Raw genomic sequence first — 54,586 nt, forward strand, 5'->3', positions numbered from 1 at the left:
GGTACCGGAGAATCCGTCGCTCGCGGCGCCCGTCGGGGCGCAAAGGAGGGGCGTGCGAGACACCCCGGTGCACCCCCTGGACGCATCGGCGGTTGCGCAGTTCCCTGACGTACGGGGACGACGCGGGCAGCGGCGTCAGCGGCGGGGGAACCGGCACACGATTCTTCGGCGGATTGGGGCGTTGCGATGGCACCCGCGCTCGTACAGCACCGGCACCTCGCGCAGCACACGCGCGACTGGGCCGAGATTCAGGAGCGGATGCTGGTGCCGCTGTTCGAGGCGGCGTACGAGCGGATGGACGTGGGTGAGGGGACGCGGCTGCTGGGGCTGGGCTGCGGTTCGGGGCTCGCGCTGCTGCTGGCTGCCTCGCGCGGTGCCTCCGTCGTCGGGGTCGACGCGGACGAGGCGCGGCTGGCGCTGGCGCGGGAGCGGCTGCTGCCGGAACCGGAGGCGGGCGGGCAGCCGTGGGACGCGCGGCTGGTGCTGGGTTCTCCCGGCGAGGTGCCGCCGGGCGGGCCGCCGCCGAATCTGGTCACCGCGTTCGACGCGCTGCCCTCGGCCGAGGCGCTCGCCCGTACCGCGGCCGGTGTGGAGCGCGGCACCCCCGTGGTGCTGGCGGGCTGGGGCCCGGCGGAGCGCTGCGCGGCGGCCCCGGTCCTGCGGCTGGCGGCCCGGCTCGCGGACCCGGCGGGCCCCGCGTCCGCCTCGCCCGGGACCGCCGGGGGCTGGGTGCCCGGCGGGCGGGACGATCTGGAGGAGCTGGCGCTGCGTTCGGGACTGCGGCTGGAGGGTTCGGGCCGGGTGACGTGCCCGTTCGGGTACGCGGACGTGGAGAGCGCGGTGCGGGGTCTGCTCTCGACGGGCCTGTACGAGGAGGCGGTGCGGGCGACGGATCTCGGCCTGGTCGTCAAGGAGTTGACGGAGGCGCTGCATCCGCACCGCCGGGCGGACGGCACGGTGTGGATGCCGAACCTGTTCCGTTACGTGATCGCCCGCACGGTCTGACCGTCGCCGGGCTCCTCGCGGGTGTCTCCCGGTGGCCATTCCTCGGCGGTGAGGGCGAAGCGTTCGTGGTCGCGCCAGGCATCGTTCAGGTAGAGCATCCGCGGGGAGAAGCCCTCGTGGCGGAAGCCGAGCCGTCGGGCCATGGCGAGTGAGCGGGCGTTGTCGGGCTGGACGTTGATCTCCAGCCGGTGCAGCGCGAGCCCCTCGGGCGGCGGGGCGAAGCAGTGGCCGACGACGAGCCGCATGCCCTCGGTCATCCGGCCCGTGCCGGCGTACGGCAGGTAGCTGTCGTAGCCGAGGGAGCCGTTGCGGAAGCGGGCGCGGACGATGTTCGCGACGTTGACGCGTCCGACGAGGCCGTCGTCCTCACGGTCGAGGATCAGCAGGGTGCGCAGCAGCGGGCCCTGCCTGCGGAGCAGGTCGGGGAAGCCGTCGGGCTCGACCGGGTTCCACGGGCTGAGGTGGTCGGCGGAGCGGAGCACCGCCTCGCGGTAGGCGGTCTCGTCCGACGGCTGCGGGGGCCGGATGTATACGCGCATGCACGACATCATCGGCCCCCGCCCGCGGGGAGATCACTTCGGGGGGAGCATGTCCTTGAACTCCTGCGGGAGTTCGAAGTCGCCCGGGCCCTGGCCGGCGCCGGGGCCGAGGGCGCCGCCGTTGGCCTTGCGCTCGGCGGCCTCCTGCTCCTCCTGCTTGCGCTTCATGGGGTTGCCGGACTGGCGCTTGCCCTTGTTCTTCTTCTGCTGCTTGCCCTTGGCCTTCTTGGTGCCGCCACCGCCGGGCATTCCCGGCATGCCGGGCATCCCGCCGGGCATGCCGCCGCCCTGGGCCATCTTCGACATCATCTTGCGGGCCTCGAAGAACCGCTCGACGAGGTTCTTCACGGCGCTGACGTCGACGCCGGAGCCGCGGGCGATGCGGGCACGGCGGGAGCCGTTGATGATCGTCGGCTCGGCCCGCTCGTGCGGGGTCATCGACTTGATGATCGCGGCGGTGCGGTCGACGTCCTTCTCGTCGAGGTTGTTGATCTGCTCCTTCATCTGGCCCATGCCGGGCATCATGCCGAGCAGCTTGGAGATGGAGCCCATCTTGCGGACCTGTTCCATCTGCGCCAGGAAGTCGTCGAGCGTGAACTCCTTGGGGCCCTTCTGCAGCTTCGCGGCCATCTTCTCGGCCTCTTGCTGGCTGAAGGTCTGCTCGGCCTTCTCGATCAGCGTGAGCATGTCGCCCATGCCGAGGATGCGGGACGCCATGCGGTCCGGGTGGAACGCGTCGAAGTCGTCCAGCTTCTCGCCGTTGGAGGCGAACATGATCTGCTTGCCGGTCACCTGGGCGACCGAGAGGGCGGCACCGCCGCGCGCGTCACCGTCGAGCTTGGAGAGCACGACGCCGTCGAAGCCGACGCCGTCCTGGAACGCCTCGGCGGTGGTGACGGCGTCCTGACCGATCATGGCGTCGACGACGAAGAGGACCTCGTCGGGGCTGACGGCGTCGCGGATGTCCGCGGCCTGCTGCATCAGCTCCTGGTCGATGCCGAGGCGGCCGGCGGTGTCGACGATGACGACGTCGTGCTGCTTGTCGCGGGCGTGGACGACGGAGTCCTTGGCGACCTGCACGGGGTCGCCGACGCCGTTGCCCGGCTCGGGCGCGAAGACGGCGACGCCGGCGCGCTCGGCGACGACGGACAGCTGGTTGACGGCGTTGGGGCGCTGGAGGTCGCAGGCGACGAGCATGGGCGTGTGCCCCTGCTGCTTGAGCCAGACGCCGAGCTTGCCCGCGAGGGTGGTCTTACCGGCGCCCTGGAGGCCGGCGAGCATGATCACGGTGGGCGGGTTCTTGGCGAACCGGAGCCGGCGGGTCTCGCCGCCGAGGATGCCGATGAGCTCCTCGTTGACGATCTTGATGACCTGCTGGGCGGGGTTCAGCGCCTGGGAGACCTCGGCACCGAGCGCCCGCTCCTTGACCCCCTTGATGAAGGCCCGGACGACGGGCAGCGCGACATCGGCCTCCAGCAGGGCGATGCGGATCTCCCGCGCCGTGGCGTCGATGTCCGCCTCCGACAGGCGTCCCTTGCCCCGGAGGTTCTTGAAGGTCGCTGCGAGGCGATCGGAGAGAGTGTCGAACACGGCGGTCGCGGATCCTTCACGTTGGGGGTCAAGTCGGCGGTCGGCCCCCAAGGGTATCCGTCCTCGCCCGAAGCAGTCAGCCTCGGTCGGGGGCCAGCGCCCGCCGCACCGCGGCGGCCAGCCCGGCGGCCCCCTCGGGCGGCAGCGGGGCGCCGTCGGGGCCGGTGACGTAGAAGGCGTCGACGGCGTTCCCGCCGAGGGTGCTGACGTGCGCGCTGCGTACGGTCACGCCCGCCGTCTCCAGGGCCCGGCCGATGCGGTGCAGCAGGCCGGGGGCGTCCTCGGCGCGGACCTCCAGGACGGTGGCCAGGCGGGAGGTGCCGGGCGGCGCGGTGACCCGGGGCGGCGGCGCCTGCCGCGCGGTCCGGTGCCGCGGCCGCCGGTACGCGGCCTCGCGCGCGGCCAGCCGTCCGGGGACGTCGAGCGAGCCGTCGAGCGCCCGGACGAGGTCGGCGCGGAGCCGGGCGGCGTCCGGCGGGGCACCCAAGGCGGCGGCGACGCGCCAGGTCAGCAGCTGTACGGGCGCCGCGTCCCGGCGGGCCGGCAGGACGCGCAGTTCGGCGGAGTGCACGGTGAGCCGGTGCAGGGCCAGCAGTCCCGCGACGGCGGACAGCAGGCCCGGGCGCTCCGGTACCGCGACGGCCAGTTCGGCGCTGCCCGGCTCGCCGGCCGCGCTCAGGGTGAGGGCCGGGCCGCCGGTGCGGCGGGCCTCGGCGGCCAGGTGTTCCGCCGCGGGGGTGGGCGCCGCGGGGGCGGACGGGGGCGCCGGGGGGTCACCGGCGAGCAGGGCGTGGGTTCTGCGGACCAGGCCGTCGACGAGCGCGGCCCGCCAGGCGGACCAGGCGGCCGGTCCGGTGGCGAGCGCGTCGGCGCGGGTGAGGGCGTGCAGGAGGTCCAGCGTGAGCGGGTCGCGTACGGCGTCGGCGACGGCCCGGACGGTCTGCGGGTCGTCGAGGTCGCGGCGGGTGGCGGTCTCGGCGAGCAGCAGGTGGTGGCGGACGAGGCGGGCGAGGAGTTCGGCGTCGGCGTGGCCGTAGCCGATGCGGGCCGCGGTGTCCCGGGCGATGGTCGCGCCGGTGACGGAGTGGTCGCCGGGCCATCCCTTGCCGAGGTCGTGCAGCAGCGCGGCGACGAGCAGCAGGTCGGGGCGGCGCACGTCGCGGGCGGCGGCGGCGGCGCGGACGGCGGTCTCGATCAGGTGCCGGTCGACGGTCCACCGGTGGACGGGGTTGCGCTGGGGGCGGCAGCGGACCCGTTCCCAGTCCGGGAGCAGGCGCGTGATCAGCCCTTCCGCGTCGAGGGCCTCCCATACGGGCACGGTCGCCTCGCCCGCGCCGAGCAGCGTGACGAGCTGCTCGCGCGCCTCGGGCGGCCACGGGACGGGCAGTGTCCGCGCGCCCGGCGCGGCGGCGGCCGTCGCGAGCCGGCGTACGGCGGGGCGTGCGAGCGGCAGCCCGGCGCGGGCGGCGGCGGCCGCGGCGCGGAGCGGGAGGACGGGGTCGAGTCCGGGGCGTGCGGTGCGGGCGAGCACGGCTTCGCCGTCGTGCTCGACGACGCCGTCGGCCAGGGGCGTGCGGGCGACGGGTGCCGGGCGCCCGGCGCGGGCGCGGGCGCGGAGGACGCGGCCGACCTCGCGCCAGGTGACCTCGCTCGCGTGGGCGAGGGTTCCGGCGGCCCGGTAGACGCGGTGGAGCAGCGCGTCGGCGTCGGGGAGGTCCAGCGCTGCGGCGATCTGGGGCTGGTCCTGGAGGGCGAGCCGGTCGGTGGCGCGGCCGGTGGCCAGGTGCAGGGTGTCGCGGATGTCGAGGAGGGTGTCGTGGGCGGCGGCCAGGCCCTCGCGGGGCGCGTCGGCGAGCCAGGAGGCGGCGACGGCGCGGAGGGCGGTGGCGTCGCGGAGTCCGCCGTGCGCCTCCTTGAGGTCGGGTTCGAGGAGGAAGCGGAGTTCGCCGTGCAGGCGGGTGCGTTCGGCGGCGAGTTCGCGGAGTGCGGGGAGCCGGCGGGGGGCGTGGGCGCGCCACCGGGCGAGGGTTTCGGTGCGCAGTGCGGCGGTGAGCGTCGCGTCCCCGGCGACGTGCCGGGCGTCGAGGAGTCCGAGCTGGGCCTTGAGGTCGGCGTCGGCGGTGTCGCGGGCCTGCGCGTGGGTGCGGACGGAGTGGTCGAGGGCGATGCCGAGGTCCCACACGGGGTACCAGACGCGGTCGGCGACGGCGGCGAGTTCGCCGGGTGGGGTGCGCCCGTCGTGGAGCAGCAGCAGGTCGAGGTCGCTGCGGGGCGAGAGCGCGCCGCGCCCGTAGCCGCCGACGGCGACGAGCGCGATCCCGGGCCGCTCGCCGAGGAGCCCGGCGAGCCACCGGTCGGTGAGCCGGGCGAGCGCGGCGCGGCGGGCGGCCCCGGTCCCGTCCGCCGCGCCGCCGTCCGGCCGCAGCAGCCGTGTCCGGGCCGTCGCGTAGTCGTCGTCCTCCGGTGGTGGACAGGCGTCGGGCGCGGGGCTGTCGGGCACGTCAGAGGGCGTCGGGGCCGCGGTCGCCGGTGCGGACGCGTACCGCGTCCTCGACGTGCTGGGTCCAGACCTTGCCGTCGCCGATCTTCCCGGTGCGGGCGGCCTTGACGACGATCTCGGTGAGCTGTTCGGCGTCCTCGTCCTCGACCAGGACCTCGATCCGCACCTTGGGTACGAGGTCGACGGTGTACTCGGCGCCCCGGTAGACCTCGGTGTGGCCGCGCTGGCGCCCGTAGCCGCTGGCCTCGGTGACGGTGAGTCCCTGGACGCCGAAGGCGCGCAGCGCCTCCTTCACGTCGTCGAGCCGGTGCGGTTTGACGACCGCGGTGATGAGCTTCATGCGTCCACCTTCGTGTGGTCGTCGGCCGTGGCGGTGTGCGCGGGCGCGCGGCGCTCGCGGGTGGTGGAGCCGCCGACGGACTGGAAGTCGTAGGCGGTCTCGGCGTGGAAGGCGTGGTCGGCGCCGGCGGTCTCGTCCTCCTCGGAGGCGCGGAAGCCCATGGTGGCCTGGATCAGCCGGGCGAGGAGCCAGGAGACGGCGAAGGAGAAGGCGAGCACGGCCCCGGCTCCGAGGGCCTGCTTGCCGAACTGGACGAGGCCGCCGCCGTCGACGGCGAGGAACCCGACGAGGAGGGTGCCGATGAGCCCGCCGACGAGGTGGACGCCGACGACGTCGAGCGAATCGTCGTACCCCAGCTTGTACTTGAGGCTGACGGCCCAGGAGCAGACGGCTCCGGCGACGAGGCCGATGACGAGCGCGCCGAGGGCGTTGACGTCGGCGCCGGCCGGGGTGATCGCGACGAGGCCGGCGATGGCGCCGGAGGCGGCGCCGAGGGTGGTGAACGCGCCGTGCCGGACGCGTTCGTAGGCGAGCCAGCCGAGGACGGCGGTGCCGGTGGCGAGCTGGGTGTTCATGGCCATGGTGGCGGCGGTGCCGTCGGCGGCGAGCGCGGAGCCCGCGTTGAAGCCGAACCAGCCGAACCACAGCAGGGCGGCGCCGAGCACGACGAGCGGGAGGCTGTGCGGGCGCATCGGCTCCTTCCCGAAGCCGATGCGGTTGCCGACGACGAGGACGGCGGCGAGGGCGCCGATGCCCGCGTTGATGTGGACGGCGGTCCCGCCCGCGAAGTCGATGACTTCGAGTTCGTACAGCCAGCCGCCCTCGGCCCACACCCAGTGCGCGACGGGGAAATAGACGACGGTGGCCCACAGGGCGATGAATACGGCCCAGGCGGAGAATTTGACCCGGTCCGCGAGTGCGCCGCTCATCAGCGCCGGGGTGAGAATCGCGAACATCATCTGGAAGACGGCGAAGGCGAACACCGGGATTCCGCCGTCACCGGTGAGGGATTCGGCGGTGATTCCCCTGAGCCCGGCGAAGTCGAGATTGCCGACGACGCCGCCGGTGTCGGGTCCGAAGGCCAGCGAGTAGCCGTAGAGCACCCACAGGACGCTCAGGATGCCCAGTGAGATGAAGGACATCATCAGCATGTTGAGTGCGCTCTTGACCCGGACCATGCCGCCGTAGAAAAAGGCGAGTCCGGGTGTCATCAGCATGACCAGGAACGCACTGAGCAAGACGAATGCGGTGTCCGCGCCGTTCATGGAACGTCTCCTCAGTAAACGCCGTCGCGCCGCCGGGGACGGGCGGTGGGCGTTGCGGTCGGGGAAGAGCCACAGCATGGCGAGGGGGCGTTTCCGAGAATTGCGCCGGGTGTTTCGCGTCGGTGACGATGCGCTCCCGGCTGTTACGCGGCGATGAACGGCCGCGCACAGCCGCGTACGGCGCACGGCAAGAACCGGCCGCGGCATCCGTCCGGTTGACCAGGCGCGGGGGGAGCCGAGTCGGGCTGTACGGGACGGATGCCGCGGCCGGTGGTCTGTGCGCCGCGCGGGGCGGCGGCCACGGGCGGCGGCCGGGGCGGGTCAGCCTGCCACGGCGGCCACCTCGTCCTCCGGGAGTTCGGCGGCGAGCCGTTCGGTCAGCCGGACGACCTCGCTGACGTGCCCGTAGGAGCGGGCCACCGAGGCGGCCGTGGTGCGCAGCCGGTTGTTGACGCGTTCCGAGCGCAGCTGCTTCGCCACCCCGATCGCCTCCCCGGCGCTGGAGGCGCATCGTTCCGGCTCCCGCTGGAGCAGGTGCACGTTCGCCATGCCGATGAGGTTGAGCGCGTAACTCCGCTGGTGGCCGCCGCCGTCGGCCTCCTGGGTCTCCTGCCGGAACAGTTCCACGGCGCGCTCCATCGCGGGGCGCGCGAGGGAGGCGTAGGCCGGGCTGCGGCCCGAGGAGTAGGCGAGGTCGTGGTACGAGTGCGCGGTCTCGGCGCTGAGTTCGGCCTCGGAGAAGAAGCGGATCCAGTCCGGGTCACCGTCCCCGGCGCAGACGTCCTCGAAGGTCTCCTCGGCCATCCGCACGGCGCGCTTGCACTTGCCGGGCTGGCCCATGTTCGCGTACGCGCGGGCCTCCATCGCGTACAGCATGGCCTGGGTGCGGGAGGTGGCGCCCTCGCGGGAGCCGTACTGGCCGAGGTGGATGAGCTCCAGGGCGTCGTCGGGCCGCCCGAGGTGGATCATCTGCCGCCCCATCTTGCTGAGGACGTACGCGCCGAGCGGCCGGTCGCCGGCCTCCTTGGCGGCGTGCAGGGCGAGGACGAAGTACTTCTGCGCGGTGGGCTGGAGGCCGACGTCGAAGCTCATCCAGCCCGCCAGCTCGGCCAGTTCGGAGGTGACGCGGAACAGCCGCCGGGTGACGGCCTCGTCGTGCTGTTCCTGGAGCAGGTCGGTCACCTCGTGCAGCTGCCCGACGACGGCCTTGCGGCGCAGCCCGCCGCCGCACTGCGCGTCCCAGCGGCGGAACATCACGGTGGTCTGCTCCAGCAAGTCCAGCTCGGGACCGGAGAGTTGGGTCCGGTGCCGGCCGTCCTGCGCGGCGGCGGAACGGTTTCCCCCGCGGTCCTGCGGGGGCAGCCGGAGCACCTGGCCGCCGTCGGCCGTCCCGCGCGGGCCCATGGCGGCCTGCGGGGTGCCCATGCTGCCGGTGGTGGCGGTGTCGAAGCCGGGGTGCGCGCCGGTCTGGGGTACGAGCCAGCGCTGCATGGGCTCGATGAGCGCGGGCCCGGCGGACATCGTCAGCGAGGTGCCGAGGAAGCCGCGCCTGCCGAGCATCAGGTCGCCGCGGGTGAACTCGCTGATCATGGCGACGGTCTGGGGTCCGGCCCAGGGCAGGTCGACGCCGGAGGCGGCGGCGGACTGGCGGGCCGGGCGCAGCCCGAGGTCCTCGACGGGGAGGACGCAGCCGAAGCGTTCGGAGAACAGCTCGGAGAGGATGCGCGGGATCGGCTCGCGCGGCTGTTCGCCGTCGAGCCAGCGGCGTACGCGCGAGGTGTCGGTGCTGATGTGGTGCGCGCCGAGCTGGCGCGCCCTGCGGTTGACCTGGCGGGCGAGCTCGCCCTTGGACCAGCCGCTCCGCAGGAACCACGAACCCAGCTGCTCGTTGGGGCGCTTGTCGCTGTCGCCCACTGATCACGCCCCCAATCGGCCTGTGCCGCCTCGGTGTTGGCCGTGCCCGGCCCCACCCGGCGGCGCCCCGGCCCGCGCCCCGACGGCGCGGTGCCTCCGGCATACCCGCATCGCAGTCCCGGACCCCCGAACTCCCGGACTGTGCACACCGAAAGTAATCCTACGATCACGCCCAGCGCGAGGCCGATTCCAGAAACGCCACCATTCGCCACCCCTTCGAATGAACCCCTCCGGCACCGCAGCCGCTTCAATCGACGCATGGACGTGACAGGGCTCCGGACAGGGCGCCTCACCACTCGTCACTGTACGCATCACCGTCGTAACCATCGGCACACAGGACCCGTTGGAGGGAGCATGGGCTTCACGATCGGCGCCATCGGCGGTCTCAGCGGCATCCGTGAGTTCCGGGAGCTGCGTCCCGGCTCCCGCCGTCGAAGCCACGCCTCCGCCTGCACCGCCGTCGCGGAGTGCACCGGACTGTGGGGCTGGCCGGTGGTGCCGGGCGCACGCGCCGTCCGAACCGGCGGGCGCACGGAGTGCTCCTGCGGAGCGCGCGCCTGCCCCTCCCCCGGCGCCCACCCGCTCGACGCCTCGCTGGAGGTCCCGGCCGGCGCGACGCTCGGCCAGGCCACCGAGGCGTGGACCCAAGTCCCCGGCGCCACCCTGCTGTTGCCCGTCGGCCGCTCCTTCGACGTGATCGAGGTCGCGGAGGACTCGGCGCACCGCGCCCTCGTCCGGCTGGAGCGGATGGGCCTGCCGCTGGGCCCGGTGGCGGTCACCCCGCACCGCCGCGCCTGGTTCTTCGTCGCCCCCGGCGCCGCGGCCGAACTCCCGCAGCTGCTCTACCGGATGGGCTGGGACGACGCCGGGCTGGACCTGCGCGGGCTCGGCGCGGGCGACCACGTCACGGCGCCGCCGTCCGACCTGGCGGGCCTGGGCCCCGTGCGCTGGCTGCGTCCGCCGACGCTGGAGGGCGCGGGCAAGCCGCCGCAGGCCCGCCTGCTGCTGGGCACCCTCGCCTACGTCTGCCACCGCTCGGCCGCCTGAACCGCACGCCCGCACACGACAGGTGCCCCTTCCCGTCATGACGGGAAGGGGCACCTGTCGTCGGTCCGGCCGCCGGTGACGGCCCCGTACGCGGCTAAGACGCCGGGCGCGCGGCCCATGTCTCAGTCGCCGTCGATGATCGCGTCGACGAAGGCCTCCGGCTCGAACGGCGCCAGGTCGTCGGGGCCCTCACCGAGGCCGACGAGCTTGACGGGCACGCCCAGATCGCGCTGCACGGCGACGACGATGCCGCCCTTGGCGGTGCCGTCCAGCTTGGTGAGCACGATGCCGGTGATGTCCACGACCTCGGCGAACACCTTCGCCTGCACCAGGCCGTTCTGGCCGGTGGTGGCGTCCAGCACCAGCAGCACCTCGTCGACCGGGCCCTGCTTCTCGACGACGCGCTTGACCTTGCCGAGCTCGTCCATCAGGCCGGTCTTGGTGTGCAGCCGGCCCGCGGTGTCGATGAGGACGACGTCGGCCGAGGCGTCCGTGGCCTCCTTGACCGCGTCGAAGGCGACGGACGCCGGGTCCCCGCCCTCGGGCCCGCGCACCGTACGGGCGCCGACCCGCTGACCCCAGGTCTCCAGCTGGTCCGCCGCGGCGGCGCGGAAGGTGTCGGCTGCGCCGAGCACGACGGACTTGCCGTCGGCGACCAGGACCCGTCCGAGCTTGCCGCTGGTGGTGGTCTTGCCGGTGCCGTTGACGCCGACGACCATCACCACGCCGGGCCGGTCCACGGCGCCGCGCGTCTCGGTGTGGACCGTGCGGTCCAGGTCGGGGCCGACGAGGGTGAGCAGCTCCTCGCGCAGCAGCGCGCGCAGCTCGTCCGGGGTGCGGGTGCCGAGCACCTTCACGCGCTCGCGCAGCCGCTCGACCAGCTCCTGGGTGGGGGCGACGCCGATGTCGGAGGTGAGGAGGGTGTCCTCGATCTCCTCCCAGGTCTCCTCGTCCAGGTGTTCCCGGGAGAGGAGGGTGAGCAGGCCCTGGCCGAGGGTGCTCTGCGAGCGGGAGAGACGGGCCCGCAGCCGGACGAGGCGCCCGGCGGTCGGCTCGGGGGTCTCGATCTCCGGAGCGGCGGGCTCCTCGGGAGCGGCGACGGCGGTGTCCCCGCCGGGCTCCTCGGTGAGGGTGTCGGATTCGGGCAGACCGACCTCGGAGATCGGCCTGCGTGATTCTTCGGGCGCACCCTCGGCGTCCTCGCCGACGTGCGGCTCGGCAGGCGGCGCGGTGACGGTCGGGGTGGCGGACTCCTGCGGTGGCAGCGGCTTCTTCTTGCGGCCGCTGATCACGAGCCCGCTGATCGCGCCGAGCGCGATCACGGCGATGATGACAGCGAGGATGACGGTTTCCATAGGGTTCCCCATCCTATGGCGTACGTCCGCCGCGGCCCGTTCCTCCCGGCCCGTACGGCAGGGGCCGCCGCGCCCTTCCCCCTTCGCGCCCGCGCCGCTACCGTCCGCGACTGTGACTGTGATGAGCGCTGTGCGATTCAACCTCGTCGACCCGGCCCAGGACGACCCGGCCACCCCGCGCGGGCGTACCCGGGAGCGCTACGCGGCGGCCCTGGAGATGGCCGAGTACGCGGACGGTGCCGGTCTGACCTCGGCCATCGTCGAGGAGCACCACGGCTCCCCGGACGGCTGGCTGCCCGCGCCGCTGACCCTCGCCGGGCTGCTGCTGGGGCGTACCCGGCGGCTGACGGTGCTGGCCTGCGCCGTGCTGGCGCCGCTGCACGACCCGCTGCGGCTGGCGGAGCAGCTGGCGGTGCTGGACCTGGCCGGCGGCGGGCGGCTGACGACGGTGGCGGGCATCGGCTACCGGCCGGAGGAGTACGAGGCCGCGGGGGTCCCGTGGGCGGAGCGCGGGCGGCGGCAGGACGAGGTGCTGGAGACGCTGCTGGCGGCGTGGACGGGCGAGCCGTTCACCTTCCGCGGCCGCACCGTCCGGGTCACGCCGCGCCCGTACTCGCCACCGTCCCGGATGCTGTTCGCGGGCGGCACCTCGCGTCCGGCCGCGCGCCGCGCCGCCCGGCTGGGGCTGCCGCTGTTCACGGCGGCGCACCTGCCCGCGCTGGAGGCGTACTACACGGAGCGGTGCGCGGAGTACGGCACCGAGGGGATGTGCGTGATGCCGCCGGGCGAGGCGGCGATGCTGCACGTCACGGAGGACCCGGAGCGGGCGTGGGCGCGGCTGGGCGGCCACTTCCTGTACGAGGCGCGGCGGTACGCGTCGTGGCAGACGGCGGCGACGCAGTCGTCGCTGGAGTCGGCGGCGGGCAGCGTCGAGGAGCTGCGCCGGGAGGGCATCTACCGGATGGTGACGCCGGACGAGTGCGTCGAGCTGGCGCGGTCCACGGGCCAGGCGACGCTGCATCCGCTGTGCGGCGGGATGCCGGTGGAGGAGGCGTGGAGCTCGCTGGAGCTGTTCGCCGACAAGGTGCTGCCCCGGCTCGGTGAGTGAGCCGGGGCAGCACCTCGGGGTGGAGACGGGCGGCGGGGTGGGTCAGCCCATCTCCTCCAACGCCTTGCCCTTGGTCTCCGGCACCCACTTGAGGATGAACGGGATCGAGAGCAGAGCGAAGACGGTGTAGATCACGTAGGTGACCGACAGGTTCCATTCGGACAGGCTCGGGAAGCTGGCCGTGATGACCCAGTTGGCGACCCACTGCGCCGAGGCGGCGATGCCGAGCGCGGCGGCGCGGATCCGGCTGGGGAAGACCTCGCCGAGCAGGACCCAGACGACGACGCCCCAGGAGAGCGCGAAGAACAGGGTGAAGACGTGGGCGCCGACGAGGGCGACCATGCCCTGGAGGTCGGGCAGCGAGACGTTCTCGCCGGAGCCGGTCTTGGAGGCGAAGGCCCAGGCGACGACGCCGAGCGAGACGGCCATACCGACGGAGCCGATGAGCGCGAGCGGCTTCCGTCCGATGCGGTCGACGAACATCATCGCGATGACGGTGCCGACGATGTTCACGATCGAGGTCGTGAAGGAGTACAGGAACGAGCTGCTCGGGTCGATGCCGACGGACTGCCACAGCGTCGACGAGTAGTAGAAGACCACGTTGATGCCGACGAGCTGCTGGAACAGCGAGAGGCCGATGCCGATCCAGACGATGGGCAGGAAGCCGAAGCGTCCGCCGAGCAGGTCCTTGAACGTGGACTTGTGCTCGCTGTGCATCGCGTGCTCGATCTCGGTCAGCCGCTCGTCGAGACCGTCGTGCTCGCCCTCGACGCGGGCCAGGACCTCACGCGCCTGCGCGCTGCGCCCGGCGGAGATGAGGAAGCGGGGCGATTCGGGGATGACGAAGGAGAGCACCAGGTAGCCGACGGCGGGCAGCACCATGATGCCGAGCATCCACTGCCAGGCCTCCAGCCCGGCGACCGTGCCGCGCTGGTCGCCCCCGGCGAGGTTGAGGATGCCCCAGTTGACGAGCTGGGAGACGGCGATGCCGAGGACGATCGCGCCCTGCTGGAAGGAGGCGAGCCGGCCGCGGTAGCGGGGCGGTGAGACCTCGGCGATGTAGGCCGGGCCGATGACGGAGGCCATGCCGATGGCGACGCCGCCGAGGACCCGCCACATGGCCAGGTCCCACAGGGCGAAGGGCAGCGCGGAGCCGATGGCGCTGACGATGAAGAGGAGCGCGGCGATCCGCATGACGAGGATGCGGCCGAGCCGGTCGGCTATTCGGCCCGCGACGGCGGCGCCGATCGCACTGCCGATCAGCGCGGCGGCGATGACCTGCGCGAGCAGTGCGGACCCGATCTCGAAGCGGCCGCGGATGGCCTCGACAGCGCCGTTGATGACGGAGCTGTCGTAACCGAAGAGGAAGCCGCCCATGGCTGCGGCTGCGGCGATGAAGACGACGCGGCCGATCGGAGTCGGCGCTGCGCCCGCCTCCGGCTGCGTCACCTGCGCGGTAGTGGTCAAGGTGCTCTCCTGCGTTTCCCGGCGTCGCTGCCGGGATCGGTTCGTCGCCTTCGGGGTGGACCACAGGGACCCGCGCCACCGCTTGAAGGTAAAAGTGACGATGCCGAGACTATGCCTTCAAGTCCCGAAGTCAATAGGGAGTACGTCACGCGTTCAACCAGTACGGAACCGACGCCTTCGTCAGGCGCATTCAAGCTGTGAAGTACCCCGGGAAGAGGCCCGCGGCGGGACGAACGTCACGCCAGACGCTGGCTGATGACCTTGGAGACGCCGTCGCCCTGCATGGACACCCCGTACAGCGCGTCGCCGACCTCCATCGTCCGCTTCTGGTGCGTGATGACGATCAGCTGCGAGGAGTCCTTCAGCTCTTCCATGATCCGGATCAGCCGCTGGAGGTTGGTGTCGTCCAGCGCCGCCTCGACCTCGTCCATCACGTAGAACGGGCTCGGCCTCGCCTTGAAGATGGACACCAGCAGCGCCACCGCCGTCAGCGACCGCTCCCCGCCCGACAGCAGCGAGAGCCGCTTGACCTTCTTGCCCGGCGGACGGGCCTCCACGTCGACACCCGTCGTCAGCATCGAGTCCGGCTCCGTCAGCACCAGCCGCCCCTCGCCGCCGGGGAACAGCCGCGCGAAGACGCCCTCGAACTCCCGCGCCGTGTCGTGGAACGCCTCGGTGAAGACCTGCTCGACCCGCTCGTCGACCTCCTTCACCACCTGCAGCAGATCGGCGCGGGTCTTCTTCAGGTCCTCCAGCTGCTCGCCGAGGAACTGGTGCCGCTCCTCCAGCGCCGCGTACTCCTCCAGCGCCAACGGGTTGATCTTCCCCAGCTTCTGGTACGCGCGCTCCGCCGCCTTCAGCCGCTTCTCCTGCTCGGCCCGGACGAAGGGGACGGGCGTGTTCCGCGGATGCTCCGGGTCCTCGGGCAGCTCCTCGCCCTCCGCCGGCGGGGACGGCGGAACGAGCACGTCCGGACCGTAGTCGGCCACCAGCCCCGCCGGCTCGACCCCGAGCTCCTCCAGCGCCCTGGTCTCCAACTGCTCGATCTTCAGGCGCTTCTCGGCGCCGATGACCTCGCCCCGGTGCACCGAGTCCGTCAGCTTGTCGAGCTCGTCCTTGAGCTCGCGGCCCGCGTTCCGCTCCTCCTTCAGCGCGCGCTCCCGCTCGGCGCGCGCCGCGTCGGCCGCCTCGCGCTCCTGCCGCGCACGCTCCACCGACGCCTCGACGTGCGCGAGCAGTTGCCGCGCCCCGTCCGCCACCGCACCGGCGACCTCCGCCTCGTGCCGCATCCGCGCGCGCCGCTGCTCCGCACGCGCCCGCGCCTCACGCTCGGCGCGCGCGCCCCGGTCCAGCGAGTCCGCACGCCCCGCGAGCGAACGGACCCGCTCCTCGTGCGTACGGACCTGGAGCCGCGCCTCCATCTCCGTCTGCCGCGCCTGCGCGCTCTCGTCGGTGAGCCGGTCCCGTACGGAGGTGTCGGGCTCGTCGTCCTCCGCCTCGTCGGCCTCCTCCGCGACGGCGAGACGTTCCGCCAGCTCAGCGGCCTCGGCGGTGGCCCGCTCCAGCGCCTCCCGCGCCGTCGCCACGGCCTTCGCCGACCGCTCGGCCTCGCCCTCGGCCGCCCGTGCCTGCCCGCCGAGCCGGCCCAGCCGGCCTGCGGTCTCGGACTTCGCCCGGTCCGCCTCGCTCCGGCGCGCGGCCACCTCCTCCAGCGCCGCGGCACACTCCGTACGCCGCTGCCGCGCGCTCTCCTGCGCCGCCTCGGCCTCCTCGGCCCGCGCGGCCAGCCGCTCCAGCTCGGCCGCCGCCTCGTCCACGGCGGCCTGCGTCTCCAGCAGACTCGGCGCCCCGCCGGAGCCGCCCTGCGCGAAGTGCGCCCCGAGCAGATCCCCTTCGACGGTCACCGCCGTCGCGCCCGGCCGGTGCGTGACGAACGCGACGGCCTCCTCCAGCGACTCGACGACATGGACGTCCCGCAGCAGCCGCCGTACGGCGGGCAGCAGTTCGGCGGGCCCGCCGACCAGCCCGGCCGCGGACCGCGGCAGGCTCCCGTCCCCTCCGGCGTCGGCCCCGTCCGCCTCCTCGGCGGAGCCGCCGAGCAGCAGCGCCGCGCGGCCCGCGTCGTCCTTGCGCAGCACCCGGATCGCCTCGGCCGCCGCGCGCGGCCCGTCGACGGCGACCGCGTCGGCGGCGGCACCGAGCGCGGCGGCGACCGGGACCTCGAACCCCGGGGTGACGGTCAGCAGTTCGGCGGCCGGGCCGAGCAGCCCCGTGAGCCGGTCGCCCGCGGAGAGCAGCGCGCCCGTGCCGTCCTTGCGGCGCAGGCCCAGGGCGAGCGCCTCGCGCCGGGCGGCGGTCGCGGCGCGTTCCCGCTCGACGGCGGTGGCGGCGTCGCGGGCCGCGGCCAGCGCGGCCTCGGCGTCGGCGAGTTGCGCCTTGGCCTCCTCGTGCCGCGCGGCCAGCTCCTCGTCGCCCTCGGCCAGACCGCCGACCTCCGCCTCCAGCGCCTCGTACTCGGCCTTCGCCTCCGTCGCCCGCTGCTGCGCCTCGTCCCGCGCGGCGGCCAGCCGGTCGATCTCGGACTGGGCCGAAGCGGCCCGCCCGTGCGCGGCGTTGACCTGCCCGCGCAGCCGGGCCAGGCCCTCGCGCCGGTCGGCGATGGCGCGGGCCGCGTCCTTCAGCCGCCGCTCCTCGTCCCGCAACTGGCGCTCCAGCTCGGCCCGGTGGGCGACCGTCTCGTCGAGCGCGTCCGACGCGGCCTCCAGCGCGGCCTCCAGTTCCGCCTCCTGCTCACGGACCCGGGCGGCCTCCCGCTCCATGTCCTCCGGATCGCGGCCGCGCCGCTCCTCCTCGGGCCCGGCCGACGCGTGCTGGAACCGCTGCTCCGCGAGCCCGACGGTGCCGCGGACGCGTTCGGCCAGCTGCGAGAGCTCGTACCAGGTCTGCTGGGCGCGCTCCAGACGGGGCGTCAGCGTCCGTACCTGCTGCTCCAGATCGGCCTCGCGCCGCATCGCCTCCTTCAGCCGCGCCTCGACGGCCTCCTTGCGCTCCTTCAGCGCGGCCTCGTCCTTGACCTCCTCGCGGAGCGCTTCGCGCAGCGTCACGAGATCGTCGGCGAGGATGCGCAGCCGGGCGTCCCGCAGGTCGGCCTGGATGACCTGGGCGCGGCGCGCGACGGCGGCCTGCCGCCCCAGCGGCTTGAGCTGGCGCCGCAGTTCGTCCGTCAGGTCCTGTACGCGGGAGAGGTTGGCCTGCATCGCGTCGAGCTTCCGCAGCGCCTTCTCCTTGCGCTTGCGGTGCTTGAGCACACCGGCGGCCTCCTCGATGAAGGCCCGGCGTCCCATCGGGTCGGCGTGCAGCACGCCGTCGAGCTGGCCCTGTCCGACGATGACGTGCATCTCACGGCCGATGCCCGAGTCGGAGAGCAGCTCCTGGATGTCGAGCAGTCGGCAGGTGTCACCGTTGAGCTGGTACTCGCTGCCGCCGTTGCGGAACATGATCCGCGTGATGGTGACTTCGGCGTAGTCGATGGGCAGCGCGCCGTCGGCGTTGTCGATGGTGAGGGACACCTCGGCACGGCCGAGCGGTGGCCGCCCGGTCGTGCCGGCGAAGATGACGTCCTCCATCTTGCCGCCGCGCAGCGACTTGGCTCCCTGCTCCCCCATGACCCAGGAGAGCGCGTCCACGACATTGGACTTGCCGGAGCCGTTCGGTCCGACGACGCAGGTGATCCCCGGCTCGAAGCGGAGGGTCGTGGCGGAGGCGAAGGACTTGAAGCCTCGCAGTGTCAGGCTCTTGAGGTGCACGGCGTCGGACTCTACTCGTCGCTTCCGGTTTCACCGATGAAGGTGCAGGGCACATCAGACGGTAAGCCGGACCGGGCAGCACACACCTCAGGACACAGCGGGGAGAGGCGGATCCGAAATGACGAAGGGACGCCGTGGCGTCCCTCGCAGATTTCCTCGGACGGATGGTGTCAGCACCTGATCCGGCCCATGCGGGCAGGTCAGGTGAGGACGGGCTCCGCCTTGGATACGTCGATGCTGTCGACATCAAGCACCGAGTCGTGCCGGGCGGCGGCCGACAGCGCGTCGTTCTCGGCCTGCATCCGTACGAGCTCGGATTCCAGGTCCTGGACGCGCTGCTGAAGCCGTCGCATCTCGGCGAGGACTCGGGGGTCAGAACCGCCGACGTAACCGAGAAGCGCCTTTGCCATGATGGAAGGTCCTCCACACTGAATGACCGCGACCGAAGCGGTGGTGGGTCGAGGGAAATCGCACCCGCAGTGTCTGCTCTGTACTTTTCCTCAGGGCCAAACAGCCCAGGTGCGCGGGGATTCCAGAGTCTCACCAAATAGTTGGACGGTCAACACGATCACACCCCACAGGCCCGGCCTGCCGCGGCTCAACGGCGCTCAGCGCCGGAGTCGGCAGCCGGTGGGGAAGCGGTAACGATCTTCTGTGGCTGACTCGTGGCGGCAGCCTTCCACGCCACGGCCTGGATGGCAACCGATGTGGATCACCGAATCGCGAAGCCGTCGTAGCCTCCGCGTGGTTCGCCCCAGATTTCCGTCACACCGTCCACCCGCCCGGGAGTGTCGCCCTCGCGCAGCCACGCCAGGAGCCGCTCGCAGTGCTGCCGCTCCCCCTCGGCCACGATCTGCACGCGTCCGTCACCGAGGTTGACCGCGAAGCCCTCCAGGCCGCCGACGCGGAGTGCGTTGGCGCGGGTGAACCAGCGGAAGCCGACGCCCTGGACGTGGCCGCGCACCCAGGCCGTCATCCGCGTCGGCGTGCCGGGGTCCCGTACGTCCGTTGCCGTCGTGGCTGCCGCTGTCACCGCTGGTCCGCTCCTGTTCACCGCGTGCCGGGCGCCCGGCGGCTGGTGCCGCGGGCGCACCGGGAACGCTATCCGGACAATTCTCCGACGAACACATCGGAGTCCTCCGCCATGCCGTACAGTCCCGCACCAACAACCCCCACGTTCATGGGTTTCCGGTGTGGGTTGTGACGACCGTGCAACGCCGAGCCATGTGAGGACAGCCGAGATGGGCCGCCACCGACGCGTCACCCCAACTCCCGTTCCCCCGCCCGCCGTCGACGGTGACCCGGGCGGTTCCGGGGTGCCGGACGGCCCGCGTCGCAGGCGGGTGCCGGCGCCGCTGCGGACGGGGCTGGCCGGCGCCTCGGCCGTGGTGGCGATGGGCGCGGTGGCGGTGGCCTCGGGGCTGATACCCGGGCCGGGTTCACCCGGCGGCACCCAGGACACCGGCGAACGCGTCCGCGCCGACGGCCCGGCGGACACCGAGGCGCGCGCCCTCCCCTCCCCCTCCGGCTCCTCCGCCTCCGCTTCCGCCGACGCGCAGCGGGACGGACGGGACGCGGAGGACGGCGCGGACCGGCCGGGCGGGCGCGGGGAGACGGCGAAGCCCTCGTCGTCCGGGGGCTCGGCCTCCGCGGAGGCGAGTCCGTCACCATCCGCAACTGATCCATCACAGCGGGCCGATGAGGGGGAGCGCGGCGGCGGTTCCGCGAGCGGGGGCGGCGCACCGGCCTCGCCCGCGGGGGACGGCGGGACGTCCGGTCCGGCGAAGGGGGTCGAGGCGGAGGTGCTGCGGCTGGTCAACGAGGAGCGGGCCGAGGCGGGCTGCAAGGCCGTGACGGCCGACTCCGGACTCGCCCGCCTGGCACGGGAGTTCAGCACGGACATGGCCGAGCGGGACTTCTTCAGCCACACCACACCCGACGGCAAGAGCCCCTGGGACCGGGCCGAGGCGCTCGGCATACCCCGCCTCGGCGGCGAGAACATCGCCAGGGGACAGGCCGACGCCGAGGCCGTGATGGAGTCCTGGATGAACAGCCCGGGGCACCGGGAGAACATCCTCAACTGCGACTACCGCACCCTCGGCGTCGGCGTGCACCTCGCCGAGGGCGGCCCCTGGTGGACGCAGGACTTCGGCTTCTGAACGCGGTCAGCCGCGGCGGACGCGCGGGGCCGGCTGGCAGCGGGGGCAGAAGTAGCTGGAGCGGTTCATCCACGGGCGGCGGCGCACGGCCGTGCCGCAGCGGCGGCAGGGCTCGTCCTCCCGCCCGTACGCGTCGAGCGAGCGCGCGAAGTAGCCGGACTCGCCGTTGACGTTGACGTACAGGCTGTCGAAGCTGGTGCCGCCCTCGGCGAGGGCCGCGTTCATCACGTCCCGGACGTGGCCCAGGAGTTCGGTGCTGCGGGGGCGGGTGAGGGTCGCGGTGGGGCGGTCGTAGTGCAGCTTGGCGCGCCAGAGCGCCTCGTCCGCGTAGATGTTGCCGACGCCGCTGACCAGGGACTGGTCCAGCAGCGCCCGCTTGACCGTCGTACGCCTGCGCCGCAGCGCCGTGTGGAAGGCGGCCTCGTCGAACTCGGGGTCGAGCGGGTCGCGGGCGATGTGGGCGATCGCGTCGGGCAGCCCGCCCGGGGTGTCCGGGTGGAGGGAGAGGCCGCCGAAGGTGCGCTGGTCGACGAAGCGGAGCTCGCCGCCCTCCGGGTCGTCGAAGGTGACGCGGATGCGCAGGTGCTTCTCGTCGGGCGCGGTGGCGGGCTGGACGAGCAGCTGGCCGCTCATGCCGAGGTGCGCGAGCACGGAGCTGCCCTCGTCACCCAGCGGCAGCCACAGGTACTTGCCTCGGCGGCGGGCCGGGCCGAGCGGGCGGCCCCGGAGCCGGGCGGCGAAGTCCTCCCCGCCCGCGAGGTGCCGGCGCACCGACCTGGGGTGCAGCACCTCGACCTCGTCGACGGTGCGGCCGCCGGCCCAGCGTTCCAGGCCCCGGCGTACGACCTCGACCTCGGGCAGCTCGGGCACGTCTCTCCTCGGTTGCTCGGGACACCGCACGGCGCGCGGGCGCGGCGGCGTCACACGGCCAAGGGTCGCACCCCGCGACGACACCGGTCCCGTCCCCGGGTGCGGGAACGGGACCGGTGCGGTGCCGCTGTGTACGTCGTCCGGCCCGCGGGCCGGGGCGCCGCGGGTCAGGAACCCGCTGCCACCCCGGAGCCACCGGCGGCGGACTTCTTCTCGCGCTCGTCCGCCGCGGAGCGGATGGCGCACCAGGCGGTCTCCGCCGCCTGCTGTTCTGCTTCCTTCTTGCTGCGGCCGGTGCCGGTGCCGTACGCGACACCACCGACGCGGGCGGCAGCAGTGAAGACCTTCTCGTGGTCCGGACCCGTCTCGGTCACCACGTACTCGGGGACGCCGAGGCCCTCGGCCGCGGTCAGTTCCTGAAGGCTGGTCTTCCAGTCCAGTCCTGCACCGAGGTTGGAGGACTCCTCGATCAGCGGGTCGAAGAGCCGGTGGATCAGCTCGCTCGCCGCGTCCAGCCCCTGGTCGAGGTAGACCGCGCCGATGACCGCTTCGAGGGTGTCGGCGAGGATCGAGGCCTTGTCCCGGCCTCCGGTCCCCTCTTCACCGCGGCCGAGCCGGATGAAGGCGCCGAGGTCCAGCCCCCGCGCGACGCCCGCGAGGGCGCGCGAGTTGACCACCGCGGCGCGCAGCTTCGCGAGCTGCCCCTCCGGGAGGTCGGGGTGGGCCTGGTAGAGCGTGTCGGTAACGACGAGCCCGAGGACGGAGTCGCCGAGGAATTCGAGGCGCTCGTTGGTGGGCAGGCCGCCGTTCTCGTACGCGTACGAGCGGTGCGTCAGCGCACGCACCAGAAGGGCGGACTCGAGCTGATAGCCGAGCCGCCCTTCCAGAAGCGTGTGGGACGAGGCCGAGTCCACCAGATCCGCCGGTGCCGTGGCACCCCCGCCGCGGCGGGAGGTGTTTCCAGGCGTACGGGCGTCTGACATGGAGCCTGTCACCCGCCGATCAGACCTCGAGGACCTGTCGCTTGTTGTAGGTGCCGCAGCTCGGGCACGCGATGTGCTGCTGCTTCGGCTCCTGGCAGCGCTCGCACTTCACCAGGTTCGGGACCGCAGCCTTCCACTGCGACCGGCGGTGGCGCGTGTTACTGCGCGACATCTTCCGCTTCGGAACAGCCACGGCTACTTCTCCTGTGAGTCATCCCCGCCGTCGCGGGGCACGTCCTTCTCGTCGTCCTTCATGGACGAGGCGAGTTCCTGCAATGCCGCCCAACGGATGTCGACGGCTTCCTCATGGTGGTGATCCGGGTCGTCCGCCAGCCGCGCCCCGCAGTCGGGGCACAGACCGGGGCAGTCTTCCCGGCACACCGGCTGCAGCGGCAGTGACAGCACCACCGCGTCCCGCAGCACGGGTTCGAGGTCGAAGAGGTCGTCCTCGAGGTAGAGCGGGCCCTCCTCCTCGGCGTCGTCGCCGGTGTCCACGTTCTCGTGGCTCCGGTCGTCGGCGTCGGGGTAGGAGAACATCTCCTGGAATTCCACTTCGCATTCCTGCGAAAGCGGCTCCAGACACCTTACGCACTCCCCCTTGAGCGGGGCATGGGCGGTACCTGTGACAAGTACCCCTTCCATGACCGACTCGAGACGGAGCTCGATCTCGATCGACGCGTCGTCCGGCACCGCGATGACTTCGGTGCCGAGATCCCCGGGGGAATCGACCGTGCGGGAGAGCCGCTTCATCGCACCAGGCTGCCGCCCCAGCTCGCGTGTATCGAACACGAGCGGGGACCGATGGTCGAGCTGGGCGTTCAGGGCTTCCTGCTTTCTACGGCTGGGGCTGTCCGGTCCTGTTGCCTCCGGGCAGCCGTCATCGCTGAGGTACGCGTGACCGAGGAGCCAGGATACTGGACGCCGCGCTCTCGGCCCAATCGTGGGCGGCGGGCCCGGGACGCGGGCCCGCGCGCCCGGCGTCAGCGGCCGAAGCCCTGCTCCTGCTCGTACTGCCGCACCTGGTTGATGTCGATCATGCTGGTGTCGAAGAGGCTGGTCTCGTCGAGCTGCGGGGGCTGCTGCTGGGCCGGATAGCCGCCCGGGGCGTAGCCCTGCTGGGCCTGCTGCACCGCCTGCTCCCCGAAGTACGGGTCCGGCTGCGCGTAGTACGGGTCCTGGCCCTGGTAGCCGTACGGATCCTGGCCCGCGTAGTACGGGTCGTACACGGGCTGGGCCGGGGGCTGCGGCATCTGGCCCGCCGGGGGCTGCTCGGGGAAGCCCGGGACCTGCTGGGCCGCGTACGGGTCGGGGGCGGCCGCCGCCGCGGGCTGGGCCGGGGGCGGGTAGGCGGGGAAGCCCTGCGGGGGCGCGGGACGGCCGTACGGGTCCTGGGGTGCGGGCTCGGGGGCGACGGGGGTGCCGATGGAGGCGAGGTCGGCGAGGTAGTCCGCGTCGCTGGTGTGCAGGCGCGGGTCGTCGCCGTCCTGGGCCGAGAGGTGGGCGCCGAGCTCGTCGGCCGGCTGGTGGCCCTGGAGGGTGCGGCGTCCGCGGCCGACGGCCTCCAGGGTCTTGGCGAGGACGGCGGAGACGGAGCCGAGCCGGGCGTCGACGTAGGAGTCGGCGCGCTCGCGCAGCTCCTGCGGGTCGGCGGTGCGCTCGGGGGCGTCCGCGGCGAACTGCTCGTTCCACTCCTCGGCGCCGGGGCCGCTGCCCAGCAGCTTCTCGCGGCCGCGCTCGACGGAGCCGATGGTCTTGCTGAGGACGACCTCGAAGTTGGCGAGCTTGCTGTCGACGTAGTCGTCGGCCTCGGCGCGGACCTCCTCGGCCTCCTTGCGGGCGGCGGCGAGGATGCGGTCGGCCTCCTCCTGGGCGCCGCGCGCGACCTCCGTGCCGGAGACCATCGACTCACGTTCGGTGCGGGCCGAGTCGATGATCCGCTCCGCCTCGGTCCTGGCCTCGGCGACCATCTGGTCGCGGCCGCCGAGCAGTTCCTGCGCCTGGGCGAGGGAGCCGGGCAGCGCCTCGCGCACTTCTTCGAGCATGGCGAGCAGTTCGGCCCGGTTCACCACACAGGAGGCCGACATGGGCATCGAGCGGGCACCGCTGACGGCCGCCACGATCTCGTCGAGTTTCTGCGATACGTCCACGGGGCCGACTGTACGGCCAGGGGGCCCGGGCAAGACAGCCGCGAGGGCGAACGCCCGTGCGCGGGGCGGGGGTTCAGGCGGCGCGGAGTTTCCCGGCCAGGGCCTGGTGCACGGGTTCGGGGACCAGGTGCGAGACGTCGCCGCCCCAGGTCGCCACCTCCTTGACCAGGCTGGAGGAGAGGAAGCTGTAGGTGGGGTTCGTCGGCACGAACAGGGTCTCGACGCCGGAGAGCCCGTTGTTCATCTGGGCCATCTGCAGCTCGTAGTCGAAGTCGCTGACGGCGCGCAGGCCCTTGACGATCGCGGGGATGTCGCGCTCCTTGCAGAAGTCGACGAGCAGCCCGTGGAACGCCTCGACCTCGACGTTGCCGAAGGAGGCGGTGACCTCGCGGATGAGCTCCATCCGCTCCTCGACGGAGAAGAGCCCCTGCTTGGCCTTGTTGATCATGACGGCGACGTGCACGACGTCGTACAGCTTGGAGGCCCGTCCGATGATGTCGAGATGCCCGTTCGTGATCGGGTCGAAGGACCCTGGACAGACTGCGCGGCGCACTGGCTCTTCCTCGCTCTCCGGACATTCGGGGGCCCGGGGGGCGGCCCCGGCAGGTCTGGTCATGACGCGGGAGTAACTTCCCGGACGGCGGCGCGACCGTACCAGAGCGTGCCCTCGCCGTAACGACGGGACCGCAGTCCCTCGAAACCCTCGGGCCAGGTGAACTCGCCGCCTCGTGTGCTGCGTTCCACGGTGGCCAGCGCGTCCTCGGACAGCCAGCCCCGGGTACGGAGTGTGAGGAGTGTCTCGCGGAGATCGTCGTCGGTGACGGCGTACGGCGGGTCGAGGAAGACGAGGTCGTAGGGCTCGGCGGGGGCCGGGCCGGCGAGGATCTGTTCGGCCTTGCCGGTGCGGAGTTCGGCGCCGGGCAGGCCGAGCGCGCGGATGTTCCCGGCGACGACGCGGGCCGCGCGGGCGTCCGCCTCGACGAGCAGGACGTGCGCCGCGCCGCGGGAGAGCGCCTCCAGGCCGACGGCGCCGGAGCCGGCGTACAGGTCGAGCACGCGGAGCCCGCGCCAGGCGCCCGCGCCGCCCAACTGCGCCTCCCAGCTGGAGAACATCCCCTCGCGGGCGCGGTCGGAGGTGGGGCGGGTGCCGGTGCCGGGCGGGACGGTCAGCCGTCGGCCGCCTGCGGTACCGGCGATCACGCGGGTCATGGGGCGAGGTCCTTCGTCGGTGGTGGGTTCCGGGCAGCTGGGAACGTTCCCAGGTGATCGAGCATTGCACGCGGGCGGTCGGGACGCGTCCGGCGGCCGGGGAGGGCGGTCACCCCTTGTCGAGGTAACCCTCGCGTTCCTCGTCGAGGAGGGCGTCCAGGGCGGTGCGGAGTTCGGGGTGCTTCTCCAGGTCCGGGTCCTCGGTGACGAGGGCGGTGGCCTCCTCGCGGGCGGCGGCGATGACGTCCTCGTCCTCGACGACCGTGAGCATCCGCAGCGAGGTGCGGGCGCCGGACTGGGCCTGGCCCAGGACGTCGCCCTCGCGGCGCTGTTCCAGGTCGATGCGGGAGAGCTCGAAGCCGTCGAGGGTGCCCGCGACGGCGTCCAGCCGGGAGCGCGCGGGGCCCGCCTCCGGTGCCTCCGTCACCAGCAGGCACAGCCCGGGGGCCGAGCCGCGGCCGACGCGGCCGCGCAGCTGGTGCAGCTGGGAGACGCCGAAGCGGTCCGCGTCCATGATCACCATGGCGGTGGCGTTGGGGACGTTGACGCCGACCTCGATCACCGTCGTCGCGACGAGGACGTCGACCTCGCCGGCGGCGAAGCGGCGCATCACCTCGTCCTTGGCGTCCGGCGCCATGCGGCCGTGCAGCGCCTCGACGCGCAGCCCGGCGAGCGGTCCGGCGGTGAGCTGCGCGGCGATGTCGAGGACGGCGAGCGGGGGCCGCTTCTCCTCGCCGTCCGGGGAGTCGGCCTCGTCCTCCGCCGCGTCCCCGGGGAGTTCGGTGTCCGCGCCGCGGGCGTCGTCCTCGTCGCCGATGCGGGGGCAGACGACGTACGTCTGGTGGCCCGCCTCCGTCTCCTCCCGGACGCGCTCCCAGGTGCGGGTGAGGAAGTGCGGTTTGTCCCGCGCGGGGACGACGTGCGAGGCGATCGGCGAGCGTCCGGCGGGGAGTTGGTCGAGGACGGAGGTCTCCAGATCGCCGAAGACGGTCATCGCGACCGTGCGCGGGATGGGCGTGGCCGTCATGACGAGGAGGTGCGGGGGCTGCTTGCCCTTGGCGCGGAGCGCGTCCCGCTGCTCGACGCCGAAGCGGTGCTGTTCGTCGACGACGACGAGGCCGAGGTCGTGGAAGCCGACCTTGTCCTCGATGAGCGCGTGGGTGCCGATGACGATCCCGGCCTCGCCGGTGGCGAGTTCGAGCAGCGCCTTGCGGCGCGCGGCGGCGCCCATGGAGCCGGTGAGCAGCACGACCCTGGTGCCGGCCTCGCTGCCGCCGAGCATGCCCGCCTCGGCGAGCTCGCCCATCATCTCGGTGACCGAGCGGTGGTGCTGCTGGGCGAGCACCTCGGTGGGCGCGAGCATCGCGGCCTGGCCGCCCGCGTCGACGACGGCGAGCATCGCGCGCAGCGCGACCAGCGTCTTGCCGGAGCCGACCTCGCCCTGGAGCAGCCGGTGCATGGGGTGTTCGGTGGCGAGGTCGGCGAAGATCTCGCGGCTGACGTGCTGCTGGCCGTCGGTGAGCGTGAACGGCAGCCGGGCGTCGAAGGCGTCGAGCAGCCCGCCCTCGACGGGGACGCGGGGCGCGGCGGGGAGTTCGTCGTCGGCCAGGCGGCGGCGGGCGAGGGCGACCTGGAGGACGAACGCCTCGTCCCACTTCAGCCGGGCCCGCGCGTCGGCGAGGTCGGCGCGGCTGCGCGGCCGGTGCGCCTTCTCGAACGCCTCGGGCAGCGGGAGCAGTTGGCGCTGTTCGCGGACGGCGGCGGGCAGCGGGTCGACGAGGCCGCTCCAGCCGGTGGCCTCCATGGAGCTGAGGACCGTCTGCACGCAGCGGGCGATCTGCCAGGACGCGAGCTGGGCGCAGGCCGGGTAGAGCGGCATCAGCCGGTTCGCGAAGGCGTCGACCTCTTCCTCGGCGCCGTCCTTGCCGAGGAGTTCGTACTGCGGGTGCGCGAGTTGCAGGCGGTGGTTGAAGACGCTGACCTTGCCGGCGAACATCGCGTGCCGCCCGGGCAGGAGTTCGTGCTGCGGCTTGTGGATGCCCTTGCCGAAGAAGACGAGCCGGAGCCTGCCGTACCCGTCGGTCAGCTCGACCTCCAGGCGCTTGCCCCGGCCCCGGTTGTACGTGTGCGCCGTGGCCTTCACGACCTGCGCGACGACGGTGACGTGTTCGTCGAGGGGCAGGTCGGACAGCTGGGTGAGCTGGCCGCGCTCCTCGTACCGCCTCGGGTAGTGGTGCAGGAGGTCGCCGACCGTACGCAGGCCGAGCCGCTCGGCCATCACCTTCGCGGTCTGGCCGCCGACGACTTTTGTCAGGGGTTCTTCGAGCGCTGGCACGTCCCCCATTGCACACCATGGCACCGACAGCCCGGGCCGCACCGGCGCCGGGCGCCCCCGTCCCGCGGTCGTCGCGCCGTCATTCGACGCCGACGAGCAGCGGGGCCGAGGGCTGGCGCCCCTCGTGGACGACCGTGTCGACGGCGAGGTGGCCGCGCCGCACCTGCCCCTCCAGCCGCCGCGCGAGCCCCGCCGGGTAGCGCTCGCCGAGGACGAGGGTGACGAGTTCGCCGCCCGCCGCGAGCATCCGCTCCAGCACCTCGGCCGCGACCTCGGCGACGCCGGTGCCGATCACCGCCACGTCGCCGTCGACCAGCCCGAGGACGTCCCCGGCCTGGCAGATGCCCGCCGTCGTCCAGGACCGGTGCTCGGCGACGGTCACCTCGCCGTACCGGGTGGCGCCCGCGGCGGCGGTCATCGCGACGACGTCCTCGTCGAAGGCGCGTCCGGCGTCGTGCACGGCGAGCGCGGCGAGGCCCTGCACGGCGGCGCGGGTCGGGATGACGGCGACGCGCAGGCCCCGCGCGCGTGCCTCCTCGGCGGCGCGTGCCGCGGCCGCGTGCAGCTCGCCGCCGTTGGGCAGCAGCACCATCTCCCGCGCCCCGGCGGCGCGGGCCTCCCCGGCGGCGCCGAGCAGCGGCGCCGGGTCCCCCGACGCCGGTTCGGGCAGCCGGACGACGTACGCGCCGGCCTCCTCGTACAGCCGGGCCAGCCCCTCGCCGTGCACGGCGGCGACCACCGCGCGCCGCACCCCGGAGCCCGCGGTTCCGGCGGCCCGGGCCTCGGGGGCCGCCGTCTCCGGCTGCCCGCACGGCGTCCCGCCGTCCCCGGCCGCCAGGTACGTGACGCGGACGCGGTGCGGGCGGCCCGCGCCGATGCCCGCCTCGACGGCGGCGCCCGCGTCGTCGGTGTGCACGTGGACGCTCCACAGGCCGTCGCCGCCGCCGATGACGAGCGAGTCGCCGAGCGCGTCGAGGGCGGCGCGCAGGGTGCGCACCGCCTCGTCGTCGGCCTCGTCGAGGAGATACATCACCTCGTACGCGGGGCCGCCGGGCGCGCCTTCCCCGCCGAGCGCCGGGCGCGCGGCGGTACCGGCCGGCCGGGTCTCGACGGCCCCGCCCACCAGGGCGCCGAGGATGCGCACGAGCCCCTCGCCGCCCGCGTCGACGACGCCCGCGGCGCGCAGCGCGTCGAGGCGCCCCGTGGTCTCGGCGAGCGCGGCGCGCGCCCCCTCGTACGCGGCCCGCGCGACGTCGGTCACGTCGCCGTCGGCGGCCCGGGCAGCGGCCTCGGCCGCCGCGTCCGCGACCGTGAGCATCGTCCCCTCGACGGGGCGGGCCACGGCGGCGTACGCGGAGTCGGCGGCGCGGCGCAGGACGCGGCACAGCAACTCGGGGGCGGGGGTGTGCGGGGCGCCGTCCTTGGCGTCCCCGGTCTCCTCGCGCAGGGCGTCGGCGGCGCCGCGCAGCAGCTGGGCGAGGATCGTGCCGGAGTTGCCGCGGGCGCCGAGGAGGGCGCCGCGGGCCAGCAGGTCCAGGGCGTGGGACGGGCCGGGGTCCTCGGGTGCCGCGGGCGCGTCCGCGAGGGTGCGGGAGGCGGCTTCGAGGGTGCCGAGGAGGTTGGTGCCGGTGTCTCCGTCGGCCACGGGGAAGACGTTGATCGCGTCGATCTCCTCGCGCCCGGCGCGCAGCGCGTCGAGCGCGAGCCCGCACCAGGCGCTCACGGTGGCGGGGTCGATCGGCTGCGGCACGTGGGACCTCCTGTGCGGCGGGCGGGACGGCAGCCGGATCGGCTGCCCGAAGGCTAGCCGTGCGGCCGTGCCCGTACAGGGGGTGGGGGCGGATGGGGTCGCCCGGACCGTGCTAGTTTCGCTGTTCGTGAGCGGCCGTTGTATGCTGCTCCGGTTGCCTGATGTTTATCAGGCGTCATTACCTGCCTGGCACTGCCGGAATCTCTGATCCCGCGCCGCCGGGATTTTCCGTAAGTGCATCTGAAGTCTTTGGAGTGACCCGTGGCTGCCAACTGCGACGTCTGCAGCAAGGGGCCGACCTTCGGCAACAACATCTCCCACTCGCACCGTCGCACGCGCCGTCGCTGGAACCCGAACATCCAGCGGGTGCGTGTCGTGGTCGATGGGACGCCGAAGCGCCTCAACGCCTGCACCTCGTGCATCAAGGCCGGCAAGGTCGCGCGCTGACGTAACGCAGCGCGCCACCGAGCCGGTTGCCGAAAAGCCGGTCCGCGTCAGCGGGCCGGCTTTTTGCTGTGCCCGCACAACGGGCCACCGCCACCGGCCAGTTGCGCTGAGTGACGAAGCGGCCCGGTTCACTCCCCGTGCCGCAGCCGCCACCCGTGGTCGACGGGCCCGAGGCCGGCGCCGAGCGGGAAGCCCGCGGCGATGGCGCCCGTCACGTACTCCTTGGCCGCCGTCACGGCCGCCGGGACGGACAGTCCGCGGGCGAGGTACGCGGCGACGGCGCTGGCGAGGGTGCAGCCGGTGCCGTGGGTGTGCCGGTTGTCGTGACGGGGCGCGCGCAGCCAGTGCGACTCGGTGCCGTCGGTGAGCAGGTCGACGGCGTCGCCCGCCAGATGACCGCCCTTGATCAGCGCCCACTGCGGCCCGTACCCGAGGACGGCCTCGGCGGCCTCGGCCATGTCCGCCTCGCCGGCGACGCGGACGCCCGTGAGCTGGGCCACCTCGTCCAGGTTGGGCGTGACGACGGTGGCGGCGGGCAGCAGCTTGCTGCGGACGGAGTCGAGCGCCTCGGCGGCGAGCAGCGAGTCACCGTGCTTGGAGACGCCGACGGGGTCGACGACCACGGGCGCCGCCGTCCCCGCGAGCAGCCCGGCGACGGTCTCGACGAGCCCGGCCGAGGCGAGCATCCCGGTCTTCACCGCCTGGACGCCGATGTCGTCGGCCACGCTGCGGTACTGGGCGGTGACGGCCTCCGCCGGAAGCTCCCAGAAGCCCTGCACGCCAAGGGAGTTCTGCGCGGTCACCGCGGCGACGACGCTCATGCCGTGCGTGCCGAGGGCCAGCATGGTCTTCAGGTCCGCCTGGATTCCGGCGCCGCCGCCCGAGTCGCTTCCGGCGACGGTGAGCACTCGGGGCGGCGCGGTCTTCTGGTGCGCGGGGCTGTTCATACGCACGAAGGTAACGGCACTCCCCCGCGCCCCGGCGCCCGCCCCCGCGCCGTCAACTCCCGTGCGGGAGCGCCCCGGAAGCGGTCAGGCGTCCGGGTCGTCGCCGAAGTGGTCCCAGCCGCCCGCCTTGTCCCAGTGTGCGCCGTCGACCGTCACGTACGGCAGCGCGGACGGGGCGAGGACCTCGCCGATCTTGCGCCAGCGGGCGGGGAGTTTGGTGTCGGCGGGGAAGGTGGCGACGATCGCGTGGTCCTCGCCGCCGGTGAGCACCCAGTGCAGCGGGTCGACGCCGACGGCCTGGCCGATGTCGGACATCTGCGCCGGGACGTCGAGCCGGCACGAGCTGAGGTCGATCCGGACCTTGCTGGCCTCCGCGATGTGCCCGAGGTCGGCGATGAGTCCGTCGCTGACGTCCGTCATCGCGGTGGCGCCGAGCGCGGCGGCCGCCGGGCCCGCGTGGTACGGCGGTTCGGGCCGCCGGTGCGCCTCGACGAAGGCGCGCGGCGAGCGGAACCCCCGGGAGAGCACCGCGTGTCCGGCCGCCGACCAGCCCAGCCAGCCGGTGACGGCGACGGTGTCGCCGGGGCGCGCGCCGGAGCGGGTCACGGGATCCTGGTTGCGCATGTCACCGAGCGCGGTGATGGAGACGGTGATGACGTCCCCGCGGACGACGTCGCCGCCGACCACCGCGGCGGAGGCGACCTGTGCCTCGTCACGGATGCCGTCCATCAGCTCCGTCGGCCAGTTGGCGGGGAGTTCGGCGGGGGTGACGAGGCCGAGCAGCAGGGCCGTGGGCACGCCGCCCATGGCCGCGATGTCCGCCATGTTCTGCGCTGCGGCCTTTCTTCCCACGTCGTACGCTGTAGACCAGTCGCGGCGGAAATGCCTGCCCTCCAGCAGTACATCCGTACTGGCGACGACGCGGCGGTCGGGCGCCGCGACCACCGCCGCATCGTCGCCGGGACCGATACGCACGGCGGGGGTCGTGGTCAGGCGGGAGGTCAACTCCCGGATCAGACCGAACTCTCCGAGCTCTCCGACCGTGCCCGGGGTACGGGGACGCCCCCCGGGGTGGCCCCCGCTCAGATCCTGCATCACTTCGCCCTTTCGCGTATCAGCCTCTGCGTGATCACTCCGCCGTGATCATTACGCCGTCACCACGTGGCCGCTCCCGGCGATCCCGGAAGCCGTCCGCGGTGCGGGTCTCCCCCGCGGGTACGACCGCGCGGTACCGTGACGCGTCGCACCCCCCATGATCCCCCCACCCGTGAATCCTCGTAGCCGCCCTGGAGGTTCCGTGGTACAGGCGTACATTCTGATCCAGACCGAGGTCGGCAAGGCCTCGACGGTCGCCGAGGTGATCGGCGCGATCTCCGGCGTCCTCCAGGCCGAGGACGTGACGGGTCCGTACGACGTGATCGTGCGTGCCCAGGCCGACACGGTGGACGAGCTGGGACGCTTGGTCGTCGCCAAGGTGCAGAAGGTCGAGGGCATCACGCGCACCCTGACCTGCCCCGTGGTCCATATCTAGCCCCCGGCTATGCTCGCCCGGTGAGCACTGCGACCCGCCGGGCACCCGTCGTATCCCTGGCCGCCCTCGCCACGTTCGTCCTGGCCGGCTGCTCCGCCACCGGCGAGGGGCCGTCCGATCCGAAGCCCTCGGGCAGGGCCGCGGCCGACTGCCGCGCGCTCCACGAGCGGCTGCCGGAACGCGTCACCGGACAGGACCGGAACGCGCTCGATCCCGAGTCGAAGTACACGGCCGCGTGGGGTGATCCGGCCGTGGAACTCCGCTGCGGAGTGCCCCGGCCCGAGGTCCTCACGCCCGGCAGTGAACATTACAACCCGACGACGGAGGCAGCGGAAGTCAACGGCGTCTCCTGGCTCATCGAGGAGCGGGAGGACGGCTACCGCTTCACGACCACCGACCGCAGGGCGAACGTCGAACTGACCGTCCCCGGCGCGTACGCGCCCGAGACGGGCGCCCTCGTCGACCTGGCGAAGGCCGTCCGCGACAGCGTCCCGGACAAGAACTGACCGACGGCGGCGGACCGCAGCGCGCACCCGGCGCGGGCTCACGGCCCCGGCGCCCGCGGCACCCGCGCGAGCGGGGCCACCACCGCGTGATGCCGGGCCCGGAGTGCTCCGGACCCGGCATCCGGGCGGGAATTCAGCGCAGGCCGGTGCGGCGGGAGAGGGCCTGCTGGATGAGGCGGTCGACGAGCTCGGGGTAGCTGACCCCGCTCTCCTGCCACATCCGCGGGAACATCGAGATGGGCGTGAAGCCCGGCATCGTGTTGATCTCGTTGATGACGAACTCGCCGTCCTCGGTGAGGAAGAAGTCCGCGCGGACCAGCCCCTCGCAGGACGCCGCCTCGAAGGCACGGACGGCCAGTTCGCGCACCCGCTCCGTCTCCTCGGGCGTCAGCGGGGCGGGCACCACACCGGAGGCCGAGTCGATGTACTTGGCCTCGAAGTCGTAGAAGTCGTGCGCGCTCACCGGCGGGATCTCGGCCGGGACGCTGGCCCGCGGCCCGTCCTCGAACTCCAGGACACCGCACTCGATCTCGCGCCCGCGCAGCAGCGACTCGACGATGACCTTGGGGTCGTGCCGCCGCGCCTCCTCCATCGCCTCGTCGAGCCCGCCGATGTCGTCGACCTTGGTGATGCCCATCGACGAACCGGCCCGCGCCGGCTTCACGAACACCGGCCAGCCGTGCTCACCGGCGAAGTCGACGACCTTCTTGCGGGCCGCGCCCGGGTCGGCCTCCCACTCGCGCGGCCGGATCGTGACGTACGGGCCGACGGGCAGGCCGAAGGAGGTGAAGATCCGCTTCATGTACTCCTTGTCCATGCCGACCGCCGAGGCGAGCACGCCCGCGCCGACGTAGGGCACACCCGACAGCTCCAGCAGCCCCTGAAGGGTGCCGTCCTCGCCGTACGGGCCGTGCAGCACGGGGAAGACGACGTCGACCTCGCCGAGCGTCTTGGGCACCGTGCCCGGCTCGCTGTACGTCACCTCGCGGCTGCCGGGGTCGACGGGCAGGACCACGCCGCCCGTCGGGGAGTCGGCGAGCTCCCGTACGTCGGGGAGGCGGCGGTCCTCGATCGCCATCCGCTCGGGGTCGTCGGCCGTCAGGGCCCAGCGCCCGTCCCGGGTGATGCCGATGGGCAGCACCTCGTACGCGGATCGGTCGATGGCTCCGAGGACGGCGCCCGCCGTGACGACGGAGATCGCGTGCTCGGAACTGCGTCCGCCGAAGACCACGGCGACACGGGGCTTGCGTGAGGGGCTCTGGCTGCTCATAACGCGTCGACTTTACCTGTTGGTCCCAAGTGCGTCAGGAGCCGGAACGCCGTGGGCGGCGCGTGTCAGGCACGCTCCGGCTTGGCGCTGCGCGACATCAGCTCCTTGAGCGCGACGTGCGGCGGCTTGCCGTCGTGCACGATCGCGACCACCGTCTCGGTGAGCGGCATCTCCACCCCGTGCCTGCGCGCCAGTTCCCGTACGGACTCGCAGGACTTGACGCCCTCCGCGGTCTGCTTCGTGACCGCGATCGTCTCCTGCAGCGTCATGCCCCGCCCGAGGTTGGTGCCGAAGGTGTGGTTGCGGGACAGCGGCGAGGAGCAGGTCGCCACCAGGTCGCCCATCCCGGCCAGTCCGGCGAAGGTGTGCGCGTCGGCGCCCATCGCGAGCCCGAGCCGGGTGGTTTCGGCGAGACCGCGGGTGATCAGCGAGGCCTTCGCGTTGTCCCCGAGCCCCATGCCGTCGGCGATGCCGACCGCGAGCGCGATGACGTTCTTGACCGCGCCGCCGAGTTCGCAGCCGACGACGTCGGTGTTGGTGTACGGGCGGAAGTACGGGGTGTGGCAGGCCGCCTGGAGCCGCTGGGCGACGCTCTCGTCCGCGCAGGCGACGACGGAGGCGGCGGGCTGCCGGGTGGCGATCTCCTTGGCCAGGTTGGGCCCGGTGAGGACGGCGACCCGCTCCGGGCCGACGCCGGTGACCTCGGAGACGACCTCGCTCATCCGCTGCGCCGTGCCCAGTTCGACGCCCTTCATCAGCGAGACGAGCACGGTGCCGGGGTGCAGCAGCGGCGTCCACGCCTCCAGGTTGGCGCGCAGCGTCTGGCTGGGGACGGACAGCACGGTGAACTCGGCGCCGCGCGCGGCCTCGGCCGGGTCGGTGGTCGCGGTGACGTTCGCGGGGAGTTCGACGTCGGGGAAGTAGTCGGGGTTGACGTGCCGCTCGTTGACCGCGTCGGTCACGGAGCTGCGCCGGCCCCACAGGGTCACCTCGCAGCCCGCGTCGGCGAGCACCATGGCGAAGGCGGTGCCCCAGGATCCGGTGCCGAATACGGCGGCTTTGGTCACGCTTTCTCTCCCTCGGCGGCGGCGGTGCCGCCCGTGGGCCGCTCCGCGTTCCGCGCCTGTTCGCTCTGTTCGTCCCGCTGTTCGTCCCGCTCGTCCCGTACCGCCGTGCCGCCGGCCCGCTGCCGCTTCGCGGCGACGGCCCTGCGGTGGTCGTAGCGCTCGGCGGGCGGCTCCTCGCCGCGTACGTCGGCGAGTTGGGCGGTGATCGCGTCCATGATGCGGTCGGTGACCTCGCGCAGCACGGCGGCCGTCGGCTCCTGGTCGTAGAACTCCGACAGGTCGACGGGCGGGCCCGCCTGCACGGTGAGCGTCTTGCGCGGCAGCAGCCGGATCTTCTTCCGCTTCGCGTACGGCGGCATCGCGTGGTTGGCGCCCCACTGCGCGACGGGGATCACCGGTGCCCGGGTGAGGAGGGCGACGCGGGCGGCGCCGGTCTTGCCCTCCATCGGCCACATTTCGGGGTCGCGGGTGAGGGTGCCCTCGGGGTAGAAGGCGACGCATTCACCGCGTTCGATGGCGTCGACGGCGGCCCGGAATGCGCCGACGGCGTCGGCCGACTCACGGTAGACGGGGATCTGTCCGGTGCCGCGCATGACGGCGCCGACGAATCCGTCGCGGAAGAGCCCGACCTTCGCCAGGAATCGCGGTACGCGCCCGGTGTTGTACTGATAGTGCGCGTAGGAGAGCGGGTCGAGATAGGAGTTGTGATTCACGACGGTGATGAATCCACCGTCGGCCGGGATGTGTTCCGTTCCCCGCCAGTCCCGCTTGAACAACACTATGAGCGGCGGTTTCGCCAGAACCGCGGCCAGGCGGTACCAGAAGCCGATTCTGCGGCGGGACACCCGGACACCATCTCCTCTTGCCTGTTCGACAACCGCGCGGGGCGATCCCCCCGTACGGCGTCGGGCAGTGTCGCCCCCGGCCCGGCACCTTGTCGAGCACACTGTCCGTCTCCGTCTGTCGTGCACACCGTAACCCCGGGCGTGATGCGTCGCCCCGGCAGCAGGCGAGAATGGTCGGCGATGCCGGCGAAGTCAGTACCGCGTTCCCGCTCCGCGCCACAGGCGTGGAGCCTCGTCGTGCCGCTGAAACCCCTTGTACGCGCCAAGAGCAGGCTCGCCGGGGCCACCGGCGACGCGGCGCGGCAGCGGCTCGCGCTGGCGTTCGCACAGGACACCGTGCGGGCCGCGCTGACGTGCGCGGCCGTACGGGATGTGGCAGTTGTCACGGACGATCCGCGCGCGGCACGGGTGTTGGGCGCGCTGGGCGCCCGCATCGTGCCCGACCTCCCCGCGAGCGGCCTCAATCCGGCACTGGCCCACGGGGCCCGCGCCGTACGGGAATCCGCGCCGGACGCCGCGGTGGCGGCGCTCAACGCGGATCTTCCCGCGCTCCGTCCGGCGGAATTGGAACGGACGTTGAATTACGCCGGGAATTACCGGCGGGCCTTTCTCGCCGACGCTGCCGGAATAGGAACGACCCTGCTCACCGCATTGCCCGGCGTCCCGCTGCGCCCCCGTTTCGGCGGCCCGTCCCGGCAGGCGCACCGCGCCTCGGGCGCCGCCGAGATCGCACTGCGCGGCACCGAGTCGGTCGAGAGCGTGCGCCGGGACGTGGACACCGGGGAGGACCTGGTGGCCGCTCTGCGCCTGGGAGTCGGCCCGTTCACCGCCCGCTGCGTGTCCTCTAGGCTTCCGGGTATGCAGGCCACCTCGTACACCTACGACCCCGAAACGCGTTCCGGCAGCGTGCTGCTCGACGACGGAACGCCCCTCCCGTTCGACACCGCCGCGTTCGACGCGGGCGGGCTGCGACTGCTGCGCGTGGGCCAGCGGGTGCGGATCGAGGTGGAGGGCGAGGGCGACGCGCGGCGCGTCACGTTCATCACGCTCCAGACGCTCTGACGCACCCCGCACACACGCCCGCCGGGCCGGGCTCCTGAAGGGGAGCCCGGCCCGGCGCTGTGGGTACCGCGTATCGGGAGGGGGACGGCCCCGTGACGGGGCCCGCCCCGGCCTCAGCGCTTGCGCGCGGTGGTCTTCTTGGCGGTCGTCTTGCGCGCGGTGGTCTTGCGCGCGGGGGCCTTCTTCGCCGTGGTCTTCTTGGCGGGGGCCTTCTTGGCGGTGGTCTTCTTCGCCGCCGTGGTCTTCTTGGCGGGAGCCTTCTTGGCCGGGGCCTTCTTCGCGGTCGTCTTCTTCGCCGCCGCGGTCTTCTTGGTCGCCGCCTTCTTCGCCGCCGTGGTCTTCTTGGCGGTGGTCTTCTTGGCTGCCGCCTTCTTCGCCGGGGCCTTCTTCGCGGTCGCCTTCTTGGCGGTGGTCTTCTTCGCCGCGGCCTTCTTCGTCGCCGCCTTCTTCGTGGAAGTGCCACCCGAGAGGCTGCCCTTCGGGGCCTTCTTCACGGCGACGTCGTTCTTCGGCAGCTTCTTCGTGCCGGCGACCAGCTCCTTGAAGCCCGCGCCCGCGCGGAAGCGGGGCACCGCGGTCTTCTTCACCCGCACCCGCTCCCCCGTCTGCGGGTTGCGGGCGTACCGCGCCGGGCGGTCGACCTTCTCGAACGAGCCGAAGCCGGTGACGGAGACCCGCTCACCGGAGACGACCTGACGAACGATCGCGTCGAGTACGACATCGACGGCGTCCGCGGCCTGCTGCCGTCCACCGAGCTTGTCCTGGATTGCTTCGACGAGCTGCGCCTTGTTCACGTCTTCCCCTTCGGAGGCATTACAGGAACGAATGCGTTCCAGCTTTTTCGCACGCTAGGCAGATATATACCGCAAATCAAATACGAAACGGGCGAATCACCCTTGTGTCGCAATGAACTGCCCCGTCACGTACTCGTGTCAGAGCCCGCACCGGACTCCGGGTCGGGGTACCGGCCCGCGTCGATGTCGGCCATCAACCTGCCAAGACGCCGCTCCGCCGCGGCGAGATCGTGCTTTGAAGCTGCCGTGATGACGAGCAGCTTCCTCGTGAGCGCCACCCGTACGCCCTCCGGGACTTGCAGTTGACGCACCCTGGTGTGCGCCTCTTTCAAGCGGGCGGCGAGCCGGTCGTAGAGCTCAAGTTGACCGTCGCGTTCCATGCACAGATTGTGCCATCTAGGGCGAGTTGTCGCTTCGCGGGGCCTCAACACACGTGAAGCGCCCCCCGTCACCGGTGACGGGGGGCGCTTCATCCGCGGCCTGCCGCGGGCCGTTGAGCTGGGCTCAAGCGGCTTGTGTCCGGGGCTTGAACGCCGCTCGTCCGGACTCGTAACCGGCGATGGCGTCCTCGTTCTTCAGGGTGAGGGAGATGTCGTCCAGACCCTCCAGCAGACGCCAGCGTGCGTTCTCGTCGAGGTCGAAGTCGGCCTCCACGCCCTGCGCGAGGACCTTCCGCCGCACCAGGTCGACGGTCACCTCGGCGGTCGGGTCGGACTCGGTCAGCGCCCACAGCCGCTCGACGGTCTCCTGCGGCAGGACGACCGTCAGCAGGCCGTTCTTCAGGGAGTTGCCGCGGAAGATGTCCGCGAAGCGGGACGAGATGACGGCCTTGAACCCGTAGTTCTGCAGGGCCCACACGGCGTGTTCGCGCGAGGAGCCGGTGCCGAAGTCCTGCCCGGCGACGAGGACCGTGGCGCCCTGGTACGCGGGCTGGTTGAGGACGAAGTCCCCGTCCTTGCGCCAGGCTTCGAAGAGCCCGTCCTCGAAACCGTCGCGGGTGACCTTCTTCAGCCAGTGGGCCGGGATGATCTGGTCGGTGTCGACGTTGCTGCGGCGCAGCGGCACGGCCCGGCCGGTGTGTGTGGTGAAGGCTTCCATGACTCTCAGACTCCCGCGGGCTGTGCGGCTTCGGACAGGTCGGAGGGCGAGGCGAGGCGGCCGATGACGGCGGTCGCCGCGGCCACCTGCGGGGAGACCAGGTGGGTGCGGCCGCCCTTGCCCTGCCGGCCCTCGAAGTTGCGGTTCGAGGTGGAGGCGGCGCGCTCGCCGGGCTTGAGCTGGTCGGGGTTCATGCCCAGGCACATCGAGCAGCCCGCGTGCCGCCATTCGGCGCCCGCCGCGGTGAACACCTTGTCCAGGCCCTCCTCGACGGCCTGCAGCGCCACCCGTACCGAACCGGGGACGACCAGCATCCGGACGCCGTCGGCGACCTGGCGTCCGTCGAGCACCGCGGCGGCCGAACGCAGGTCCTCGATACGGCCGTTGGTGCAGGAGCCGACGAACACCGTGTCCACGGAGACGTCGCGCAGCTTCTGTCCCGCGGTGAGGCCCATGTACTCCAGGGCCTTCTCCGCGGCGTACTTCTCGCCGGAGTCGGTGAAGGACGCCGGGTCGGGCACGTCGGCGGAGAGCGGGGCTCCCTGGCCGGGGTTGGTGCCCCAGGTGACGAACGGGGCCAGTTCGTCCGCCTCGATGACGACCTCGTGGTCGAACGCGGCGTCCTCGTCGGTGCGCAGCGTCTTCCAGTACGCGACGGCCGCGTCCCAGTCGGCGCCCTCGGGGGCGTGCGCGCGGCCCTTGACATAGGCGAACGTGGTCTCGTCCGGGGCGATCATGCCCGCGCGGGCACCGGCCTCGATGGACATGTTGCAGATCGTCATCCGCGCCTCCATCGAGAGCTTCTCGACGGCCTCGCCGCGGTACTCGATCACGTAGCCCTGACCGCCGCCGGTGCCGATCTTCGCGATGACGGCGAGGATCAGGTCCTTCGCGGTGACGTCCTCGGGCAGTTCGCCGTTGACGGTCACGGCCATCGTGCGGAACGGCGCCATCGGCAGCGTCTGCGTGGCCAGGACGTGCTCGACCTGGCTGGTGCCGATGCCGAAGGCGAGCGCGCCGAACGCGCCGTGCGTGGAGGTGTGCGAGTCCCCGCAGACCACCGTCATGCCGGGCTGCGTCAGCCCCAACTGCGGTCCCACGACGTGGACGACGCCCTGCTCGACGTCGCCCAGCGGGTGCAGCCGGACGCCGAACTCGGCGCAGTTCGCGCGCAGCGTCTCCAACTGCGTGCGGGAGACGGGGTCGGCGATGGGCTTGTCGATGTCGAGGGTCGGTGTGTTGTGATCCTCGGTCGCGATGGTGAGATCCGTGCGCCGGACCGCGCGGCCGGCCTTCCGGAGGCCGTCGAACGCCTGCGGGCTGGTCACCTCGTGCAGCAGGTGCAGATCGATGAAGAGAAGGTCCGGCTCGCCCTCGGCGCGCGTGACGACGTGGTCGTCCCAGACTTTCTCAGCGAGTGTCCGTCCCATCGCTTTCCCTCCGGTCGGCGGCGATGCCGACCACATGTCGAGATCCATTACCCCACCGGATCCCCGGCGTCCGGTGGGGATCGCCTCTACAGCGTGGCGGGTTCCGCGCCGATGTGAACTTGCGTTTCATACTGTGAGACGCGAGTATCGACGCATGGACAACTCTAGTGGCGTCGGTGTTCTCGACAAGGCCGCGCTCGTGCTGAGCGCTCTGGAGTCCGGTCCGGCCACCCTCGCCGGGCTGGTCGCGGCCACCGGGCTCGCGCGCCCTACGGCGCACCGGCTCGCGGTCGCCCTCGAACACCACCGCATGGTGGCCCGTGACATGCAGGGCCGCTTCATTCTCGGCCCCCGGCTCGGCGAACTGGCCGCCGCCGCCGGTGAGGACCGCCTGCTCGCCTCCGCCGGGCCGGTGCTCACGCACCTGCGCGACGTGACGGGCGAGAGCGCGCAGCTCTACCGCAGGCAGGGCGACATGCGCATCTGCGTCGCCGCCGCCGAGCGGCTCTCCGGCCTGCGGGACACCGTCCCCGTCGGCTCGACGCTGCCGATGAAGGCGGGCTCGGCGGCCCAGGTCCTGATGGCCTGGGAGGAGCCCGAGCGGCTCCACCGCGGCCTGCAGGGCGCCCGGTTCACCGCCACCGCGCTCTCCGGCGTACGGCGCCGCGGCTGGGCCCAGTCCACCGGCGAGCGCGAGCCGGGCGTCGCCTCCGTCTCCGCGCCCGTACGCGGCCCCTCGAACCGCGTCGTCGCCGCCGTCTCGGTCTCGGGCCCGATGGAGCGGCTGACGCGCCACCCGGGCCGGATGCACGCCCAGGCGATCGTGGACGCCGCGGCGCGGCTCAGCGAGTCCCTGCGCCGCACCACCTGACGCGCCCCACGCGCACCCGAGCGACGGAGCCCCGGCCCGGCGAACTCACCCGCACCACGCGGCAGTTCGGCCGGCCGGGGCTCCGCCGTTGCGTTCGTCACCTACGCGCGGCGCCACGCTTCGTCAGCGGCCGGACACCGTGCGCGGCCCCCAGCCCGTACGCCGGCATGTCCGAGTACAGGGTGTCGCAGCGCTCCGCCGGCACCACGTAGGTCTCGTGCCAGATCCCCACGTGTCCCGCGCCGTTGCGCGCGCGGCGGTTGAACTCGGCCCAGGCTGGCCGGTGTTCACGCTCCGCGTCCGCCGCGTAGGCGTAGAGCTTCTCCCGCGACTCCCAGTACTGCGTGACGGCGAACTCCCGTGGCGGCAGCCCCGTCAGCCGGTAGCCGAGCAGCCCGCTGTCCTCGTCGCGCGCCAGCTCCCGCAGCATGCGCGGCATCGCGCGGAAGACCGGCACCCAACTGCGCGGCGCGCTCAGCCTGTTGATCCGCATCCCGATCAGGAAGACCACGACGTCCCCCTGCACGTCCGCGGTCGTCCGCCCCGCGTGCACCGTCGTCGCACCCATGGTTCCGCACCTCCTCAAGCCTTTGGATAGCGTCACTATCCATGCTTGGATAGTGCTCCTATCCGAGGTGATACGCAACACCTTCCGGGAAACTCGGACGGAAAAGCGGAAAGAGCGGCGAGAAATGCGGCTGGCAGAACTCAGCGAACACAGCGGACTACCGACCGCGACAATCAAGTACTACCTCCGCGAGGGATTGCTCCCGCCCGGACGCCGCGTCAGCGCGACGCAGTCCGAGTACGACGAAAATCACCTGCGCCGGCTCCGGCTGGTCCGCGCACTGATCCAGGTCGGCGGCCTCCCGGTCAGCACGGCCCGCGAGGTGCTCGCCGCCGTCGACGACGGCTCCCGGGATCTGGACTCCCGCCTCGGAGCGGCCGTGAACGCCCTCCCGCACGGCAAGGAATCCACGGACCCCGGGAACGACGTCTCCGCGGCCGCGGCCGCCGAGACCGCCCGTGAGCTGGTCTCCCGGCTCGGCTGGGACCTCGCCCCCGCCTCCCCCGCGTACCGGATGCTGCTGCGCGCCGTCGCCGGACTGCACCGGCTCGGCTACCCCTGCGACCTCGGCAGCCTGATGCCGTACGCGCGCGCCGCCGCGGACATCGCGGTGAGCGACCTGGACCTGGTGGAGAGCCTGGAGACGACGGACGCGCGCATCGAGGCCGCCGTGGCCTGCACGGTGCTGTACGAACCGGTGCTGCTGAGCCTGCGGCGGCTGGCGGAGGCGGAGGAGTCCAACCGGCGCTTCGGGGGCGGGAGTCGGTCCGGCCAGGAGTGAAGTCCCCCGCGCCGGGCGCTCCCTGGGGCGCGGGGCGTCCGCGCGCACGAAGAAGGCCCCCCGCTTTCGCGAGGGGCCTTCTCGACCGAGTACCCCCGACCGGATTCGAACCGGCGCTACCGCCTTGAGAGGGCGGCGTGCTAGGCCGCTACACAACGGGGGCCTCTTGCTGATCCCTTGAGAGGATCCGTACCCCCGACCGGATTCGAACCGGCGCTACCGCCTTGAGAGGGCGGCGTGCTAGGCCGCTACACAACGGGGGCATCGATCTTGCAAAGAGAAAGATCGAAGCTGGGCTACCAGGACTCGAACCTAGACTAACTGAACCAGAATCAGTCGTGCTGCCAATTACACCATAGCCCACCAAGATTCAATCCCCACCCACATGCTCTGCGGGGATCTTCTCCGGGTGACCGCCTCGGTGCGGGGCCTTTTTTCGGCCCGTCCCCTCGGCGACGTGGAAAACATTACCCGATCGCGGCCCGAGCACCAAAACGGGTTCCGCAGGAGGCCACAGCACCCCTTCCGCACCACCCGTCACCCCCTCCGGCACCGGCCGCCGGCGCACGGCCACCACCTCCCGCACACCCCAACTGGCCACGCGGGCACCGCGCCCAGCCGCGAGCGCCCCGCACACTCCCGCCCACGGCCCGCAGCGCCCTCGTACGCGCCCCGGCCACCCACGTCCACGCGCAGGCGCCCACGTACCCGCACAGGACGGCTCGTACGTCCGCAGGGCGCCCCGCGGACGGCGAAGGGGCCGGGCGCCGCTCGTGAGCGGTGCCCGGCCCCTTGTGCCGGTGAACGGGAGGGTTACTCCGCGAGCTTCTTCATCGCGGCGTCCACCCGGGCCAGGGTGCGCTCGCGGCCGAGGACCTCCAGCGACTCGAAGAGCGGGAGGCCGACCGTGCGTCCGGTGACGGCGACGCGGACCGGCGCCTGGGCCTTGCCGAGCTTCAGCCCGTGCGCCTCACCCGCGGCCAGCACCGCGTCCTTCAGCGGCTCGGCCTTCCACTCGGCCTCGGCGAGCTTCTCGCGGGCCGTGGCCAGCAGCTCGGCGGCGCCCGGCTTCATCGCCTTCTGCCAGGACTTCTCGTCCTCCACCGGCTCGTCGAGGAAGAGGAAGTCGACGTTGGCGGTGATGTCGGAGAGGACCGTCAGACGGGTCTGCGCGAGCGGGGCCAGCTCCTCGAAGGCCGCGCGGTCGAACTTCTCCGGCGCCCACGGCGCGTGCGGGGCGTTCAGCCACGGCTCGCAGGCCGCGACGAACTCGGCGACGGGGAGCTCGCGCAGGTGCGTGGCGTTGATCGCCTCGGCCTTCTTGAGGTCGAAGCGGGCCGGGTTGGCGTTGACGTCCCCGATGTCGAACGCGGCGACCATCTCGTCGAGCGAGAAGATGTCGCGGTCCTCGGAGATCGACCAGCCCAGCAGGGACAGGTAGTTGAGCAGTCCCTCGCGCAGGAAGCCGCGCTCGCGGTAGAGGTTGAGCGAGGACTCCGGGTCCCGCTTGGAGAGCTTCTTGTTGCCCTCGCCCATCACGTACGGCAGGTGCCCGAAGCTCGGGACGGTGCCGTTGCCGATGCCCAGTTCGGCGAAGGCGCGGTAGAGCGCGATCTGCCGGGGCGTGGAGGAGAGCAGGTCCTCGCCGCGCAGGACGTGGGTGATCTCCATCAGCGCGTCGTCGACCGGGTTCACCAGGGTGTACAGCGGGGCGCCGTTGGCGCGGACGATGCCGTAGTCGGTGACGTTCTCCGGCGCGAAGGTCATCTCGCCGCGCACCAGATCGGTGAACGTGATCGGCTCGTCGGGCATCCGGAAGCGCACGATGTGGGTGCGGCCCTCCGCCTCGTACGCGGCGGTCTGCTCGGCGGTCAGCTCGCGGCAGGCGCCGTCGTAGCCGGAGGGGCGGCCCTCCTTGCGGGCGGTCTCGCGGCGTACCTCCAGCTCCTGCGGGGTGCAGTAGCAGCGGTACGCGTGGCCGCTGTCCAGCAGCTTCCCGGCGACGTCGCGGTAGATGTCCATCCGCTGCGACTGCCGGTACGGGGCGTGCGGGCCGACCGGCTCGCCGGTGCCGTCGTGGAACGCGGTGGGGCCCTCGTCCCAGTCCAGGCCGAGCCAGCGCATGGCGTCGAGCAGCTGCTCGTAGGACTCCTCGGAGTCGCGCGCCGCGTCGGTGTCCTCGATCCGGAAGACGAGGGTGCCGCCGTGGTGGCGGGCGAAGGCCCAGTTGAAGAGGGCGGTGCGGACCAGGCCCACGTGGGGGTTGCCGGTCGGGGACGGGCAGAACCGAACCCGTACGTCGCTGGTCGGGGTCGGGGTCGCGTCAGTCACGCTTGACTACCTTGTTGGTGAGAGTGCCGATGCCTTCGATGGTGACGGCGACCTCGTCGCCGACGTTGAGGGGGCCGACGCCCGCCGGGGTCCCGGTGAGGATCACGTCACCGGGCAGCAGGGTCATGGCCTCGGAGATGTGCACCACGAGGTCCTCGACGGAGCGGATCATCTCGCTGGTGCGGCCCAGCTGGCGCTGCTCGCCGTTGACGGTGCACATCAGGCCGAGGTCGGCCGGGTCGAGTTCCGTCTCCACCCAGGGGCCGAGCGGGCAGGAGCCGTCGAAGCCCTTGGAGCGGGACCACTGCTGCTCCGTGCGCTGCACGTCACGCGCGGTGAGGTCGTTGGCGCAGGTGTAGCCGAGGACGACGTCCCGCACGCGCTCGCGCGGGACCTCCTTGCACATGCGGCCGATGACGACGGCCAGCTCCGCCTCGTGGTGCAGCTCGGAGGAGAACGAGGGGTAGGTCACGGCGTCGCCGGGGCCGCAGACCGAGGTGGAGGGCTTGAAGAAGACCACCGGCTCCTCGGGCACCTCGTTGCCCAGCTCCTTGGCGTGCTCGGCGTAGTTGCGGCCGACGGCGAGGACCTTGTTGGGCAGGACGGGCGGAAGCATCCGCACCTTGTCCATCGGGAGCTTCTGGCCGGAGCGTTCGAAGTCGGCGAAGGGGTGGCCCTTGATGATGTCGAGGACGGGGCCGCCCTCGGTGTTCGCGTCCCCTTCCACGACGCCGAAGGCGACGTTTCCGTCGAGGGAGAATCTGGCGATACGCACGGTGTGGGCTGCCCCTTCACTGACCTGGGTTGCTCTACGGAATTCGGCATCCAAGCCTAAACCCGGCCACAGGCCCCGCCAGGGCCGGGCGCGGTCGGCCCCGTACGCGGCCCCGGTACGCGACGAGCCCCCGGCGCGGGGCCGGGGGCTCGGGTGTGCGGCTCGGGGCGCGCGGGGGCGCGGCGGGCCGGTCAGCGCAGGCGGGCCATCAGGGCGTGCTCGACGAGGGTGATGAGCGCGCTCTTGGCGTCCGCGCGGTGCCGCGCGTCGGTGGTGATGATCGGGGCGTCGGGGCCGATCTGGAGCGCCTCGCGGACCTCTTCGGGGCCGTAGGGCTGGTGCCCGTCGAAGCCGTTGAGGGCGATCACGAAGGGCAGGCCCGAGTTCTCGAAGTAGTCGACCGCGGGGAAGCAGTCCGCCAGCCGGCGGGTGTCCACCAGCACGACGGCGCCGATCGCGCCGCGCACCAGGTCGTCCCACATGAACCAGAAGCGGTCCTGACCGGGCGTACCGAAGAGGTACAGGATCAGGTCCTGGTCCAGGGTGATGCGGCCGAAGTCCATCGCCACCGTGGTGGTGGTCTTGTCCGCCGTGTGCGTCAGGTCGTCGATACCGGCCGATGCGGAGGTCATGACGGCCTCCGTGCGCAGCGGATTGATCTCCGAGACGGCGCCTACGAAGGTTGTCTTGCCCACGCCGAACCCGCCGGCCACCACGATCTTCGCGGAGGTGGTGGAACGGGCTGAGCCCCCGGCGATGCCGCCGCCGCTAGAGCTTGCGAAGTCCACTGAGCACCCTTTCGAGCAGTGTCACGTCTGGCTGGCCGTCGCTGGTGGTCGCGTCGCCACCGGGCTGGTGGATGGCGACGAGACCCGCCTCGGCCAGGTCGGCGACGAGGATCCGGGCGACGCCGAGCGGAATGGTCAGGAGTGCCGAGATCTCAGCCACCGACTTGATCTCGTAGCACAGGCGGCAGATCCGCTGCTGCTCGGGCAACTGCCCCTGCAGCCGGGCGGAATCGGCCGTGGTGTGCACCAGTGCCTCGATGGCGAGCTGGTACCGGGGACGGGTCCGGCCACCCGTCATGGCGTACGGACGCACCAGCGGCTGCTGCTCGCTGCGGCCGCCGACGCCCGGCTCGGGGCGGGCGGGCGCGGGCTGCACCGGCTGGATGCGGGGCGCGGGGGGCTGCTGTCCGTACTCCGGGGGCTGGGGCTGAGGCGGTTGCTGGGCGTGGCGTCGCGGCGGGGCCTGCGGCTGCTGCTGCCGCTGCTCGAACTGCGGCTCGTAGGGCTGCTGTTGCGGCTGCTGCTGGGGCTGCTGCGATGGGTGCCGCACGTGCTCGCTGGGTGCGGAGGGGAAGTTGAAGCGCTTCAGGTGCGTCGGTTCCCCGCCGGAGGCCGGGGTCATGTCGTCCTGATGACCATAGCCGTACGGCGACGGACCGCCTGGGGGCGTTGCCACGTTCTCCTCCTCCGACTCACGGGCTTGCGGGCCACATCTTCCAGTACTGCTTCAGCTCCTGGGCGAGGCACCGCGTCTGAGCACCTTATGGTGCCCAGACGCGAATGCGCACGGCCTGTCTGCTGGCTGAGAACCTGTGGGTGGCTCTAGTTCAGCAGGCTGCCCTGGAGTTCGGCGCGGAGATCCGGTGTGAGAACCGTGCCCGCACGGTCGACGAGGAGTGCCATCTCGTAGCCCACGAGGCCGATGTCGGCCTCGGGGTGGGCGAGTACGGCGAGCGACGAACCGTCGGAGATGGACATCAGGAAAAGGAATCCCCGCTCCATCTCCACAACTGTCTGGTTCACGCCACCCCCCTCGAAGATCCGGGAAGCCCCCGCAGTGAGCGAGGTCAGACCCGAGGCGACCGCGGCCAGTTGGTCGGCGCGGTCACGCGGGAAGCCCTCGGACATCGCGAGCAGAAGTCCGTCGGCGGAGACCACCACCGTGTGGGAAACACCCGGGGTGTTCTCCACGAAGTTGGTGATCAACCAGTTCAGGTTCTGCGCCGCCTGGCTCATCGGGCTCACACTAACGCTCCTGATCGTAGGTGCTGCCGGGGCCGAAGCCCTGTCGGTCATTCTGATTGGCGTCGCCCGCGATACGTCCCCGCCGGACACCGCGGTGCAGATTGCTCAGCCTTCCGCGGACGTCCTCGGGAGCGCGGGAGACCGAAGGTCCTCCCTGCGGGCTCTGCTCCGCCGCGCCCTCGACCAGGTTGGCCTTGGGCACGCGCCGGGGCAGACCGGAGGAAGTGACGCCACCGGCCTGCGGGTCGCGCAGCTGTCCGGCCCGGTTCCAGCGCTCGTCGTTCGACGAACGCCAGCCGCCGCCGAGGCCGAACGCACCCGTCTGCTCGGCAGGGTTCTCCTGCGCGGGCTGCGGGGACGGCTCGGGCCCGCCTGACTGCTGCGCCTCCGGGTTCTCCGCCTGCGCTCCCCGTGCCCGGTCACGGCGCGGGAGTCCCGCGTCGGTCGTGGATCGGAAACCGCTGGGGGAAGGACCCTGAGTGTCGAAGCCTACGCGGTCCCGACCGGCGTCGTGGACGCCGGGCAGGGATTCCGCTTCCGGCCCCGGGGTTCCGTACTGCCGTTCGTACAGGGCCTGTTGGGGATCCTGTGTCTGTTCGAAGAACGACTGCTGGGACGGGTCGTGGTGCTGCGGGGCCGACTGTGCCCCGCCCTGCGGAAGCAGTGCTTCAGGACTGTCGTCCTCCGCCTGCTGATCTTCCGCTACGGCTCGCGGCGCGTCCCGCAGCGGCTCCCGGTACAGCTCCGGGTCGCGCCGCGGGAGGTGCAGGCCCGGCTGTGCGGACTGCTCCTGCGCGGGCTCCTGGCGGGCCTGGCCGCGCAGGAACGGGTCCTGCGCGGGCTGGAATTCCTGGCCCTGCCGCGGGACGTTCCACTCGGGCCCGCCGAAGGCGTCGGCGCCGGAACCCTGGCCGAAACCGCCCGGTCCGAAGGCGTCCTTACCCTGGCCGAAACCGCCCTGGCCGTGACCGGATCCGTCGGGCTGCTGCCCGTGCGGGCCGCCCTCCGGCTGCTGCTGGGGGTCGCCGCCCTCCAGGGCCGCGCGGCGCTCCTCGCGGGCGAGGGAACGGCTCACCGGATCGAGCGACGAGAGGTCGTCGGGAACCTCGAACCGCGAGTCGTCGAAGCCGAGTTCGGCGGCCGAGATCTGGCCCTCGTAGGCCGGCTGCAGCGGCGCCTGCTCCTGCATGATGCGGGAGACGTGGAAGTCCTCCTCCACGACGTCCTCGCCGCCACCGCCGTGCGTCATCGCCTCGGGCAGCATGACCAGCGAGGTGGTGCCCGCCTGCTCGCCCGAGGGGCGCAGCTGGACGCGGATGCCGTGCCGGTCCGCGAGGCGGCCGACCACGAACAGGCCCATGCGCTGGGACACCGCGGCGTCCACGACCGGCGGGTTCGCCAGCTTGTGGTTGATGTCCGCGAAGTCCTCGGCGGTCAGGCCGATGCCCTTGTCGTGGATCTCGATCATGATCCGGCCGTCCGGCAGACGCGTCGCGGTGACCTGCACCTTCGTCTGCGGCGAGGAGAACGAGGTCGCGTTCTCCAGCAGCTCGGCCAGCAGGTGCACGAGGTCGTTCACGACCTGGCCGTGGATCTCGCTCTCCGGCACACCGGAGATCTCGACCCGCTCGTAGTACTCCACCTCGGAGGAGGCGGCGCGCAGGATGTCGACCAGCGGGACGGGCTGCGTCCAGCGGCGTCCCGGCTCCTCGCCCGCGAGGACGAGGAGGTTCTCGCCGTTCCGCCGCATGCGGGTGGCGAGGTGGTCCAGGCGGAAGAGGTTCTCCAGCTGGTCCGGGTCGGCCTCGTTGTTCTCCAGGTCCGTGATGTAGCCGAGCTGGCGCTCGATGAGGCCCTGGTTACGACGGGACAGGTTGGTGAAGATCGCGTTCACGTTGCCGCGCAGCAGCGCCTGTTCGGCGGCGAGCCGGACGGCCTCGCGGTGCACCTGGTCGAAGGCGCGGGCGACCTCGCCGATCTCGTCGCGGCTGTCGATCGGGATCGGCCGGACGCGGGTGTCGATGCGGCCCGGGTCGGTGCGCGAGAGCTGGTCGACCAGCTCGGGCAGCCGCTGCTCGGCGACGTCGAAGGCCGCGGTGCGCAGGCTGCGCATGTTGCGGCTCATCGAGCGGGCCATCATCCCGGCGAGGATGAACGCGGCGAGCAGGGCCAGCAGCACGATGACGCCCATGATGATCGCGTCGGTGCGGGCGTCGTCGGCGATCGCCTCGGTCTCGGCGACGGCCTTGTCGGCCAGCTCCGTCTCGATCGAGCGGTACGCGTCGAACTTGCCGGTGGAGGCGGCGAACCAGGTCTTCGCGGTGACGCCCTGCGACTTCAGCGTCGAGGGGCGCGCGCCGGTGCCGATGGCGTCGGTCATCTTGGCGACCGAGGGCGGCGCGACGAAGGGGACGCCCTTGGCGCGGGCCTTCTGCTGCGCGGCCGCGCTCTTCTTCTTGCCGGCCTCCTCGGCCTTCTTCAGCTCGGTCTTGAGGAGGTCGACGTCCTCGGGGAGCCCGCCGGAGGTGTACTCGCCCAGGGCGATGTTCTCCAGGTAGGCGTAGCTCGCGAACGCGGTGAGCTGCTCCTTCTTGTCCTTGGCCGTGGGGCCGGGCTCCAGGAGCAGGTGGGTGCCGAGGGCGCGGTCGAGCGAGAGCGCGGCCTTGGCCAGGGAGATCGCGTAGACCGTGCGGCCGTAGCTGGTGACGTTGCCGGTGCCGAAGCCGAGCTCGTTGGCGAACTCCATCAGCGGGTGCTGGATGGTGACGTAGCCCTCTTCGGTCTTCACGCCGGGCAGCCGGTCGGTGTAGGCCGCGTCCCGCAGGTCGTCGAGCTTGGGCTCCTGCTTGCGGAAGGCCGCGAGGCGGCGGTGCAGGCCGTCCTCGTCGGGCATCCGGTCGACGGCGCGGTCGAAGTCGGCCTTCGCCTTGTCCGTCGCGGCCCGCACCCGCTCGACCTCGGGGTTGTCCCGGTCGCCCGCGAGGAGCGGGGCCGCGGTGCGGTCGCGCTCGTCGATCAGGGCGTTGCCGTAGGTGGCCGCCGCCTCGACCAGTTCGGCCGTGTGCGTGGCGTCCTCCGCCTCGTTCCAGGTCGATATGGAGTCCTGGACCTGGAGGCCCCCGAAGATGAGGCCGACGATGACGGGGAGCAGAAGAATGGCGTTGAGCCGGGTGGGCACCCGCCAGTTGCGTATCGCCATGCGGCTGCCCGTGCCGCCCGTCGGCTGGGCGGCACTTCTCGGCTGCTGCGAGGTGCCTCCTCCCGGGGCCGACGACGCACGGGACGGCGGGGTGAAGTTACCCCGCTCCTCTCCCCGGGCCTGCTGCGGAGCAGAGCCCGTCTTGCTTCGCCTCACTCGACTCCTTCACCTCTCGGCACTCGGCACGCGCCCCGCGGCCCCCCGACGACCGGCGACGTGCTGTTCGTTACTGCTGAGTTCAGGGAATTGCAGCACGCCCGGGCGGTGCGCTCCAAACAGTTCGGCCGCGGCCCGGGACGCCGGAAGCACGCGAAAGAGGACACCGAAAAACCGGGCATTGCGACCGTCGCGGAGCAAAAGGAGGGAGAACTGTGCGCAGAGTGGAGCGCCGCGCTCGCCAGCCGTGTTGGGCGGCTGCCGAATTCACTGTCGAAACGTTATGAAGGCGATTCGGCATGGCGAAGAACACAGCTGAACACCGGACGGCCTTCGGGTGGCCGGCCGGTCGACGTCAGCTGTCCTGCGGTCAACTCGGTGCAGGGAAGGGGCAGTTGGGGCTGCGGCCGATGAGGGAGGGCAGCAGATCCTCAGCCGGTGCGGGAGCGCGGGCGGTTACTTGAGGCGGGCGAGCAGGGCGTGCTCGACGAGCGTGATGAGCGCGCTCTTGGCGTCTCCGCGGTGCCGCGCGTCGGTGGTGATGATCGGGGCGTCCGGGCCCAGTTGCAGTGCCTCGCGGACCTCTTCGGGGCCGTAGGGCTGGTGCCCGTCGAAACCGTTCAGCGCGATCACGAAGGGCAGGCCGGAATTCTCGAAGTAATCCACCGCGGGGAAACAGTCCGCGAGCCGGCGGGTGTCGACGAGGACGACGGCGCCGATCGCGCCGCGCACCAGGTCGTCCCACATGAACCAGAAACGGTCCTGACCCGGCGTACCGAACAGGTACAGGATCAGGTCGTCGTCCAGCGTGATGCGGCCGAAATCCATCGCCACGGTGGTGGTCGACTTGTCCCCGGTGTGGGTCAGGTCGTCGACTCCCGCCGAGGCGGAGGTCATCACGGCCTCCGTGCGCAGCGGATTGATCTCCGAGACGGCACCGACGAACGTGGTCTTGCCCACGCCGAACCCGCCGGCCACGACGATCTTCGCGGAGGTCGTCGAGCGGCCGTCGGAGGGTGCGGCGCTGTCGTCGTAACCCGTCATCGGGCCCGCCTGCGGGCTAGAGCTTGCGAAGTCCACTGAGCACCCTTTCGAGCAGTGTCACGTCTGGCGCGCCACCGGGCTCGGAACCGCCGCCGGGCTGGTGGATGGCCACCATTCCGGCCTCGGCGAGATCGGCGACGAGGATGCGGGCCACCCCCAGCGGTATGGCGAGCAGAGCCGAGACCTCGGCGACGGACTTGACCTCGCGGCACAGCGAGCAGATCCGCTGGTGTTCCGGGAGCAGTCCCTGCAGCTGCGCGGGCTCGGCGCTGGTGCTCACCAGGGCTTCGATGGCGAGCTGGTAGCGCGGCCTGGTGCGCCCGCCGGTCATCGCGTAGGGACGGACCAGCGGCTGGTCGCCTTCACCCCCGTACGGCGCGTGCTGGTTCGCGGCACCGTACGGGCCGGGAGAAGGGGGCGGCGGGGTCATGGCTCCTCCGAGCGAGGCATGAGGTCGACTGTCGGACTGAGGTGGCTCATGTGGGGGGAGCTGCTGGTCAGTTGAGAATGCTGCCCTGGAGCTCGGCCCGCACGTCGGGGGTGAGCACCGTGCCCGCGCGGTCGACGAGCAGGGCCATCTCGTAGCCCACGAGGCCGATGTCGGCCTCGGGGTGGGCGAGTACGGCCAGTGACGAACCGTCGGAGATCGACATGATGAAGAGGAAGCCCCGCTCCATCTCGACCACCGTCTGGTTCACCCCGCCTCCCTCGAAGATCCGGGAAGCCCCCGCGGTGAGCGAGGTCAGACCCGAGGCGACGGCCGCCAGCTGGTCGGCGCGGTCGCGCGGGAAACCCTCGGACATCGCGAGCAGAAGTCCGTCGGCGGAGACCACCACCGTGTGGGAAACACCCGGGGTGTTCTCCACGAAGTTGGTGATCAACCAGTTCAGATTCTGCGCCGCCTGGCTCATCGGACTCAACTAACGCTCCTGCTGGTAAGTGGGGCCTGTGCCGCGCCCATCCGTACTGCCGGCCTGTCGGCCCTGCTGGATGCCACGGCGGAGGTTGGTCAGCCTGCCGCGTACGTCGTCGGGCGCACGCGAGACCTGCGGACCGGACTGTGCGGACGACTGCTGCTGTGCGGTTCCCGCGACCAGGTTGGCGCGGGGCACGCGGCGCGGCAGGCCCGAGGTCGTGACTCCGCCGGCGGCGGGCTGGCGGACCTGCTCGGCCCGGCGCCAGCGCTCGTCGTTCGGGGAGGCGCCCCACTGCGCTCCGTCTTCGTCGGAAGGGGCGGAGGCAGGGGGTGCGGTGGTGTCGGCGGCGCCGGTGGGGGCGGCGCCGTTGTCGGTGCCGCGGGCCGTGGGGCGCTGCGGCATCGGCGGGACGGAGGGGGCCGGCCCGCCGGGGCGGGTGGCCTGCGTCGGCGAGGGCTCCGGTGCGTACGGGGCGGGGCCGTCCTGCGCGGACGGGGCCTGCCGCGGTGCTTCCGAACCGGTGCCGCCACGGAACCAGTTGGACTCCATCGACGCGAAGATCGGCGTCGGTGCGTCCGCCTCGGCCGGGGGGCCGACGGGTATGCCCTGGGCGTCCACGGCGTCGGCGCCGACACTGCCCGGCAGGACGGCCGGGTCGGTGTCCTGCGGGGCGGGGTAGCCGTGGCCGTCCGTGTCCTGGCCGCCGGCCGTCGCGCCGGTGTACCCGGGGCGGGCGTACTCGCCGGTGGACTCGGGCTCGTCGTGGCCGCGCGGGCCGTCCTCGACGCCGGGCGCGGCGGCCCAGCTGGGGCGCTGCTGCGCGGCGTCGGCGTCCTCGGCCGCGGGGCCGTTCCCGGCGGGCTCGGCGCCGGGGCGTCCGGCCGAGGCGCCGGGGATGTCGTCGGGACCCTCGCCGGGGCGCGGGGTGTTGAAGGCGGGGCGCGCGAACTCGGCGGTGTCGCCCGGGCCTTGCTGCCCGGACTCGGCCGCGTCCGCCTCGTCCTGCTCGGGGGCCGGACGCGGGGCGGGCGCGGAGCCCTGGGCGTCGGGGCGTCCGGCGGAGGCGCCCGGGATCTCCGTCAGCTCGGCGGGGCCCGTCCCGCCGGGGCCGATCTGCGGCATCTCGGCGGTGTCGCCGGGGCCGGCGGAGCCGGAGCCGGAGGCCGTGGCGCCGGACGGGCCCTGGGTGCCGCTGCCGCCGGTGAGTTCACCGGCGGGGCCGCTGCGGGTGGGCAGCGGCGGGGCGCCGGAGGGGCCGGCGGGGCGTGCCGGACGGGACTCGCCGGGGCGGCCCGGGGACGGCACGGCCGGGGCCGGGACGCCGGAGGCGTTCGGGGCGCTCCCGTCCTGCGGCGGGCGGCCCGAGGGGCTGTCGCCGAAGAGGTTCGTGGCGGGGGCGCCGGATTCCGCGCCGGGGAGCGCGGGACGCGTGCCGCCGGAGACCTGGCCGCGCGGGGCGGCGCCGGGCCTGCCGGAGGCGCCCGGTCCGCCCGGGCCGCCGCGCTGGAGGGCCGCGGCGAGGCCG

The 54,586-nt window shown here is 72.7% G+C and carries 49 protein-coding genes, 3 tRNA genes and 2 pseudogenes; 11 read left to right on the forward strand and 43 right to left on the reverse strand.

Annotation, left to right across the window (positions count from 1 at the left end):
* Window positions 1-186 precede the first annotated feature (186 nt).
* Window positions 187-1,005: a methyltransferase domain-containing protein gene (locus HCC30_RS21250; RefSeq protein WP_169444223.1), complete on the forward strand. Its 819-nt coding sequence runs from the start codon at window positions 187-189 to the stop codon at window positions 1,003-1,005.
* Here HCC30_RS21250 and HCC30_RS21255 read toward each other — a convergent pair.
* The 6 genes from HCC30_RS21255 to HCC30_RS21280 all read right to left on the reverse strand — a co-directional run bounded on the left by HCC30_RS21255 (window position 981) and on the right by HCC30_RS21280 (window position 9,153).
* Window positions 981-1,544: a GNAT family protein gene (locus HCC30_RS21255; RefSeq protein ID WP_240979778.1), complete on the reverse strand. Its 564-nt coding sequence runs from the start codon at window positions 1,542-1,544 to the stop codon at window positions 981-983. The two genes, HCC30_RS21250 and HCC30_RS21255, sit on opposite strands and share 25 nt — an antisense overlap.
* A 33-nt stretch (window positions 1,545-1,577) precedes the next feature.
* The gene (ffh, locus tag HCC30_RS21260; RefSeq protein WP_169444225.1) at window positions 1,578-3,134 is read right to left on the reverse strand and encodes a signal recognition particle protein; all 1,557 of its coding nucleotides are present in this window, start codon (window positions 3,132-3,134) and stop codon (window positions 1,578-1,580) included.
* Between the two features lie 76 nt (window positions 3,135-3,210).
* On the reverse strand, window positions 3,211-5,634 hold the full coding sequence (locus tag HCC30_RS21265; protein WP_169444226.1) for a [protein-PII] uridylyltransferase: 2,424 nt from the start codon (window positions 5,632-5,634) through the stop codon (window positions 3,211-3,213).
* Window position 5,635: 1 nt separating this feature from the next.
* A complete protein-coding gene (locus HCC30_RS21270) occupies window positions 5,636-5,974 on the reverse strand; it encodes a P-II family nitrogen regulator (RefSeq protein ID WP_169444227.1) in 339 nt (112 codons plus the stop codon).
* Window positions 5,971-7,239 carry an ammonium transporter gene (locus HCC30_RS21275; protein ID WP_169444228.1) on the reverse strand — a complete coding sequence of 423 codons (1,269 nt, stop codon included), beginning with the start codon at window positions 7,237-7,239 and terminating at the stop codon, window positions 5,971-5,973. Before HCC30_RS21275 ends, HCC30_RS21270 begins: the two co-directional genes overlap by 4 nt.
* Before the next feature lie 321 nt (window positions 7,240-7,560).
* Window positions 7,561-9,153 carry a hypothetical protein gene (locus HCC30_RS21280; RefSeq protein WP_169444229.1) on the reverse strand — a complete coding sequence of 531 codons (1,593 nt, stop codon included), beginning with the start codon at window positions 9,151-9,153 and terminating at the stop codon, window positions 7,561-7,563.
* A gap of 354 nt (window positions 9,154-9,507) precedes the next feature.
* Between HCC30_RS21280 and HCC30_RS21285 the strand changes: the two genes are divergently transcribed.
* On the forward strand, window positions 9,508-10,200 hold the full coding sequence (locus tag HCC30_RS21285; protein ID WP_169444230.1) for a bifunctional DNA primase/polymerase: 693 nt from the start codon (window positions 9,508-9,510) through the stop codon (window positions 10,198-10,200).
* A 122-nt stretch (window positions 10,201-10,322) separates the two neighbouring features.
* Here the strand turns inward: HCC30_RS21285 and ftsY are convergent, their stop codons facing one another.
* On the reverse strand, window positions 10,323-11,555 hold the full coding sequence (ftsY, locus tag HCC30_RS21290) for a signal recognition particle-docking protein FtsY (RefSeq protein ID WP_169444231.1): 1,233 nt from the start codon (window positions 11,553-11,555) through the stop codon (window positions 10,323-10,325).
* Between the two features lie 121 nt (window positions 11,556-11,676).
* Between ftsY and HCC30_RS21295 the strand changes: the two genes are divergently transcribed.
* Window positions 11,677-12,663 carry an LLM class flavin-dependent oxidoreductase gene (locus tag HCC30_RS21295; RefSeq protein WP_169444232.1) on the forward strand — a complete coding sequence of 329 codons (987 nt, stop codon included), beginning with the start codon at window positions 11,677-11,679 and terminating at the stop codon, window positions 12,661-12,663.
* A 42-nt stretch (window positions 12,664-12,705) separates the two neighbouring features.
* On the opposite strand, the gene HCC30_RS21300 is transcribed toward HCC30_RS21295, so the two are convergent.
* From HCC30_RS21300 to HCC30_RS21315, 4 genes are all read right to left on the reverse strand, one after another.
* A complete protein-coding gene (locus HCC30_RS21300; protein ID WP_169444233.1) occupies window positions 12,706-14,130 on the reverse strand; it encodes a sugar porter family MFS transporter in 1,425 nt (474 codons plus the stop codon).
* 236 nt (window positions 14,131-14,366) lie between these two features.
* Entirely contained in the window at window positions 14,367-17,936 is a 3,570-nt protein-coding gene (smc, locus tag HCC30_RS21305; protein WP_169444234.1) for a chromosome segregation protein SMC, read from the reverse strand.
* A 200-nt stretch (window positions 17,937-18,136) separates the two neighbouring features.
* Window positions 18,137-18,346 carry a hypothetical protein gene (locus tag HCC30_RS21310; RefSeq protein ID WP_169444235.1) on the reverse strand — a complete coding sequence of 70 codons (210 nt, stop codon included), beginning with the start codon at window positions 18,344-18,346 and terminating at the stop codon, window positions 18,137-18,139.
* Between the two features lie 302 nt (window positions 18,347-18,648).
* Window positions 18,649-18,912: an acylphosphatase gene (locus tag HCC30_RS21315; protein WP_169444278.1), complete on the reverse strand. Its 264-nt coding sequence runs from the start codon at window positions 18,910-18,912 to the stop codon at window positions 18,649-18,651.
* Window positions 18,913-19,177: 265 nt separating this feature from the next.
* Here HCC30_RS21315 and HCC30_RS21320 point away from each other — a divergent pair, with 265 nt between their 5' ends.
* Complete coding sequence (locus HCC30_RS21320; RefSeq protein ID WP_206324121.1) at window positions 19,178-20,095, forward strand: CAP domain-containing protein; 918 nt, start codon at window positions 19,178-19,180, stop codon at window positions 20,093-20,095.
* 6 nt (window positions 20,096-20,101) lie between these two features.
* Here the strand turns inward: HCC30_RS21320 and mutM are convergent, their stop codons facing one another.
* From mutM to HCC30_RS21365, 9 genes are all read right to left on the reverse strand, one after another.
* The gene (gene mutM / locus HCC30_RS21325; protein ID WP_169444236.1) at window positions 20,102-20,965 is read right to left on the reverse strand and encodes a bifunctional DNA-formamidopyrimidine glycosylase/DNA-(apurinic or apyrimidinic site) lyase; all 864 of its coding nucleotides are present in this window, start codon (window positions 20,963-20,965) and stop codon (window positions 20,102-20,104) included.
* A 167-nt stretch (window positions 20,966-21,132) separates the two neighbouring features.
* Window positions 21,133-21,948: a ribonuclease III gene (rnc, locus tag HCC30_RS21330; RefSeq protein ID WP_169444237.1), complete on the reverse strand. Its 816-nt coding sequence runs from the start codon at window positions 21,946-21,948 to the stop codon at window positions 21,133-21,135.
* A gap of 19 nt (window positions 21,949-21,967) precedes the next feature.
* Window positions 21,968-22,141 (reverse strand): 50S ribosomal protein L32, encoded by a 174-nt coding sequence (rpmF, locus tag HCC30_RS21335; protein ID WP_169444238.1) that lies wholly within the window; start codon window positions 22,139-22,141, stop codon window positions 21,968-21,970.
* 2 nt (window positions 22,142-22,143) lie between these two features.
* The gene (locus tag HCC30_RS21340) at window positions 22,144-22,698 is read right to left on the reverse strand and encodes a DUF177 domain-containing protein (RefSeq protein WP_169444239.1); all 555 of its coding nucleotides are present in this window, start codon (window positions 22,696-22,698) and stop codon (window positions 22,144-22,146) included.
* A 230-nt stretch (window positions 22,699-22,928) separates the two neighbouring features.
* The gene (locus HCC30_RS21345; protein ID WP_169444240.1) at window positions 22,929-24,095 is read right to left on the reverse strand and encodes a cell division initiation protein; all 1,167 of its coding nucleotides are present in this window, start codon (window positions 24,093-24,095) and stop codon (window positions 22,929-22,931) included.
* A gap of 73 nt (window positions 24,096-24,168) precedes the next feature.
* Window positions 24,169-24,648, reverse strand: a complete 480-nt coding sequence (gene coaD, locus HCC30_RS21350) for a pantetheine-phosphate adenylyltransferase (protein ID WP_169444241.1) — start codon at window positions 24,646-24,648, stop codon at window positions 24,169-24,171.
* A 59-nt stretch (window positions 24,649-24,707) separates the two neighbouring features.
* The gene (gene rsmD, locus HCC30_RS21355) at window positions 24,708-25,304 is read right to left on the reverse strand and encodes a 16S rRNA (guanine(966)-N(2))-methyltransferase RsmD (protein ID WP_169444242.1); all 597 of its coding nucleotides are present in this window, start codon (window positions 25,302-25,304) and stop codon (window positions 24,708-24,710) included.
* A 109-nt stretch (window positions 25,305-25,413) separates the two neighbouring features.
* On the reverse strand, window positions 25,414-27,648 hold the full coding sequence (gene recG, locus HCC30_RS21360; RefSeq protein ID WP_169444243.1) for an ATP-dependent DNA helicase RecG: 2,235 nt from the start codon (window positions 27,646-27,648) through the stop codon (window positions 25,414-25,416).
* 70 nt (window positions 27,649-27,718) lie between these two features.
* Window positions 27,719-29,389, reverse strand: a complete 1,671-nt coding sequence (locus tag HCC30_RS21365; protein WP_169444244.1) for a DAK2 domain-containing protein — start codon at window positions 29,387-29,389, stop codon at window positions 27,719-27,721.
* A 261-nt stretch (window positions 29,390-29,650) separates the two neighbouring features.
* Between HCC30_RS21365 and rpmB the strand changes: the two genes are divergently transcribed.
* Window positions 29,651-29,836: a 50S ribosomal protein L28 gene (gene rpmB / locus HCC30_RS21370; RefSeq protein WP_169444245.1), complete on the forward strand. Its 186-nt coding sequence runs from the start codon at window positions 29,651-29,653 to the stop codon at window positions 29,834-29,836.
* Window positions 29,837-29,964: 128 nt separating this feature from the next.
* Here the strand turns inward: rpmB and thiD are convergent, their stop codons facing one another.
* Together thiD and HCC30_RS21380 are read right to left on the reverse strand one after the other, a co-directional pair.
* On the reverse strand, window positions 29,965-30,783 hold the full coding sequence (gene thiD / locus HCC30_RS21375; RefSeq protein WP_169444246.1) for a bifunctional hydroxymethylpyrimidine kinase/phosphomethylpyrimidine kinase: 819 nt from the start codon (window positions 30,781-30,783) through the stop codon (window positions 29,965-29,967).
* A gap of 84 nt (window positions 30,784-30,867) precedes the next feature.
* Entirely contained in the window at window positions 30,868-31,878 is a 1,011-nt protein-coding gene (locus tag HCC30_RS21380) for a thiamine-phosphate kinase (protein WP_169444247.1), read from the reverse strand.
* A 202-nt stretch (window positions 31,879-32,080) separates the two neighbouring features.
* On the opposite strand from HCC30_RS21380, the gene HCC30_RS21385 reads away from it, so the two are divergent.
* Window positions 32,081-32,314 (forward strand): Lrp/AsnC ligand binding domain-containing protein, encoded by a 234-nt coding sequence (locus tag HCC30_RS21385; protein ID WP_169444248.1) that lies wholly within the window; start codon window positions 32,081-32,083, stop codon window positions 32,312-32,314.
* A gap of 20 nt (window positions 32,315-32,334) precedes the next feature.
* Window positions 32,335-32,820, forward strand: a complete 486-nt coding sequence (locus tag HCC30_RS21390) for a DUF3515 domain-containing protein (protein WP_346776740.1) — start codon at window positions 32,335-32,337, stop codon at window positions 32,818-32,820.
* Between the two features lie 133 nt (window positions 32,821-32,953).
* Here the strand turns inward: HCC30_RS21390 and HCC30_RS21395 are convergent, their stop codons facing one another.
* From HCC30_RS21395 to HCC30_RS21405, 3 genes are all read right to left on the reverse strand, one after another.
* Window positions 32,954-34,090: a D-alanine--D-alanine ligase family protein gene (locus HCC30_RS21395; protein ID WP_169444249.1), complete on the reverse strand. Its 1,137-nt coding sequence runs from the start codon at window positions 34,088-34,090 to the stop codon at window positions 32,954-32,956.
* 65 nt (window positions 34,091-34,155) lie between these two features.
* Window positions 34,156-35,157 carry an NAD(P)H-dependent glycerol-3-phosphate dehydrogenase gene (locus tag HCC30_RS21400; protein WP_169444250.1) on the reverse strand — a complete coding sequence of 334 codons (1,002 nt, stop codon included), beginning with the start codon at window positions 35,155-35,157 and terminating at the stop codon, window positions 34,156-34,158.
* Window positions 35,154-36,002: a lysophospholipid acyltransferase family protein gene (locus HCC30_RS21405; RefSeq protein WP_169444251.1), complete on the reverse strand. Its 849-nt coding sequence runs from the start codon at window positions 36,000-36,002 to the stop codon at window positions 35,154-35,156. Before HCC30_RS21405 ends, HCC30_RS21400 begins: the two co-directional genes overlap by 4 nt.
* A 180-nt stretch (window positions 36,003-36,182) precedes the next feature.
* Between HCC30_RS21405 and cofC the strand changes: the two are divergent.
* Window positions 36,183-36,836, forward strand: a pseudogene (gene cofC, locus HCC30_RS21410) (2-phospho-L-lactate guanylyltransferase); the annotation flags it as partial.
* Between the two features lie 341 nt (window positions 36,837-37,177).
* Here cofC and HCC30_RS21415 read toward each other — a convergent pair.
* The 4 genes from HCC30_RS21415 to leuC form a co-directional block, all read right to left on the reverse strand.
* Complete coding sequence (locus tag HCC30_RS21415) at window positions 37,178-37,858, reverse strand: HU family DNA-binding protein (protein WP_169444253.1); 681 nt, start codon at window positions 37,856-37,858, stop codon at window positions 37,178-37,180.
* 125 nt (window positions 37,859-37,983) lie between these two features.
* Window positions 37,984-38,238 carry a hypothetical protein gene (locus HCC30_RS21420; RefSeq protein ID WP_169444254.1) on the reverse strand — a complete coding sequence of 85 codons (255 nt, stop codon included), beginning with the start codon at window positions 38,236-38,238 and terminating at the stop codon, window positions 37,984-37,986.
* Window positions 38,239-38,362: 124 nt separating this feature from the next.
* Window positions 38,363-38,956: a 3-isopropylmalate dehydratase small subunit gene (gene leuD / locus HCC30_RS21425; RefSeq protein ID WP_169444255.1), complete on the reverse strand. Its 594-nt coding sequence runs from the start codon at window positions 38,954-38,956 to the stop codon at window positions 38,363-38,365.
* Window positions 38,957-38,961: 5 nt separating this feature from the next.
* On the reverse strand, window positions 38,962-40,386 hold the full coding sequence (gene leuC, locus HCC30_RS21430) for a 3-isopropylmalate dehydratase large subunit (RefSeq protein ID WP_169444256.1): 1,425 nt from the start codon (window positions 40,384-40,386) through the stop codon (window positions 38,962-38,964).
* Between the two features lie 154 nt (window positions 40,387-40,540).
* Here leuC and ndgR point away from each other — a divergent pair, with 154 nt between their 5' ends.
* Complete coding sequence (ndgR, locus tag HCC30_RS21435; protein WP_169444257.1) at window positions 40,541-41,257, forward strand: IclR family transcriptional regulator NdgR; 717 nt, start codon at window positions 40,541-40,543, stop codon at window positions 41,255-41,257.
* A 97-nt stretch (window positions 41,258-41,354) separates the two neighbouring features.
* On the opposite strand, the gene HCC30_RS21440 is transcribed toward ndgR, so the two are convergent.
* A complete protein-coding gene (locus HCC30_RS21440) occupies window positions 41,355-41,825 on the reverse strand; it encodes a DUF4188 domain-containing protein (RefSeq protein ID WP_169444258.1) in 471 nt (156 codons plus the stop codon).
* A gap of 124 nt (window positions 41,826-41,949) precedes the next feature.
* Between HCC30_RS21440 and HCC30_RS21445 the strand changes: the two genes are divergently transcribed.
* Window positions 41,950-42,606: a MerR family transcriptional regulator gene (locus tag HCC30_RS21445; RefSeq protein WP_169444259.1), complete on the forward strand. Its 657-nt coding sequence runs from the start codon at window positions 41,950-41,952 to the stop codon at window positions 42,604-42,606.
* A gap of 90 nt (window positions 42,607-42,696) precedes the next feature.
* On the opposite strand, the gene HCC30_RS21450 is transcribed toward HCC30_RS21445, so the two are convergent.
* The 9 genes from HCC30_RS21450 to HCC30_RS21490 form a co-directional block, all read right to left on the reverse strand.
* A tRNA-Glu gene (locus HCC30_RS21450) sits at window positions 42,697-42,769 on the reverse strand.
* A gap of 27 nt (window positions 42,770-42,796) precedes the next feature.
* Window positions 42,797-42,869 (reverse strand) — tRNA-Glu (locus tag HCC30_RS21455).
* Window positions 42,870-42,897: 28 nt separating this feature from the next.
* Window positions 42,898-42,969: transfer RNA gene (locus tag HCC30_RS21460), tRNA-Gln, on the reverse strand.
* 450 nt (window positions 42,970-43,419) lie between these two features.
* Window positions 43,420-44,937, reverse strand: coding sequence for a glutamate--tRNA ligase (gltX, locus tag HCC30_RS21465; RefSeq protein WP_169444260.1), 1,518 nt, complete (start codon window positions 44,935-44,937; stop codon window positions 43,420-43,422).
* Window positions 44,930-45,712, reverse strand: coding sequence for a fumarylacetoacetate hydrolase family protein (locus HCC30_RS21470; RefSeq protein WP_169444261.1), 783 nt, complete (start codon window positions 45,710-45,712; stop codon window positions 44,930-44,932). Before HCC30_RS21470 ends, gltX begins: the two co-directional genes overlap by 8 nt.
* Before the next feature lie 191 nt (window positions 45,713-45,903).
* Window positions 45,904-46,500, reverse strand: a complete 597-nt coding sequence (locus tag HCC30_RS21475; protein ID WP_169444262.1) for an ATP/GTP-binding protein — start codon at window positions 46,498-46,500, stop codon at window positions 45,904-45,906.
* Window positions 46,481-47,176: a DUF742 domain-containing protein gene (locus tag HCC30_RS21480; protein ID WP_169444263.1), complete on the reverse strand. Its 696-nt coding sequence runs from the start codon at window positions 47,174-47,176 to the stop codon at window positions 46,481-46,483. The genes HCC30_RS21475 and HCC30_RS21480 overlap by 20 nt, the downstream gene beginning before the upstream one ends.
* Before the next feature lie 146 nt (window positions 47,177-47,322).
* Window positions 47,323-47,736, reverse strand: coding sequence for a roadblock/LC7 domain-containing protein (locus HCC30_RS21485; RefSeq protein WP_169444281.1), 414 nt, complete (start codon window positions 47,734-47,736; stop codon window positions 47,323-47,325).
* A gap of 10 nt (window positions 47,737-47,746) precedes the next feature.
* A complete protein-coding gene (locus HCC30_RS21490) occupies window positions 47,747-51,100 on the reverse strand; it encodes a nitrate- and nitrite sensing domain-containing protein (RefSeq protein WP_169444264.1) in 3,354 nt (1,117 codons plus the stop codon).
* Window positions 51,101-51,160: 60 nt separating this feature from the next.
* Between HCC30_RS21490 and HCC30_RS21495 the strand changes: the two genes are divergently transcribed.
* Window positions 51,161-51,514: a hypothetical protein gene (locus HCC30_RS21495; RefSeq protein ID WP_169444265.1), complete on the forward strand. Its 354-nt coding sequence runs from the start codon at window positions 51,161-51,163 to the stop codon at window positions 51,512-51,514.
* A 42-nt stretch (window positions 51,515-51,556) separates the two neighbouring features.
* Here HCC30_RS21495 and HCC30_RS21500 read toward each other — a convergent pair whose 3' ends face one another.
* From HCC30_RS21500 to HCC30_RS21515, 4 genes and pseudogenes are all read right to left on the reverse strand, one after another.
* The gene (locus HCC30_RS21500; protein WP_169444266.1) at window positions 51,557-52,144 is read right to left on the reverse strand and encodes an ATP/GTP-binding protein; all 588 of its coding nucleotides are present in this window, start codon (window positions 52,142-52,144) and stop codon (window positions 51,557-51,559) included.
* A gap of 16 nt (window positions 52,145-52,160) precedes the next feature.
* Window positions 52,161-52,574: a DUF742 domain-containing protein gene (locus HCC30_RS21505; protein WP_169444267.1), complete on the reverse strand. Its 414-nt coding sequence runs from the start codon at window positions 52,572-52,574 to the stop codon at window positions 52,161-52,163.
* Between the two features lie 67 nt (window positions 52,575-52,641).
* Entirely contained in the window at window positions 52,642-53,055 is a 414-nt protein-coding gene (locus tag HCC30_RS21510) for a roadblock/LC7 domain-containing protein (RefSeq protein WP_169444282.1), read from the reverse strand.
* Between the two features lie 9 nt (window positions 53,056-53,064).
* A pseudogene (locus tag HCC30_RS21515) lies at window positions 53,065-54,586 on the reverse strand (histidine kinase); the annotation flags it as partial.

It is taken from the genome of Streptomyces sp. HNM0574 (assembly GCF_012726235.1).
In the GTDB taxonomy this organism is placed as follows: domain Bacteria; phylum Actinomycetota; class Actinomycetes; order Streptomycetales; family Streptomycetaceae; genus Streptomyces.

Bases quoted from the DNA above. Each gene is read 5' to 3' on its own strand.
- ftsY (WP_169444231.1), bottom strand. From the start codon at position 11,555: ATGGAAACCGTCATCCTCGCTGTCATCATCGCCGTGATCGCGCTCGGC.
- HCC30_RS21320 (WP_206324121.1), top strand. From the start codon at position 19,178: ATGGGCCGCCACCGACGCGTCACCCCAACTCCCGTTCCCCCGCCCGCC.
- HCC30_RS21500 (WP_169444266.1), bottom strand. From the start codon at position 52,144: ATGACGGGTTACGACGACAGCGCCGCACCCTCCGACGGCCGCTCGACG.
- thiD (WP_169444246.1), bottom strand. From the start codon at position 30,783: ATGAACAGCCCCGCGCACCAGAAGACCGCGCCGCCCCGAGTGCTCACC.
- HCC30_RS21445 (WP_169444259.1), top strand. From the start codon at position 41,950: ATGCGGCTGGCAGAACTCAGCGAACACAGCGGACTACCGACCGCGACA.
- HCC30_RS21310 (WP_169444235.1), bottom strand. From the start codon at position 18,346: ATGGCAAAGGCGCTTCTCGGTTACGTCGGCGGTTCTGACCCCCGAGTC.
- HCC30_RS21505 (WP_169444267.1), bottom strand. From the start codon at position 52,574: ATGACCCCGCCGCCCCCTTCTCCCGGCCCGTACGGTGCCGCGAACCAG.
- HCC30_RS21380 (WP_169444247.1), bottom strand. From the start codon at position 31,878: ATGCAGGATCTGAGCGGGGGCCACCCCGGGGGGCGTCCCCGTACCCCG.
- HCC30_RS21285 (WP_169444230.1), top strand. From the start codon at position 9,508: ATGGGCTTCACGATCGGCGCCATCGGCGGTCTCAGCGGCATCCGTGAG.
- HCC30_RS21395 (WP_169444249.1), bottom strand. From the start codon at position 34,090: ATGAGCAGCCAGAGCCCCTCACGCAAGCCCCGTGTCGCCGTGGTCTTC.
- HCC30_RS21275 (WP_169444228.1), bottom strand. From the start codon at position 7,239: ATGAACGGCGCGGACACCGCATTCGTCTTGCTCAGTGCGTTCCTGGTC.
- recG (WP_169444243.1), bottom strand. From the start codon at position 27,648: ATGGGGGACGTGCCAGCGCTCGAAGAACCCCTGACAAAAGTCGTCGGC.
- HCC30_RS21315 (WP_169444278.1), bottom strand. From the start codon at position 18,912: ATGACGGCCTGGGTGCGCGGCCACGTCCAGGGCGTCGGCTTCCGCTGG.
- HCC30_RS21295 (WP_169444232.1), top strand. From the start codon at position 11,677: ATGAGCGCTGTGCGATTCAACCTCGTCGACCCGGCCCAGGACGACCCG.
- ndgR (WP_169444257.1), top strand. From the start codon at position 40,541: ATGGACAACTCTAGTGGCGTCGGTGTTCTCGACAAGGCCGCGCTCGTG.
- HCC30_RS21440 (WP_169444258.1), bottom strand. From the start codon at position 41,825: ATGGGTGCGACGACGGTGCACGCGGGGCGGACGACCGCGGACGTGCAG.
- rnc (WP_169444237.1), bottom strand. From the start codon at position 21,948: ATGTCAGACGCCCGTACGCCTGGAAACACCTCCCGCCGCGGCGGGGGT.
- HCC30_RS21250 (WP_169444223.1), top strand. From the start codon at position 187: ATGGCACCCGCGCTCGTACAGCACCGGCACCTCGCGCAGCACACGCGC.
- HCC30_RS21510 (WP_169444282.1), bottom strand. From the start codon at position 53,055: ATGAGCCAGGCGGCGCAGAATCTGAACTGGTTGATCACCAACTTCGTG.
- HCC30_RS21270 (WP_169444227.1), bottom strand. From the start codon at position 5,974: ATGAAGCTCATCACCGCGGTCGTCAAACCGCACCGGCTCGACGACGTG.
- leuC (WP_169444256.1), bottom strand. From the start codon at position 40,386: ATGGGACGGACACTCGCTGAGAAAGTCTGGGACGACCACGTCGTCACG.
- HCC30_RS21420 (WP_169444254.1), bottom strand. From the start codon at position 38,238: ATGGAACGCGACGGTCAACTTGAGCTCTACGACCGGCTCGCCGCCCGC.
- HCC30_RS21340 (WP_169444239.1), bottom strand. From the start codon at position 22,698: ATGAAGCGGCTCTCCCGCACGGTCGATTCCCCCGGGGATCTCGGCACC.
- leuD (WP_169444255.1), bottom strand. From the start codon at position 38,956: ATGGAAGCCTTCACCACACACACCGGCCGGGCCGTGCCGCTGCGCCGC.
- rsmD (WP_169444242.1), bottom strand. From the start codon at position 25,304: ATGACCCGCGTGATCGCCGGTACCGCAGGCGGCCGACGGCTGACCGTC.
- HCC30_RS21255 (WP_240979778.1), bottom strand. From the start codon at position 1,544: ATGCGCGTATACATCCGGCCCCCGCAGCCGTCGGACGAGACCGCCTAC.
- HCC30_RS21485 (WP_169444281.1), bottom strand. From the start codon at position 47,736: ATGAGCCAGGCGGCGCAGAACCTGAACTGGTTGATCACCAACTTCGTG.